General features: G+C 75.9%; 48 protein-coding genes. 21 read left to right on the forward strand and 27 right to left on the reverse strand.

What is annotated here, in order from left to right:
* Positions 1–159 precede the first annotated feature (159 nt).
* The 4 genes from ACI78V_RS19195 to ACI78V_RS19210 all read right to left on the reverse strand — a co-directional run bounded on the left by ACI78V_RS19195 (position 160) and on the right by ACI78V_RS19210 (position 5921).
* Complete coding sequence (locus ACI78V_RS19195) at positions 160–2313, reverse strand: hypothetical protein (RefSeq protein WP_456853630.1); 2154 nt, start codon at positions 2311–2313, stop codon at positions 160–162.
* A 244-nt stretch (positions 2314–2557) separates the two neighbouring features.
* Positions 2558–4324 (reverse strand): fibronectin type III domain-containing protein, encoded by a 1767-nt coding sequence (locus tag ACI78V_RS19200; RefSeq protein ID WP_456853632.1) that lies wholly within the window; start codon positions 4322–4324, stop codon positions 2558–2560.
* A gap of 339 nt (positions 4325–4663) precedes the next feature.
* Entirely contained in the window at positions 4664–5548 is an 885-nt protein-coding gene (locus tag ACI78V_RS19205; protein ID WP_456853634.1) for a universal stress protein, read from the reverse strand.
* A gap of 46 nt (positions 5549–5594) precedes the next feature.
* Positions 5595–5921 (reverse strand): hypothetical protein, encoded by a 327-nt coding sequence (locus ACI78V_RS19210; protein WP_456853636.1) that lies wholly within the window; start codon positions 5919–5921, stop codon positions 5595–5597.
* Between the two features lie 58 nt (positions 5922–5979).
* Here ACI78V_RS19210 and ACI78V_RS19215 point away from each other — a divergent pair, with 58 nt between their 5' ends.
* Complete coding sequence (locus ACI78V_RS19215) at positions 5980–6993, forward strand: Acg family FMN-binding oxidoreductase (protein WP_456853638.1); 1014 nt, start codon at positions 5980–5982, stop codon at positions 6991–6993.
* Between the two features lie 21 nt (positions 6994–7014).
* Here the strand turns inward: ACI78V_RS19215 and ACI78V_RS19220 are convergent, their stop codons facing one another.
* The 5 genes from ACI78V_RS19220 to malQ form a co-directional block, all read right to left on the reverse strand.
* Complete coding sequence (locus ACI78V_RS19220) at positions 7015–7830, reverse strand: DUF998 domain-containing protein (protein ID WP_456853640.1); 816 nt, start codon at positions 7828–7830, stop codon at positions 7015–7017.
* 13 nt (positions 7831–7843) lie between these two features.
* Positions 7844–8266 carry a hypothetical protein gene (locus ACI78V_RS19225; RefSeq protein WP_456853642.1) on the reverse strand — a complete coding sequence of 141 codons (423 nt, stop codon included), beginning with the start codon at positions 8264–8266 and terminating at the stop codon, positions 7844–7846.
* A gap of 97 nt (positions 8267–8363) precedes the next feature.
* Positions 8364–8564 carry a hypothetical protein gene (locus ACI78V_RS19230; RefSeq protein ID WP_456853644.1) on the reverse strand — a complete coding sequence of 67 codons (201 nt, stop codon included), beginning with the start codon at positions 8562–8564 and terminating at the stop codon, positions 8364–8366.
* 71 nt (positions 8565–8635) lie between these two features.
* Positions 8636–8962: a hypothetical protein gene (locus tag ACI78V_RS19235; RefSeq protein WP_456853646.1), complete on the reverse strand. Its 327-nt coding sequence runs from the start codon at positions 8960–8962 to the stop codon at positions 8636–8638.
* Between the two features lie 50 nt (positions 8963–9012).
* Positions 9013–10848: a 4-alpha-glucanotransferase gene (gene malQ, locus ACI78V_RS19240; protein ID WP_456853648.1), complete on the reverse strand. Its 1836-nt coding sequence runs from the start codon at positions 10846–10848 to the stop codon at positions 9013–9015.
* 231 nt (positions 10849–11079) lie between these two features.
* Between malQ and ACI78V_RS19245 the strand changes: the two genes are divergently transcribed.
* The 6 genes from ACI78V_RS19245 (at position 11080) to ACI78V_RS19270 (ending at position 17104) form a co-directional block, all read left to right on the forward strand.
* Positions 11080–12630 carry a putative bifunctional diguanylate cyclase/phosphodiesterase gene (locus ACI78V_RS19245; RefSeq protein ID WP_456853650.1) on the forward strand — a complete coding sequence of 517 codons (1551 nt, stop codon included), beginning with the start codon at positions 11080–11082 and terminating at the stop codon, positions 12628–12630.
* Between the two features lie 123 nt (positions 12631–12753).
* Complete coding sequence (locus ACI78V_RS19250; RefSeq protein ID WP_456853652.1) at positions 12754–13803, forward strand: TIGR03885 family FMN-dependent LLM class oxidoreductase; 1050 nt, start codon at positions 12754–12756, stop codon at positions 13801–13803.
* A gap of 113 nt (positions 13804–13916) precedes the next feature.
* Positions 13917–14087 (forward strand): hypothetical protein, encoded by a 171-nt coding sequence (locus ACI78V_RS19255; protein WP_456853654.1) that lies wholly within the window; start codon positions 13917–13919, stop codon positions 14085–14087.
* A 41-nt stretch (positions 14088–14128) separates the two neighbouring features.
* Positions 14129–14686, forward strand: coding sequence for a GNAT family N-acetyltransferase (locus ACI78V_RS19260; RefSeq protein WP_456853656.1), 558 nt, complete (start codon positions 14129–14131; stop codon positions 14684–14686).
* Positions 14687–14719: 33 nt separating this feature from the next.
* Positions 14720–16390, forward strand: coding sequence for an alpha-amylase family protein (locus ACI78V_RS19265; RefSeq protein ID WP_456853658.1), 1671 nt, complete (start codon positions 14720–14722; stop codon positions 16388–16390).
* Between the two features lie 69 nt (positions 16391–16459).
* Positions 16460–17104: a hypothetical protein gene (locus tag ACI78V_RS19270; protein ID WP_456853660.1), complete on the forward strand. Its 645-nt coding sequence runs from the start codon at positions 16460–16462 to the stop codon at positions 17102–17104.
* Positions 17105–17119: 15 nt separating this feature from the next.
* On the opposite strand, the gene ACI78V_RS19275 is transcribed toward ACI78V_RS19270, so the two are convergent.
* Complete coding sequence (locus ACI78V_RS19275) at positions 17120–17887, reverse strand: sulfite exporter TauE/SafE family protein (protein WP_456853662.1); 768 nt, start codon at positions 17885–17887, stop codon at positions 17120–17122.
* Between the two features lie 59 nt (positions 17888–17946).
* A complete protein-coding gene (locus tag ACI78V_RS19280) occupies positions 17947–18726 on the reverse strand; it encodes a sulfite exporter TauE/SafE family protein (protein ID WP_456853664.1) in 780 nt (259 codons plus the stop codon).
* A gap of 192 nt (positions 18727–18918) precedes the next feature.
* Between ACI78V_RS19280 and ACI78V_RS19285 the strand changes: the two genes are divergently transcribed.
* Positions 18919–19401 (forward strand): hypothetical protein, encoded by a 483-nt coding sequence (locus ACI78V_RS19285; protein WP_456853666.1) that lies wholly within the window; start codon positions 18919–18921, stop codon positions 19399–19401.
* Positions 19402–19405: 4 nt separating this feature from the next.
* Here ACI78V_RS19285 and ACI78V_RS19290 read toward each other — a convergent pair whose 3' ends face one another.
* Positions 19406–21952 (reverse strand): DEAD/DEAH box helicase, encoded by a 2547-nt coding sequence (locus ACI78V_RS19290; protein ID WP_456853668.1) that lies wholly within the window; start codon positions 21950–21952, stop codon positions 19406–19408.
* A 132-nt stretch (positions 21953–22084) separates the two neighbouring features.
* Here ACI78V_RS19290 and ACI78V_RS19295 point away from each other — a divergent pair, with 132 nt between their 5' ends.
* The gene (locus tag ACI78V_RS19295) at positions 22085–22942 is read left to right on the forward strand and encodes an SDR family oxidoreductase (RefSeq protein WP_456853670.1); all 858 of its coding nucleotides are present in this window, start codon (positions 22085–22087) and stop codon (positions 22940–22942) included.
* Positions 22943–22984: 42 nt separating this feature from the next.
* On the opposite strand, the gene mmuM is transcribed toward ACI78V_RS19295, so the two are convergent.
* Positions 22985–23887 carry a homocysteine S-methyltransferase gene (mmuM, locus tag ACI78V_RS19300; protein ID WP_456853672.1) on the reverse strand — a complete coding sequence of 301 codons (903 nt, stop codon included), beginning with the start codon at positions 23885–23887 and terminating at the stop codon, positions 22985–22987.
* 292 nt (positions 23888–24179) lie between these two features.
* Here mmuM and ACI78V_RS19305 point away from each other — a divergent pair, with 292 nt between their 5' ends.
* The 5 genes from ACI78V_RS19305 (at position 24180) to arfB (ending at position 28842) form a co-directional block, all read left to right on the forward strand.
* Positions 24180–25016, forward strand: a complete 837-nt coding sequence (locus tag ACI78V_RS19305; RefSeq protein WP_456853674.1) for a hypothetical protein — start codon at positions 24180–24182, stop codon at positions 25014–25016.
* A gap of 254 nt (positions 25017–25270) precedes the next feature.
* Entirely contained in the window at positions 25271–26935 is a 1665-nt protein-coding gene (locus ACI78V_RS19310) for a sensor histidine kinase (protein WP_456853676.1), read from the forward strand.
* Positions 26923–27582 carry a response regulator transcription factor gene (locus ACI78V_RS19315; RefSeq protein WP_456853678.1) on the forward strand — a complete coding sequence of 220 codons (660 nt, stop codon included), beginning with the start codon at positions 26923–26925 and terminating at the stop codon, positions 27580–27582. Before ACI78V_RS19310 ends, ACI78V_RS19315 begins: the two co-directional genes overlap by 13 nt.
* 60 nt (positions 27583–27642) lie before the next feature.
* Positions 27643–28176 carry a membrane protein insertion efficiency factor YidD gene (gene yidD / locus ACI78V_RS19320; protein WP_456853680.1) on the forward strand — a complete coding sequence of 178 codons (534 nt, stop codon included), beginning with the start codon at positions 27643–27645 and terminating at the stop codon, positions 28174–28176.
* 231 nt (positions 28177–28407) lie between these two features.
* Positions 28408–28842, forward strand: a complete 435-nt coding sequence (arfB, locus tag ACI78V_RS19325; protein ID WP_456853725.1) for an alternative ribosome rescue aminoacyl-tRNA hydrolase ArfB — start codon at positions 28408–28410, stop codon at positions 28840–28842.
* On the opposite strand, the gene ACI78V_RS19330 is transcribed toward arfB, so the two are convergent.
* From ACI78V_RS19330 to ACI78V_RS19345, 4 genes are all read right to left on the reverse strand, one after another.
* Complete coding sequence (locus ACI78V_RS19330) at positions 28814–30067, reverse strand: RNA polymerase sigma factor (protein WP_456853682.1); 1254 nt, start codon at positions 30065–30067, stop codon at positions 28814–28816. The genes arfB and ACI78V_RS19330 overlap by 29 nt on opposite strands.
* An 8-nt stretch (positions 30068–30075) precedes the next feature.
* Positions 30076–30429, reverse strand: coding sequence for a YciI family protein (locus tag ACI78V_RS19335; protein WP_456853684.1), 354 nt, complete (start codon positions 30427–30429; stop codon positions 30076–30078).
* 88 nt (positions 30430–30517) lie between these two features.
* The gene (locus tag ACI78V_RS19340; RefSeq protein ID WP_456853686.1) at positions 30518–31150 is read right to left on the reverse strand and encodes a GNAT family N-acetyltransferase; all 633 of its coding nucleotides are present in this window, start codon (positions 31148–31150) and stop codon (positions 30518–30520) included.
* 72 nt (positions 31151–31222) lie between these two features.
* A complete protein-coding gene (locus ACI78V_RS19345; RefSeq protein WP_456853688.1) occupies positions 31223–32155 on the reverse strand; it encodes an alpha/beta hydrolase in 933 nt (310 codons plus the stop codon).
* 191 nt (positions 32156–32346) lie between these two features.
* Between ACI78V_RS19345 and ACI78V_RS19350 the strand changes: the two genes are divergently transcribed.
* Genes ACI78V_RS19350 through ACI78V_RS19360 form a run of 3 tightly spaced genes read left to right on the forward strand, consistent with a single transcriptional unit; the run spans position 32347 to position 37879 of the window.
* Complete coding sequence (locus ACI78V_RS19350; RefSeq protein WP_456853690.1) at positions 32347–34950, forward strand: molybdopterin oxidoreductase family protein; 2604 nt, start codon at positions 32347–32349, stop codon at positions 34948–34950.
* The gene (gene nirB, locus ACI78V_RS19355; protein ID WP_456853692.1) at positions 34950–37475 is read left to right on the forward strand and encodes a nitrite reductase large subunit NirB; all 2526 of its coding nucleotides are present in this window, start codon (positions 34950–34952) and stop codon (positions 37473–37475) included. The genes ACI78V_RS19350 and nirB overlap by 1 nt, the downstream gene beginning before the upstream one ends.
* On the forward strand, positions 37472–37879 hold the full coding sequence (locus ACI78V_RS19360; RefSeq protein WP_456853694.1) for a Rieske (2Fe-2S) protein: 408 nt from the start codon (positions 37472–37474) through the stop codon (positions 37877–37879). The genes nirB and ACI78V_RS19360 overlap by 4 nt, the downstream gene beginning before the upstream one ends.
* 10 nt (positions 37880–37889) lie before the next feature.
* Here ACI78V_RS19360 and ACI78V_RS19365 read toward each other — a convergent pair whose 3' ends face one another.
* The 4 genes from ACI78V_RS19365 to ACI78V_RS19380 all read right to left on the reverse strand — a co-directional run bounded on the left by ACI78V_RS19365 (position 37890) and on the right by ACI78V_RS19380 (position 41056).
* Positions 37890–38345, reverse strand: coding sequence for a hypothetical protein (locus ACI78V_RS19365; RefSeq protein WP_456853696.1), 456 nt, complete (start codon positions 38343–38345; stop codon positions 37890–37892).
* A 21-nt stretch (positions 38346–38366) separates the two neighbouring features.
* Positions 38367–39830, reverse strand: a complete 1464-nt coding sequence (locus ACI78V_RS19370; protein ID WP_456853698.1) for a hypothetical protein — start codon at positions 39828–39830, stop codon at positions 38367–38369.
* Positions 39827–40330 (reverse strand): SigE family RNA polymerase sigma factor, encoded by a 504-nt coding sequence (locus tag ACI78V_RS19375; RefSeq protein WP_456853700.1) that lies wholly within the window; start codon positions 40328–40330, stop codon positions 39827–39829. Before ACI78V_RS19375 ends, ACI78V_RS19370 begins: the two co-directional genes overlap by 4 nt.
* Positions 40331–40462: 132 nt before the next feature.
* Positions 40463–41056: a helix-turn-helix domain-containing protein gene (locus ACI78V_RS19380; RefSeq protein WP_456853702.1), complete on the reverse strand. Its 594-nt coding sequence runs from the start codon at positions 41054–41056 to the stop codon at positions 40463–40465.
* A gap of 50 nt (positions 41057–41106) precedes the next feature.
* Here ACI78V_RS19380 and ACI78V_RS19385 point away from each other — a divergent pair, with 50 nt between their 5' ends.
* Together ACI78V_RS19385 and ACI78V_RS19390 are read left to right on the forward strand one after the other, a co-directional pair.
* On the forward strand, positions 41107–42081 hold the full coding sequence (locus tag ACI78V_RS19385; RefSeq protein WP_456853704.1) for an NAD(P)/FAD-dependent oxidoreductase: 975 nt from the start codon (positions 41107–41109) through the stop codon (positions 42079–42081).
* Positions 42078–42722 (forward strand): class I SAM-dependent methyltransferase, encoded by a 645-nt coding sequence (locus ACI78V_RS19390; protein ID WP_456853706.1) that lies wholly within the window; start codon positions 42078–42080, stop codon positions 42720–42722. The genes ACI78V_RS19385 and ACI78V_RS19390 overlap by 4 nt, the downstream gene beginning before the upstream one ends.
* 81 nt (positions 42723–42803) lie before the next feature.
* On the opposite strand, the gene ACI78V_RS19395 is transcribed toward ACI78V_RS19390, so the two are convergent.
* Positions 42804–43781, reverse strand: a complete 978-nt coding sequence (locus ACI78V_RS19395) for a methyltransferase (RefSeq protein WP_456853708.1) — start codon at positions 43779–43781, stop codon at positions 42804–42806.
* 53 nt (positions 43782–43834) lie between these two features.
* Positions 43835–44626, reverse strand: coding sequence for a hypothetical protein (locus tag ACI78V_RS19400; protein WP_456853710.1), 792 nt, complete (start codon positions 44624–44626; stop codon positions 43835–43837).
* 147 nt (positions 44627–44773) lie between these two features.
* Here ACI78V_RS19400 and ACI78V_RS19405 point away from each other — a divergent pair, with 147 nt between their 5' ends.
* Entirely contained in the window at positions 44774–46174 is a 1401-nt protein-coding gene (locus ACI78V_RS19405; protein WP_456853712.1) for a nitrate/nitrite transporter, read from the forward strand.
* 61 nt (positions 46175–46235) lie between these two features.
* Here ACI78V_RS19405 and ACI78V_RS19410 read toward each other — a convergent pair whose 3' ends face one another.
* The 4 genes from ACI78V_RS19410 to ACI78V_RS19425 form a co-directional block, all read right to left on the reverse strand.
* Positions 46236–47363 carry a uroporphyrinogen-III synthase gene (locus tag ACI78V_RS19410; RefSeq protein ID WP_456853714.1) on the reverse strand — a complete coding sequence of 376 codons (1128 nt, stop codon included), beginning with the start codon at positions 47361–47363 and terminating at the stop codon, positions 46236–46238.
* A gap of 58 nt (positions 47364–47421) precedes the next feature.
* Positions 47422–48885 (reverse strand): PP2C family protein-serine/threonine phosphatase, encoded by a 1464-nt coding sequence (locus ACI78V_RS19415; RefSeq protein ID WP_456853716.1) that lies wholly within the window; start codon positions 48883–48885, stop codon positions 47422–47424.
* On the reverse strand, positions 48885–49616 hold the full coding sequence (locus ACI78V_RS19420; protein WP_456853718.1) for a GAF domain-containing protein: 732 nt from the start codon (positions 49614–49616) through the stop codon (positions 48885–48887). The genes ACI78V_RS19415 and ACI78V_RS19420 overlap by 1 nt, the downstream gene beginning before the upstream one ends.
* A gap of 65 nt (positions 49617–49681) precedes the next feature.
* Positions 49682–50239, reverse strand: coding sequence for a uridine kinase family protein (locus ACI78V_RS19425; protein WP_456853720.1), 558 nt, complete (start codon positions 50237–50239; stop codon positions 49682–49684).
* Positions 50240–50279: 40 nt separating this feature from the next.
* On the opposite strand from ACI78V_RS19425, the gene ACI78V_RS19430 reads away from it, so the two are divergent.
* On the forward strand, positions 50280–50783 hold the full coding sequence (locus ACI78V_RS19430; RefSeq protein WP_456853722.1) for a PH domain-containing protein: 504 nt from the start codon (positions 50280–50282) through the stop codon (positions 50781–50783).
* Positions 50784–51074: the final 291 nt, after the last annotated feature.

The raw sequence follows: 51074 nt of genomic DNA on the forward strand, positions 1-51074 counted from the left end.
ACGTGGGGGGGTGAGGCCCCGTCGCGGGAACCGTCCAGGCGCCCGCCCCGACCGCCCGAGCACCCCGAGTGGGGACGAGGCCCCCACCCCCGTGGGGGTGGGGCCCTCGTCGTGGCCGGCCGGCACCGGGCTGGGGGTCCCGGTGCCGGCCGGTGCTCGTCACCTCCGGGAGGTGAAGGCGAACGGCGCGGAGACGCCGCCCTTCGTGGACTCCGCCACGACCCGGGTGAAGCCGGTGGTCGGGCTCACCCCGTTGGCGATGCGGACGGTCCAGGCACCCGTGGCGTCGACCGTGGCGGTGCCGATCACGGCGCCCTTCGTCCCGGTCGTGGTGGCCAGGAAGACCGTGACCGTGTTCAGGTCGGTCACCGAGGAGGTGCCGGAGACCCGCCACTCCCGCGTCCCGGTCCGCAACTCGGCGGCGGTGATCGCGAGGGTGTCGACGTTCGGCGTCACGGTGACCGACCCGGTGGCCGTCCCGCCCGGACCGGTCGCGGTGACCTGGAAGGTCACCGGGTGGGCCGGAGCGGTGAACGACACCGTGTTCCCGGTGGTGCTGGGCACGCTCACCGCCGGGGTGGAGGTCTGCACCCACTCGTAGGACGTCGCGTTCGTCCCGGTCGCGGTCAGCACGACCGGGGCCCCGACCTCCGGCGTCGGGTCGTCCGCCGTCACGGTGACCGCGGTCGGGACCTCGCCGCCCTGGACCTCGACGCTGCGGGTGAAGACGCGCTCACCCTCCGGGCCCTGCGTGGTCAGGGTGATCGTCACCGTGCCGGGGGTGCCGGGTGCGGTGAACGTGGCCAGCGCCGGGTTGCCGGCGTCGGCGACGATCGTGCCGGCCGAGGCCGCCCAGGCGAACGAGTCCACGTTGGTCGACGAGGAGGCGTCCAGGGTGACCGTCTGGCCCATCGCCACCGTGGGCGGCAGCCCGGCGATGTTGCCGGCCTGCGGCACGGCCTCGCCGGCGTCCGAGCCGGTGACCATGACCGGGGCCGTGGTGCGGCCGTCCTCGGCGCCCCCCTCCGTGGCCACCACGGTGACCGTGTGCGGCGGCATCGCGAGTCCGGTGGCGGTGAGGGTGCCGTCGGTCATCGCGCCGAAGCCCTCGACGGACAGCGCCGCGTCGCTGTCGCTGGACGTGGCCTCGACGGTGAGCGTCCCGTCGTCGAACACGGCGCCGGTGACCTGGATGCGGTCGGTCACCGGGACGTCCTTGTCCTCCGCCGGCACGTCACTGGTGTTGCTGACCGTGACCGAGGCGGGGAAGGCGTCGACGGGGATGCGGGCGAAGAAGTTGCCCGCGCCGTCGCCGGTCAGGCTGGTGGCGGCCACGCCGTCGCCGGAGACCTCGACGGTCGAGTTGCGGCCGGCCGCGGCGTAGACGTCGATGTAATCCTGGCCGGCGGTGTCGACCTCGTAGACGCCGAGGGGCTCGATGCCCTGGTTGACCGCGACCTTGCCGAGGATCGCGAAGGTGTCGTCGCGGAAGGTGTCGATGCCCGGGCCGGAGACCTCCACGTAGTCGGTGTCGTGGGGCGAGCCGGTGACCTGGGTCTCCACGGCGGGGTTGCCGACGTAGGAGTTGCCGTTGACCTCGTGCATGCCGGCGGCGTCCACGAGGAACGGCGCGATGCGGGATCCCAGCGCGAGACCGAAGTTGTCCGGGGCGGGGGTGATGTCCTCGACGAAGCGGGCCCGGCCGCGGTCGTCGGCGGTCACCGTGTCGACGCCGTAGGGGTGGGTGACGGTGTAGGTGGCGAAGGGCACCGCGTCGTCGATCCGGATGCGGAGGCGGCCGAAGACCACCTGGTCGCCCTCCTTGGCCGCCTCGTTGGCGAACGTCGCCTCCAGGGCGGCGACGAAGTCGACGGCCGGACCGCTGGGCGTGTCGAAGCTGTTGCCGGCCTGGAAGTAGAACGACTCGCCGGGGAAGTTGCTCTCGGCCGCGCTCGCCCCGATGTGCAGCGGACGGCTCGGGTCGAGTCCCTCCGCGGTGAGGAACGCCGGGTCGCAGTAGGCGTCGGTCGCGTCGAGGCACTGCTCGAGGCGCAGCCCGTCGCCGTCCTCGTACCAGACGGGGAAGCCGTGCACCCCGCTGGTCGGGCCGACCGCCTTCAGGGTCTCCGGGTTGGGCGTGATGATCTCGGCGCCGGCCATCGTGGCCCCGGTCGCCACGATGCCCAGGGTGGTCACGGCGACGACGCCGCGCCGCCCCAGACTGCGTCGTGCCCTGCGGTTCGCCGTCGCGACGTCGGTGCCCTCCGTGGCCCCGCCCCCGCGACGACCGTTGTCCGGTCGTTCCCGTGTCATGCGACTCTCCGCTGTCGAACGGCGATGCCGTCCCCGGGAAAGGAGACGGCCTGGTATCGATGACCTTGGTGTAACGGGGGGTTGCCCGGCAGACGCGCCTGGGGGGACACGGCATCCCCCAAAGCAAGGGGACCAAGGTCCCGGGACGCCGGGACCCTGGAGTGACGCCGAGGGCCCGCCACGGGTTCGTGACGGGCCCTCGACTGTTCAGTTGTGGTGGTGCAGGAGGGTCATCCCCCCGGGGTCACCGCCGCTCGACGGTCACCCCGGCCAGGTTGGCACCGCCGGTCGAGGTGACCGTCAGCGTCGCACCAGCCGGGAGCTGGATGTTGGTGCGGGCGCTGTAGGTCCAGGTGCCGTCAGCGGCGACCGGGATGTTGGTCGCCACCTGGGTGCCGGTGCTGGTGCGGAGGGTGATCCGGTTGGTGGTGCGGGTGTCCTGGGCGGTCCCGTTCACCCGGTACTCGTTCCGGTCGGCCCGGTACTGGGCGCGGGCGACGGTGACGACGTCGTTGGTCACGACGGTCGACGTGACCCCCGTGCCGGCCGTGGCCGCCGTGTTCCCGGCCGCGGTGACCGCGGTGACCGTGACCTGGTACCGGGTCTGGTTGAGCAGGTCGTTCAGGACGGCGCTCGTCGCGGTGGAGGGCGCCGTCGTGGTGACCGCCGTCCCGGTGGCGACCCCGGCGGCGTCGACCGGCTGGGCCGTGACCTCGTAGCCGGTGATCTGGCTGTCCGCCGCGGCGTTGGCCGGCTGCGCCGCCGCCCACTCGGTGGTGATCGACGTGGGGCCGGCGAGCACGCGGGTCACGGCGAAGTTCCCGGGCGCCGCGGGGGTCTGCGGCTCCTCGGTCCCGCCGCCACCGGGCTGCTCACCGTCACCTCCACCGGCGCCGGGCGTGGTCCGGGGCGTGTAGACGCCGCCGACCATGTCCACCGTGCCGAGAGGAGCGGCCTCGCTCCAGCGGCCGTCGTAGGGGACGGGCGTGCCGCTGAAGGCCTCGATGGCCAGGTCGTAGGTCTTGGTCGCGTCCAGACCCGACAGGGTCGCGGTCGTCTGGTCGGTCCGGACCGCGACCTCCTGGCCGCTCACCGCGTCGAACACCGACAGCCGGTACTGGCTGATCGCCGGAGCGTCCGCCGGCTGCTGCGGGGCGGCCCAGCTGACGGCGAACGAGCTGCCGTTGGCGGCCAGGTCCGTCACCGTCGCGGTGGTCGGCGGCACCGGGATGCCGTCGACCGCACCGGGCGGGCAGGACTGGTCGGCGGGACCGTTGACCATCCCGGCCTCCGCGAGCGTGAGGCCGAGCTGCCCCTCGCCGACGGCGGGCTCGGCCATCCAGCTCAGGGCGACGTGCTCGCCCGCCGCGATCATGTCCTGGTCGGCCTTGGTGAGTCCGCCGAAGGTCACCGAGAACGTGCCGTCGCTGGCCGTGCCCTCGGCGGTGAAGCCGGGCCCGCCGTTCACCTCACCCGCGGCGAGGGTCGGGTCCCAGGAGATGGCCCGCTCGCCGATGGCCCCCGCGTCGCGCATGTCGGGGTTGACCACCTCGACCAGGAACCGGTCCAGGTTGGCGTCGGAGCCGTACGTCCCGTTGATGGTGACGCCGTAGGAGCCCTCGGCCGAGCCGTCCTTGGTGTAGCCGGTGATGACCGGCGAGCCGATCACCATGCTGTCGGTCAGGGCGTGCTGGTCGAACGTGACCGTGAGCCTGTCGCCGGCCTTGAGGTCCGGGGTCACGTTGAGGGCGGCGGGAGCGCCCTGGCCCCAGCAGGTGGCGCCCGCGTGGTTGACCTCCAGGAAGCCGTTCGCGTCGACCACACCGCTGGTCTGGCCGATCACCTCGCCGCCGCGCGTGGCCGTGATGGTCGCGGTCATCCCGGCCTGCTCCGTGTAGCCGTCGATCGCCACCATGTCACGGTTGGGGAACGCCTCGATGTTGCCGGGGCCCAGCGGGGGCTCACCGGCCAGGGCGATACCGCCGGTGACGAGTCCGCCCACCGCCGTCACGGCGGCGAGGCTCCCGGCGAGGACGGCACGCCTGCCGGTTCGGGGCTGTCGCGACGCGGAGGGAGCCGCAGCTCCACTCCCGCGGTGGCGACCGGTGCTGGTCTTGCTCCTGGACATGGCTTCTCCGCAGTCGAGTGCCTTCCCCCGATCGGACGACCGAGGCAGTGGCTAGACAGTCGCCTGCGGCAGGGCCCCGGCAAGAGCCGTGGCGGGGGGGTCGTAGGACCCCCAATGTGGGTGGACCTCTCGTTGCCGGACGCAAGCACTCCGGGGAGCGACGTGCCTCACATCCGAGCGTCGCCGCACGTCGTGCCGACGCACCCGCCCCGTCCGGGTGGCTCAGGCGGTGCCGACGGGGGAGCGGGGGACGACGAGCACCGGGCGGTGGGCGCAGTGCAGGAGGGCCCGGGGCACGCTGCCGACCAGCAGCTCACGGCTGGCCGACCGGCCGCGGCTGCCGACGGCGATGACCGCCGCCCCGCGGTGCGCGGCGGTCTCGGCGAGGGTCGAGGCGGTCGCCCGAGCGCTGCCGGGGCGACCCGAGCACGGCACGGTGAGCAGCTCGGCGCCGTCGGGCGCAGTCGGGCCGGGGCCGGGGCCCGGCTCCGCGACGGCGACCAGGAGCTGCTGGCGCCCGGGGAAGAGCGCGGCCGCGGCGTCGATGGCCCGGGCCGCGCCGGCCGAGCCGTCGGTGCCGACCATGACCGGCCCGGAGGCGGCCGCGGCCCACTCGGAGGTCGTCAACGGGTAGGGCACCACCAGCACCGGCACGGGGCTGACGTGGATGACGAGCTCGGACACGCTGCCCAGTGCGGCCCGCACGCCGCCCAGGCCGCGGGTGCCGACGACGATCAGGTCGGCGCCGACCTCCTCCGCCGTCCGGGCGAACTGGTAGCCGTCGCCACCGAAGGCGCGCCTGACCAGCGGCTCGGCCTCCCAGCCCGCGGCGCGTGCCAGCTTGACGCCGTTGCCGGCCAGCCGCCCGGCCTCGGCCCGGCCCTCGGTCTCCAGCAGCTCGCCGAGCTCCTGCAACCCGGAGGCGCGGCCGGCCAGCCGCTGCCGCAGCTCGGGGGAGGTGAAGGGCGGCTCCCACAGGTGGAGGACCGACGCGGAGGCCGACGGCACGAGGGTGGCCGCGGCCTCGATCGCGTTGACCGCGCTCGGCGAGCCGTCGTAGCCGACGAGCACGCGCAGGGACCGACCGGCGTTGTCAGGGGCGCTCATGGCGGCATTCTCCCCGACGCGCACCAGGGCGGGACGAACCGGCCGGTCAGAGGTAGGCGCGCGGGTCGACCGCGGGCGGCAGCTCGCCGGGGACGGTCCGCCGGCCGGTGACCGCGTGCGGGATCAGCCGCAACCAGTGGCCGGCGTCGCCCGGTGCCCACGGCTCGAGCCCGGTGGCGCGGGTGCGGGCGACGAGTTCGGCGCGGTGCGCCTCGCCGACCTCCTCGGCCCGGCCGCGCACCAGCACGCTCCCCGCGCTGCGGGTCCGCCGGTCGATCTCGTCCACCTCGGAGGTGACGTCGGCGTGCTCGCTGCGGCCGGCTCGGTGCCGGCGCGGGCGTCGCGCACGCCACGTGCGCCCGTGGCTGCCCATGGGGTAGGCAGGGGACGGGCCCCGCTGCGGGGCGCCGCACCCGGCCGGAGGAGCGCAGATGGACGAGCAGGACTGGACCGCGGTGGTGGGCGCCGCCATCCGGGCGCCGTCGATCCACAACACCCAGCCCTGGCGGTTCACCGCGACACCGGACCGGCTGGAGCTGCACCTGGACCGCGACCGGGGGCTCCCGGTCCTCGACCCCACGGGTCGTCAGCAGGTGATCAGCTGCGGGGTGGCCGCCGAGTTCGCCGCGGTGGCGCTGCGGGCCGCCGGGGTGCAGGCGGAGGTCGACCTGCTGCCCGAGCCCGCGGACCCCGACCACCTGGCCACCGTCCGCGCCGGGGCCGCCCGTGAGGCGACGCCGGAGGACCGCGCCCTGGCCGAGGCGATCGGCCGGCGTCACACCGAGCGGGCGCCCTTCCAGCCGCGCGCGGTGCCGGTCGAGCTCGTCGACCGGGTGCAGGCCGAGGCGGGACGGCTGGGGGTGTGGGTCAAGCCGATCACCGAGTCGGAGGAGGAGGTCGCGACCGTCTTCCTCATCTCCCGGGCCGAGGAGATGGAGCGCAGCGACCCGGAGTACGTGGCCGAGCTGCAGCGCTGGCTGCGTACCGACCCGGCGGCGGTGGACGGCGTCCCGGTCGAGGCGGTGCCCAGCGAGGACCCCGCCACCCGGCCGTCGAACTGGCTGATCCGCGACTTCGTCGTCGGCAGCCGGGGTACGCACGCCGCCTTCCTCCCCGAGGGCGACGCGTCCGCACCGCCGCCGGAGGTGGAGCGGCCCACCGTGGTGCTGCTCGGCACCGACAACGACGACCGGACGGCGTGGCTGCTGGCCGGTCAGGCGCTGGGCCGGCTGCTGCTGCGGGCGACGACCGAGGGGCTGGCCGCCTCGCCGCTGACCCAGGCGCTGGACTGGCCGGCGACCCGCACCCGGATGCGCAGCCGGCTGTCGCTGGTCGGCCATCCGCAGATGCTGTTGCGCATGGGCTACCCGTCGGCGGAGGGCGCTCCGCACTCCGGCCGGCGCCCGGTCGCCGACGTCCTCCACTTCTCCACGGCGGCGGGCTGACGCGAGCCCGGGGGTCCTCTCTCAGTCCCTGCGGCCGGTGGCGGCCCAGGGGTCCTCGGGGTCGAAGTCGTCGTCGGACCCGTCGCTGCGCTCGGCGGTCGCCCCGGTGACCGTCGCCGGCGGGGCCGGCTGGGTCCGGTGGGTCGCGGCCTCGAGCGCGGCGTCGCGCTCACGGTCCCGCTCGGCGCGCACGGCCCGCTCCTGGGCCCGCAGCTCCCGGCGGGTGGGGCGGCCGCCGGCGGGGCGGTCGCGCAGCCGCCACAGGCCGGCCCCGGCCAGGGCCAGGCCGATCGGTAGCACGTAGGCCGCGGCCCGCTCGGTGCCGCCCTCGCCGAGGTACCGGGTGATCCCCGAGACGAAGAAGACGGTCGCCGCCGTGCCGACGAGGCCCAGCAGTGCCAGCACCGTGCCCAGCGCCTCGGAGCGGGGCCGCACGGCGTAGGCCAGCGCGATGAGCCCCAGGCCGCCACCCACCAGGTACAGCCCGGCGCCGGCCTCGTGCAGCGCCTGCTGCCCGTCCATCGGGAAGACCCCGACCACGCACACGCCGGTGGCGGCCGCGGCGAGCAGGGCGGTGGCGGTCCTCCCGGCGGTGCCGGCCAGCGCGGGGCGCAGCGCCACCGTCCCCGCGGCGATCAGCACGCCCTGGGCGATGAACGAGGCGTTCATCAGCACGTGCGCGGGGGAGGGGCCGGCGCCCAGTTCGCTGATCAGGTCGTCGGCGCGGGAGTACCCGTCGGCCTGCAGCTGCACGACCGTCTCGACGACGAAGAACTGCAGGGTCAGCACCCAGGCGAGCGCGCCCCAGCGGTGTCGGGTGGGAGTCACGGGGGCCATGGTCCCAGCCCGGTCAGGGAGGGGCCGTCAGCCGGGCGAGGACGGCGGCGAACGCGGCGGGCGAGAGCCAGGAGGGGTTGCTCCCGGCGGGCATGCGCAGCACCTCGGCGGTCCGGACGACGGGGTCGGCGAGCAGTTCGGCCCGTGGCACGGGCCGCGCCAGCCGGGTGAGCCGGACGTCGACCACGGGACCGTCGGCGCGGTCCTCGGGCTCCCCGGTGACCTCCCCGAGGGCGTGCACGCCGGGGTCGGTGCGGCCGCTGACCCACAGCAGGCACGGCTGCCCCGGCCGCACCAGGTCCAACCGGTAGGAGCGGCGCACGCAGCGCGTCAGCTCCCGGGGCGCGCCCACCGGCCAGCCCGGGTCGACGACCTCCGGGGGGCGGGTGGACTTCAGCACCCAGCAGGCGACGTCCCCCGCGGCGAGGCGGGTCACGGCGCCCCGCCCCGCCGCCGGGGACAGGGGCAGCGGCTCGACGCGGTCGGGGACGGCACGTGGCCCCGGTGCCGGCCCGGGGGGTGGGGGCCGCGGGTCAGTCGGTGGCCGGGTGCTGGTCGGCGCCGGCAGGGTCGGCGTCGTCGGAGTCGACCGCCTGCCGCTCCTGCTCGGTGCGGTGCTGGAGGGCGTCGTCGTTGGGGCGGTCGTAGCCGCCGGCGTGCTGGGCACGGTCGCGCGGGGCGGACTCGGTGGTGTCCATGACGTCGTCGAGGCTGGGCCGGTCGGGCTCGCTCATCGGGTGCTCCGCTTCGTCGGGGATCTCCGTTCCGGGAGGCCATAGCCAGCCCGGCGGCGCGCCAACCGTGGTCACCGTTGCTCCAGCCGGGCCGCCGGCACCCACGCCTCGACCAGCACCGGGCCGTGCGGACCGGCCAGGGCGTAGGTGACCCGGCCGAGCCAGCCGCCGTCGGTCTGCCGCCACTCCACCAGCAGCCCCGGCCACACCCCGGGCGCCCCCGGCGGGTCGTGCACCCAGCAGTGCCGGCCGTGGCCGTCGACCCGGCGGCCGCTGTCGGCGGCGGCCGCCGGGCGGATCGGCTCGGACGTCGGGACGGGGGCACCCGCCCCGGACTCCGCTGCCCGCTCCCCGAGGGAGCGGCGCCCCGTGCGCCCTGGGTGCATGCCGCCGGCCATGGGGAGAGTCTGGCACGTCGATCGAACAGGCGTTCGACCAGGACGGCCGGTCAGTCGCGGGCCGCGACGCCCTCGGCCAGGGTCTCGGCCACGGCGGTGACCAGCGGGTGGGCGGGGAGGTCCTCGACGGTCACCGGCAGCGGCAGCGACCAGTTGGGCCGGTCGGTGGTGCCGGGCATGTTGGGCCGGCGCCGCTCGGCCACGGCGTCGTCCAGCGTCGCCGACAGCAGCAGGGACGGCGCCTGCGCCAGCAGCTGGTGCGCCCGCTTGACCGCCGTCTCCGGCTTGGCGTTCCTCCGGACGCCGGACAGCCTGCCCAGCAGCGACTGCCGGCCCTCCTCGAGCTCCTCGTCGGTCCCGGTGCCGTACTCGCGCTGCTCCTCGAGGTCGGCGCCGGTCCACAGCCCGGCCACGGTGGGCAGGTCGTGGGTGGTGATGGCGGCCATGGCCGTCTCCGGCCAGGTGCCGGGGGCGTCCTCCTCGAACCACAGCAGCCGGTAGCTGAGGATGCCGTGCTCGGCCAGCGCCTCGCGGACGCCCTCCTCCACCGTGCCGAGGTCCTCGCCGACGACGACCGCCTGCGCCCGGACGCTCTCCAGCGCGACGATGTCGAGCAGGTCCTCGGCGGGGTAGCGGACGTAGGCGCCGTCGGCCGGGCTCTCGCCCCGGGGCACCCACCACAGCCGGAACAGGCCCATGACGTGGTCGATGCGCAGCCCGCCCGCGCCGGCCATGGTGGCGCGGATGGACTGGACGAACGGCTCGTAGTCCGCCGCCCGCAGCTGCCACGGGACGAGCGGCGGCGAGCCCCAGTCCTGGCCCTGGGCGTTGAAGGCGTCCGGCGGCGCGCCCACGCTCGCGCCGGGGGCCAGCACGTCCTGCCAGGTCCAGGCGTCGGCGCCGCCCCCGGCGACCCCGATCGGGAGGTCCTGGATGACGGTCATGCCCTCGGTGGCCGCCGACAGCTGCAGGTGCAGCGCCCACTGCAGCCAGGCGTGGAAGGCGACGTCGCGCTCGTGCTCCTCGACGAACCGTCCGACCGCGCCGCTGCGCGGGTCGCGCAGCTCCTCGGGCCAGGTGTGCCAGTCGGGACCGTGCACGTCGGCGAGGGCGCACCAGGTGGCCCAGTCCTGCAGCGGCTGGCCCTGGTGCCACCACCAGTCGGGGAACGCGGGGTCGTCGCGGCCGGCGGCGTCGAAGACCCGGCGCAGCACCTCGCGCTTGCGGGCCCAGATCGCGTCCCGGTCGATCAGGTCGCCGTCCGAGAGGGCGCGGCCGGCGTCCTCCTCCAGGTCCACCGCGCCGGCGCCGGGAACCTCCTGGACGCGCAGGTAGACCGGGTTGCGGAAGCGCCGGGTGGCCGGCAGGTAGGGGCTGGCCTCCTGCCCCGGCGTGGGGGCGACGGCGTGCAGCGGGTTGATGAGGACGAACCCCGCGCCCTGCCCGACGGCCATCTCCCGGACGGCGCGCAGGTCGGCGAGGTCGCCGATCCCCCAGCTGTCGCGGCTGCGGGTGGCGTAGAGCTGCACCGCCCAGCCCCAGGCGCGGCCCTCGGGCAGCCAGCAACGGCCGGGGGAGACGACCAGCCGTCGGCGCGGCCCGCCGGGGACCTGGAGCCAGTGGTAGCCGAGGGGGAAGTCCTCGGGGAGCTCGCCGTCGACGTGCCGGACGGAGCCGTCCTCGCACGTCACCTCCGCCTGGTCGACCTCCAGGGCGTCGCCGGGGCGGGCCACGATCGGCGCACGCTCCTCCAGGTCGGCCGGAGGCGTGCCGATCACCGCCCGCAACCGCTCGATGGTGGCCTCGGCGACGTGGTGTTCCTCGTCGAGGGCGTCGAGCCAGCTGGCGTCGATGCCCCACTCGTCGGTGGTCGGGGTGCGCGTCACGTCTCGATACTCCCCAGGGCAGGCCCGACCCACACGGCAAGACGGACGTGGTGCCGGTCTCTCACTGGACCCTCCAGCCCTCGGTCCCGGCGGTCGAGTGGTGGATCGCCGCGCTGCGCGCCGGCTGAGCAGCTCACCCCTCGGGGTGGGGCCGCGCCCGCGCCGTCTCAAGGGCCGGCGCCGCGCCGCCGAACCGGTCAGACGACGCACCCCCGAGGGAAGGCCCCACCCGTGGACCACCACACGGCACCACCCCCCGCCGGCCGGCACCGGGCCGTCCTCCTCGCGGGGGCCCTCGCCGCCGCGCTGGTGGCCGCGCACCTGGCGGTCGGCGGCGAGCACGTGGGGGCGCACCTGGCCGTCAGCGTCGCCGCCGCCGTCGTCGCGGCCGGGGCCGCCGACCGCCGGCAGCGCAGCACCCGGCGGCGCACCCAGGCCGAGCTCGCCCAGCTGGCCTTCTCCGACGGGCTGACCGGTCTGGCCAACCGCGCGCTGTTCACCGACCGCCTGGAGCTGGCGCTGCGCCGCACCGCCCGCACCGGCGGCGAGGTGGCGGTGGTGTTCCTCGACCTCGACGGCTTCAAGACCGTCAACGACAGCCTCGGCCACGCCACGGGGGACACCCTGATCCGCGAGGTCGCGCGGCTGCTCCAGGGCGCGGTGCGCACCGAGGACACCCTCGCCCGCCTCGGCGGCGACGAGTTCGCGATCCTGGTCGAGCGCGCGCCGGGCGTGGAGGAGGCCACCCGGATCGCCGAGCGTGTCCTGGCGTCGCTCGCCGGGGCGGTCGACCTGGGCGGGCAGCGGGTCACGGTCTCGGCGAGCATCGGCATCGCCACGGGCGACGTCGCGGCGACGGCGGGCTCGCTGCTGCGGGACGCCGACAACGCGATGTACTGGGCCAAGGGCGCCGGCCGCGGGCGCTACGTCGTGTTCAACCCGCAGATGCGCTCGGCCGCCGCGGAGCGCCGGCAGCTGGAGGAGGACCTCTGGGCGGCGTTGGGACACGGGCAGTTCCGGCTGGTCTACCAGCCCGTGGTCGACCTGGACAGCGAGCGGGTGACCGGGTTCGAGGCGCTGCTGCGCTGGGACCACCCGACCCTCGGCGTCGTCCTGCCCGAGCGGTTCCTGCCGGTCGCCGAGGAGATCGGGCTGATCCCCGACATCGGCCGCTGGGTGATCGCCGAGGCGTGCGCGGCCGCCGCACAGTGGCGCCGCGACCACCCGGGGGCGGCGGAGCTGTCGATGGCGGTCAACGTCTCGCCGTCCCAGCTCGGCTCACCCGGCCTGCTCGACGACGTCCGGACGGCGCTGGAGACCACCGGCCTCCCGCCGCAGGCCCTCGTGCTGGAGCTGACCGAGTCGGTCCTGGTGCGCGACCCGGCCCTCGCCGCCGAACGCCTGCACCAGCTGCGCAGCATCGGCGTGAAGGTGGCCCTCGACGACTTCGGCACCGGCTACTCCTCGCTGTCGCACCTGCGCCAGTTCGCCGTCGACATCCTCAAGATCGACCGGTCGTTCGTCAGCACCATCGACGACGCCGAGGCGATGCCGGCGATCCTGCGGGGGCTGATCAACCTGGGCCACACGCTGGACCTGGAGATCGTCGCCGAGGGCATCGAGCAGGAGCGGCAGCGCACGCACCTGCGGGACGGACGGGTGGGCCTGGCGCAGGGCTACCTGTTCGCCGCGCCCCTGGAGCGGACCGACGCCGAGCTGCTCCTGCTCGGCGGCGCGACCACCCCGACCGCCGACGAGCCGGGGACCAGCGCCCCCGCCTGAGTGTGCGGTGGCCGCAGGCGCCGACTCCCCCGCGAGGCGCTGCGCCCCCGTGCGCGTCGCACCCGACGAGGCACCCCGGCCCGCGCGTTCCGATGCCGGGGCGGTCGGGGTAGGGGAGGGCGCATGACGGTGATCGGTTTCCACAACTCCCACGAACAGGTCCACCCCGCGGCGCTGCTGACCGCCGTCCAGCACGCCGAGCAGGTGGGCTTCACCGCGGCGATGTGCTCCGACCACCTGACCCCGTGGAACCCGCGGCAGGGGCACTCCGGCTTCGCCTGGTCGTGGCTCGGCGCGGCGCTGGCCACGACGGGCCTGCCCCTCGGGGCGGTCAACGCGCCGGGGCAGCGCTACCACCCGGTGATCATCGCGCAGGCGATCGCCACCCTCGGCGCCATGTTCCCCGGCCGCTTCTGGGTCGCCCTGGGCAGCGGCGAGGCGATGAACGAGCACGTCACCGGCGACAAGTGGCCCCGCAAGGAGCTGCGCGACGCCCGGCTGCGCGAGTGCGTCGACGTCATCCGGGCGCTGCTGGCGGGGGAGGAGGTCAGCCACGAGGGGCTGGTCACCGTCGACCGCGCGCGCGTCTACACCCTCCCGGAGCAGCAGCCGGCGCTCATCGCCCCGGCGGTCAGCGTCGAGACCGCGCGCCGCGGCGCCGACTGGGCCGACGGCCTGGTCACCATCAACCAGCCGCACGACAAGCTGCGCCAGATGATCGCCGCCTACCGGGACGCCGGTGGCCGGGGCAGGCTCGTCCTGCAGGTGCACGTCTCCTGGGACCCGGACCCCGACCGGGCCCTGGCGCTGGCCCACGACCAGTGGCGCAGCAACGTCTTCCCGCCGCCACTGTGCTGGGACCTCGACAGCCCGGAGGCCTTCGAGCAGGCCAGCGCGCACGTGACGCCGGAGGGGGTCACCGGCGCCGTCCGGGTCTCCGCCGACCTCGGTCAGCACGCCGCCTGGATCGCGGAGTACGTCGAGCTCGGCTTCGACGACGTCTACCTGCACCAGGTCGGCGGTGACCAGATCGCCTTCCTCGACGCGTTCGGGGAGAAGGTGCTGCCGCGGCTGGACGTCACCACGCCCGGCCCCGCCGTGGCCATCGACCCGGCGGGCCCGGCCGGTCCGCGCCGTCCGGAGCAGACACCGCACCCGGCCGGCATCGCCTGACCGGCCGGGGCGCGACCGGGGCCCCCGAGCTGCATCCGTCCGCCTCCCCGCGCCGAAGACAGGGTGGACCGCGGCCGCCGGCCGCGGCGGGAACGGTGCGGGACGGGGACGACATGGTCGACGTGGACGACGTCATCCGGCGGGTCAACGCCCGGGAGCCGATGTCGGCTCCGGAACTGCGCCGCGCCGCCGAGCTGCTCGACCGCCACTCCCGGTCCGGCCGGCCGGGGCTCGCCGTGGCCCGGGTGCGCGTGGCCGTCCAGCTGGAGAAACTGGGCGAGTGACCCGGCCCCGGCCGGCCGCACCCCGCCTAGGGTGCCGGGACGTGGACGTCACCGTTCGTGTGCTCGCCGAGGACGACGTCCCCGCGCTCACCCACCTGCTCGTGGTCAACCGAGCCTTCCTCGCGCCGTGGGATCCCCAGCGCCCCGACGAGTACTTCACCGAGGAGTTCCAGCGCGCCGAGGCCCGCCGCCTCCGCACGCGGTACGAGCAGGGCGCCGTCCTGCCGGGGGTGGTGCTCGCCGACGGCGAGCCGGTCGGCCGGGTGAACGTCAACAACGTCGTCCGCGGCCCGTTCCTGTCCGGCGACCTCGGCTACTGGGTCAGCGAGCACGTCACCGGCCGCGGGGTCGCCACCGCCGCGGTGGCCGCGATGGTGCGGTGGGCCTTCGGCGACGCGGGCCTGCACCGGCTGCAGGCCGGCACCCTGGTGCACAACTCCGCCTCCCAACGGGTGCTGCGGCGCAACGGGTTCGAGCGCATCGGCTTCGCGCCGCGGTACCTGCGCATCGCCGGGCGGTGGCAGGACCACCTGCTCTTCCAGTTGCTCGACGAGCCGGCGGACCGAGCCGGGGTCGCCCCGAGGGCCGGAGTGCGGTAGGGACGACGACAGGCCCGAGGAGAGGACGCCGCCATGCGCATCACCGACACGAGCGACCTCTGGTGGAAGACCGCCGTCGTCTACTGCCTCGACGTCGAGACGTACCTGGACTGGAACGGGGACGGCTGCGGCGACTTCGCGGGCCTCGCCCAGCGGATCGACCACCTCGCCGACCTCGGCGTCACCTGCCTGTGGCTGATGCCCTTCTACCCGACCGCCGAGCGGGACGACGGCTACGACATCACCGACTTCTACGGCGTCGACCCGCGGCTGGGCACCCACGGCGACCTGGTCGAGGTGGTGCGGACGGCGAACGACCGCGGCATGCGGGTGATCGTCGACCTCGTCGTCAACCACACCTCGGTCCAGCACCCGTGGTTCCAGCGGGCCCGCCGGAGCAGGGACGACCCGTTCCACGACTTCTACGTCTGGCGGGACGACGAGCCGCCGGACACCTCCGACCAGGTGGTCTTCCCCGACCAGGAGGACAGCACGTGGACCCACAACGAGGCGACCGGGGAGTGGTACCAGCACCGCTTCTACAAGGAGCAGCCCGACCTGAACGTGGCCGATCCGCGGGTCCGCGACGAGGTCGCCAAGATCATGGGCTTCTGGCTGCAGCTGGGCCTGTCCGGCTTCCGCGTCGACGCCGTCCCCTTCTTCCTGGAGGTGGAGCCGGAGGACGCCGGTGAGCTGCCCGACCCGCACCAGTACCTGCGGGCGCTGCGCTCCTTCCTCGGCCGGCGCACCGGCGACGGGATCCTGCTCGGCGAGGTGAACCTGCCGCACGAGCAGCAGGTCGAGTTCTTCGGCGGCGCGGACGGCGACGAGCTCACGATGCTGTTCGACTTCGTCGGCATGCAGGCGCTGTACCTGTCCCTGGCCCGCGCCGACGCCGGCCCGCTCAGCCGCGCCCTCACCGAGCGGCCGGCGGTGAACCCGGACAGCCAGTGGGCCACCTTCGTCCGCAACCACGACGAGCTCACCCTCGACAAGCTCTCCGACGACGAGCGGCAGGAGGTCTTCGCCGCCTTCGGCCCCGAGGAGCGCATGCAGGTCTACGGCCGGGGGCTGCGCCGCAGGCTGCCGCCGATGCTGGACGGCGACCCGCGGCGGGTGCGGATGGTCTACAGCCTGCTGTTCTCCCTGCCCGGCACCCCCGTGCTGTTCTACGGCGAGGAGATCGGCATGGGGGAGGACCTCGACGCCGAGGGCCGCCTCGCCGTCCGGACGCCGATGCAGTGGACCTCCGGCCCCAACGGGGGGTTCTCCACCGCCGACCCCGACCAGCTGCCCGGCCCGGTGGTGGACGGCGGGTTCGCCCCCGAGTTCGTCAACGTCGCCGACCAGCGGCACGACCCCGACTCGCTCCTGTCGTTCATGAAGCTGCTCATCCGCCGGTACCGGGAGTCCCCGGAGCTGGGCTGGGGGTCCTACGAGGTCCTCGACCAGCCGCACCCGGAGGTGCTGGCCCACCTGTGCAGCTGGGACGACGGCGCGCTGGTCGCCGTCCACAACCTCGGCCCGGAGCCGCGGAAGGTGCCGCTGACCCTGGCCGACTGCAGTCCCGACCACCGGCTGGTGGACCTGCTGCAGGCCGGGGAGGAGCCGGTGGCCGAGGACGGCGGGGTGGAGCTGGCCCTCGAGGGCTACGGGTACCGCTGGTTGCGGGTGGTCGCGCCGGGCAGCCGACGGCTGGTCTGAGCGACACGTCGACGTGTCGACCTGTCGACATCCCGCGAGGTGTCGGCGGTGGCGCCTAGCGTGGGGGCGATGACCGAGGCACCGCGCACCCCGACCCCGCCGACCGCCGAGCTGCCCACGTCCGGCGCCTCCCCGTCCGGCGCCGGTGCGGCGGAGCGCACCCCGCCGGGCCCGACGGTCACCGGCCCGATCCCGGCCGGCCCGCCGCCCGTGCCGTTCCCGGGGCTCGAGGGCACCGCTGCCGCGGGGGCGGCTCCCTCCACCGGATCCGTGCCGGCCGCGGAGGCGGCCGCGCCGGCCGCGCCGACCCCGGCCCCGGAGGGACACCAGGCCACCACCCCGGTGACGGGACGACCGCGGATCGGTCCGCGCCGGCCCAGCCCGCTGACGCGGATGGGCCCGTGGGCGCCGGTGGCCGGAGCCCTGCTCGGCCTCGTCGCCGGCATCGTCGTGTCGCTGCTGCTCGGCGGGGTGGCCGAGGCGTTCAGCGAGCGGCTGGCGCTGGTCTTCCTCACCGTCGGGCTGGGCATGCTCGGCGCGGCGGGCGCGCTGCTGGCCGACGAGGTGCGGCTGGTCCGCCGCGGCGCCCGCGAGGCCGGCATCCGCCCGGCCTGGGTGGAGGCCACCGCGAACCTCATCAACGGCCTCACCCCGGCCCGGCTGCTCCTGCTGGCGAGTGCGTTCGTGCTCTTCCTGGCCGCCTACGTCGTCTGAGGCCCGCGCGGGCGCTCAGGTGTAGGCCTGCACCGCCAGGTGGACCGCCAGGCCGATGCCGGCGACGGCGATGAGCCGCCGCAGCGCGGTCTGCGGGGCGCGGCGCACCACGCGGGGGCCCAGCCGGCCGCCGACGAACAGCCCGATCGACAGCGGGATCGCCGCCGACCACGCCACGTCGGAGAGCAGGACGAACCCGACGGCGGCCACCGCGTTGGCCATGCCGAGCACGACGTTCTTCAGCGCGTTGCCGATCGGCAGGCCCTCGCCCGTGGTGAGCAGGAACATCGCCAGCAACATCACCCCGGCGGCGGCGCCGAAGTAGCCGCCGTAGATCGCGACGGCGAACGTGCCCAGCGGCAGCCACCAGGGGTCGCGGTGGGTGGGGTGGGCGCGGGCGCCCTCCTCGGCGAGCTCCCGCGGGGGCCGCTGCAGCAGCAGCGCGATCGAGGCCCCGGCGATCAGCCACGGCACGATGCGCTCGAAGGCCTCCGAGGGGGTCAGCAGCAGCAGGGCCGCCCCGGCCGCGCCGCCGAGCACCGCCCCGGTCGCCAGCCGGAGCAGCCGGCGGCCCTGGCCCGCGAGCTCCGGACGGGAGGCGCTGACCGAGCCGACGCTGTTGAGCACCAGCGAGACGGTGTTGGTGATGTTGGCCGTGACCGGCGGGATGCCGGTGGCCAGCAGCGCCGGGTAGCTGATCAGCGACGCCAGCCCCGCGATGCTGCCGGTCAGTCCGGCACCGATGCCGGCGAGGAGGAGGAACCCGAACTCCAGGGGGGTCACCGCCCACCCGCCGCACCCGTCATGGGCTCCAGCTTGCCTCCCCGGAGGGAGGCCCCGGCTCACCGGGTCAGGAGCACCGCGATGGCGGCGCAGCCGAGCAGCACGATCACCGTCCGGAGCACGGGCGCGGGCAGCCGCCGGCCGAAGCGGGCGCCGGTGTAGCCGCCCAGGAGGGAACCGCCGGCGACCAGCCCCGCCGCCGTCCAGTCGACGCGGTCGGTGGCGACGACGACGTAGGCGCCCGCGGCGACGGCGTTCACCGCCAGCGTCAGCACGTTCTTCAGCGCGTTCAACCGCTGCAGCGGCTCGTGCAGCAGGAGGCCGAAGACGCCGATCTGCAGCACGCCCTGGCTGGCCGCGAAGTACCCGCCGTAGCTGCCGGTGGCGTACGCGCCGGCGAACAGGGCGGCCAGCCGGCCGGGACCGATCCGCTGCGGGCCGGCGTCCCCGGCGCGGCGGCGGGCCAGCGCCCGCTGCACCACCGGCTGCACGGCGACCAGCACCACGGCCAGCCCGACCAGGGCGGGCACCACCGCCTCGAACGCCGACGCCGGCAGGTGCAGCAGCAGGAAGGCGCCGGTGAGCGCGCCGAGCACCGAGGCCGGCAGCAGCCGCAGCAGCAGGCCGCGCTGGCCGGCGAGCTCGCGCCGGTAGCCGATCGAGCCGGTCAGGTTGCCCGGCACCAGGCCGAGGGAGTTGCTGATCGTGGCGGTGACCGGCGGCAGCCCGACGGCCAGCAGCACCGGGAAGGTGACCAGCGTGCCCGACCCGACGACGGCGTTGATGCTCCCGGCCGCCATCCCCGCCGCGGCGACGGCCAGCATCTCCAGCGCGTTCATGCGGACATCGGCCGCGAGGGTGCCACGTCTCCCGGCCGGCCCGGGACAGGGGGTGCCGTGACCACTCGTGGCCGGCCGCGACCCGGCGTCGCGACCCGCGGGGGACCCGTGCGGGCAGGACGGGACGGCTGCCGGGCCGGCCGGGCGGTGCCAGGCTCCTCCCGGCCGCCCCGGCGCCCGGGAGGGGGAACGGTGGTGCTCGCAGACATCGGACTCGGCGTCAGCGTGGTGGCAGCGGGCCTGTGGTCGGGGCTGCTGCTGATGCTCACGACGATCCTGCACCCGGTGTACGCCACGCAGGGCCCGCGCGGGTTCGCCGAGGCGATGCGGCACTTCCTCCCGGTCGCCCGCCGCTCGCCCACCAACCACGTGCTGGTCGCGCTGCTCGTGCTCGCGCCGGTGGTCGCACTCGTCGGGCTGCGGTCGGACGCGACCAGCCCGGAGTTCGTGCTGACCGCGGTCGGGCTGGCGGCCACCGTCGCCGGCCCACTGCTCGTGTCGAGCCGGTTCGCCGAGCCCAACTACGACGTCATGCTGTCCTGGGAGCCGCAGGCGGTGCCCGATGACTGGCGCGAGGCCCGCGCACGATGGCTGCGTCTCAACTGGATCCGGGCCGCGCTGACCTGGGCCGCCCTCGCCTGCTTCGTCGCGGCGACCTACCTGCACCTCACCTGAGGGTTCAGTCGCGGCGTCCGGCGTCCACCACGCGCAGGACGACGTGGCCCTCCTCGTCGGAGGCCTCCAGGTCGACCTCGACGTCGATGCCCCAGTCGTGGTCGCCCGCCGGGTCGTCGAGGATCTGCCGCACCCGCCACACGCCGGGCTCACCCTTGTCCCAGATGAGCAGCGCCGGCCCGCGGGCGTCGGCGCCGGTGTTCACCTCGGCGTGCTCGGCGAAGTAGGCCTGCACCACCTCGCCCCAGCGGTCGGCGTCCCACCCGGAGCCGCGGTCGAGCTCGCCCAGGTCGTACCAGCGGCGCAGGGCCCACAGCTCGACCCGGCGGAACAGCGCGTTGCGGACCATCGCGGTGAACGCCCGCTCGTTGCCGGTCAGCGGCCGCGGCCGCGCCGGGACGGCGACCGGCTCGTCGAGCGGCTGGTCGGGGGAGGTGAGCTGCTCCCACTCGTCCAGCAGCGAGGAGTCGACCTGCCGGACCAGCTCGCCGAGCCACTCGACGAGGTCGGTGACCTCCTCGGTGCGTGCCGCGGCCGGGACGCCGGAGCGCAGCGCCTTGAACGCATCCGACAGGTACCGCAGCACCGCGCCCTCGGACCGGGTCAGCCCGTAGGTGTTCACGAACTCCCGGAAGGTGAACGCCCGCTCCCACATCTCGCGGACGACGGACTTCGGCGACAGGTGCGCGTCGCGCGCCCACGGGTTGCTGCGCACGTAGACCTCGAAGGCGTGGCCGAGCAGCTCCTCGAGCGGCTTGGGGTGGGTGATGCCCTCGAGCAGCTCCATCCGCTCCTCGTACTCGACGCCCTCCGCCTTCATCTGCGCCACGGCCTCGCCCTTGGCCTTGTTCAGCTGCGCGGCGAGGATCTGGCGCGGGTCGTCGAGGGTGGCCTCGATGACGCTCACCACGTCGAGGGCGTAGGTGTCGCCCGCCGGGTCCAGCAGCTCGATGGCGGCCAGCGCGAAGGTCGACAGCGGCTGGTTGAGCGCGAAGTCCGGCGGCAGGTCGACGGTCAGGTCGTAGCGCCGGCCGTCGGGCTCGGGCTCCGGCAGCCGCTCGAGGACCCCCGCCTGCAGCAGCGAGCGGGCGATGCCGATCGCCTCGCGGATGTGCCGCAGCTGCCGCTTGCGCGGCTCGTGGTTCTCCGTCAGCAGCCGCCGCATCGCGACGAACGGGTCGCCGGGGCGGTCGACGACGTCGAGCACCATCGCCGTCGACACCCGCATGTTGCTGGTCAGCGGCTCGGGGTCGGCCGCGACGAGCCGGTTCATGGTCGCCTCCGACCACGGCACCATGCCCTCGGGCGCCTTGCGGCGGACCAGCTTGCGGCGCTTCTTGGGGTCGTCGGCCACCTTGGCGAACTGCTTGAGGTTCTCCACCTCGTGCTCCGGCGCCTGGACCACGACGGTGCCCGCGGTGTCGTAGCCGGCCCGGCCCGCGCGGCCGGCGATCTGGTGGAACTCGCGGGCGTTGAGCAGCCGGGTGCGGGTGCCGTCGTACTTCGACAGCGCGGAGAACACGACGGTCCGGATGGGCACGTTGATGCCCACACCCAGGGTGTCGGTGCCGCAGATGACCTTGAGCAGCCCGGCCTGGGCCAGCTGCTCCACCAGCCGCCGGTACTTGGGCAACATCCCCGCGTGGTGGACGCCGATGCCGTGGCGGACCAGCCGCGACAGCGTCGTCCCGAAGGAGGAGGTGAACCGGAACCCGCCGATCATGTCGGCGATCGCGGCCTTCTCCTCCTTGCTGCACACGTTGACGCTCATCAGCGCCTGCGCCCGCTCCAGCGCCGAGGCCTGGGTGAAGTGGACGACGTAGACCGGGGCCTGCCGGGTGTCGAGCAGCTCCTGGATGGTCTCGTGCATCGGCGTGGTCGCGTAGTAGTGGTGCAGCGGCACCGGGCGCTCGGCGTTGGCCACCAGCGCGGTCGGCCGGCCGGTGCGGCGGGTGAGGTCCTCCCGCAGCCAGGTCGTGTCGCCGAGGGTGGCACTCATCAGCAGGAACTGCGCCCTCGGCAGCTCCAGCAGCGGCACCTGCCAGGCCCAGCCGCGGTCGGGGTCGCCGTAGAAGTGGAACTCGTCCATGACCACCAGGCCGACGTCGGCGTCCGGGCCCTCGCGCAGCGCGATGTTGGCCAGCACCTCGGCGGTGCAGGCGATGATCGGGGCGTCCCGGTTGACGGCGGCGTCGCCGGTGAGCATGCCGACGTTGGCCGCGCCGAAGACCCCGCAGAGCGCGAAGAACTTCTCGCTGACCAGCGCCTTGATCGGCGCGGTGTACCAGCTGCGCCGCCCGGAGGCCAGGGCCGCGTACTGCGCCCCGGTGGCCACCAGCGACTTGCCCGACCCGGTCGGCGTCGCGAGGACGACGTTGGCGCCGCTGACCAGCTCGATCAGCGCCTCCTCCTGCGCCGGGTACAGCACCGTGCCGTTGGCCTCCGCCCACGCGGCGAAGGAGGTGAACAGCTCGTCGGGGTCGGCACCGCGCGCCCGGAGGGCGGCGAGGTCGCTCGGGTCGTCGAGGAGGGGAGGTGCGGTCGCGGTCATCGTGGGGGACAGCGTGCCTGACGCGCCTTCCCTTCCCGCGGCACGGCCCTTCCCGGCGGCGCCGTCCGGTTCCGGTGTCGCCCGAGGGGGTAGGCCGGGGCGGAAGCGCCCACGAACCAGGAGGACGACGACGTGTCATCGCCCCGACCCGAGTCCCAGCCCGCCCAGCAGCAGGAGGTCCCCGGCACGCTGGGGGCGATGGACCCCAAGCCCGACCACGGCGAGGAGAGCTACCGCGGCTCCGGCCGCCTGACCGGCAAGGCCGCGGTCATCACCGGCGGCGACAGCGGCATCGGCCGCGCGGTCGCCATCGCCTTCGCCCGCGAGGGCGCCGACGTCCTCATCTCCTACCTCAACGAGCACGAGGACGCCGAGGACACGAAGAAGTACGTCGAGGAGGCCGGCCGCACGTGCGTGCTGGTACCCGGTGACCTGGCCGACCGGGCGCACGCCAAGACGATCGTCCCGAAGGCGGTCGAGGCGTTCGGGAGGATCGACGTCCTGGTCAACAACGCCGCGTTCCAGATGAGCCACCCGACGCTGGAGGAGATCTCCGACGACGAGTGGGACCACACCGTCGCGCTGAACCTGTCGGCGATGTTCACCCTGTGCAAGGACGCCATCCCGCACATGCAGCCCGGCGCGTCGATCATCAACTCGTCGTCGGTGAACTCCGACAACCCGAGCCCGCACCTGATCGCGTACGCGATGACCAAGGCCGGCATCGCCAACTTCACCGCCTCGCTGGCGCAGATGTACGCGGAGAAGGGGATCCGGGCCAACAGCGTGGCCCCCGGCCCGATCTGGACGCCGCTGATCCCGGCGACCATGGACGAGGACAAGGTGGAGAGCTTCGGCCAGCAGGTGCCGATCGGCCGCCCCGGCCAGCCCGCCGAGCTCGCGCCGGTCTACGTGATGCTGGCCAGCGACGAGGCCTCCTACGTCTCCGGCGCCCGGGTGGCGGTCACCGGCGGCAAGCCGATCCTCTGAGGCTCCTCCGGGGGGCGGGGACGGCCGTCTCCGCCCCCCGGGTCAGCGGATGGCGGCGGCGATGGCGGCGATGTCGGAGGGCGTGACCCGGCAGCAGCCACCGACCAGCCGGGCGCCGGCGTCCACCCAGCCCGGCACGTCCCCGGTCGGCACGCCCGCGGCCCCGGTCCAGCGGCGGGCGACCGCGTCCCAGCCCTCGCCGCTGTTGGGGTAGGCGAGCAGCGGCGTGCCGGCCGCGGCGGCTGCCGCCAGGGACGGCCCGACGGCCGACGGCGCGGTGCAGTTGACCCCCACCGCGACGACCGCGTCCACGCCGGCCGCGAGCGCGAAGACCGCCGCGGCCCGCTCCCCGCGCCGGGTGCGGACGACGCCGTCGCCGTCCACCGTGGTGGTGAGCGACAGCCACACCGGCACGCCGAGCGCGTCGGCCTCGGCGACCAGGGCCTCCGCCTCGGCGGCCGCCGGCACCGTCTCGCAGGCGAGCACGTCGGCGCCGGCCTCGGCGAGCAGCGCCATCCGCGGGCGGTGGAAGGCACGCAGCTCGGCGACCGACACCTGCGCGCAGTAGGCGCCGGTGTACTCCGAGCCGTCGGCGAGCACCGCCCCGTACGGCCCGAGCGACCCCGCCACCCAGCTCTCCGGTGCTCCGCGGCGGGCCAGCCCGACGGAGGAGGCGATGAGCCGGCGGGCCTCGGCGGCGTCCACCCCGGCGGCGGCGAAGCCCTCGACCGAGGCCTGGTAGCTCGCCGTCGTCGCGACCCGGGCGCCGGCCGCGGCGAAGGCGGCGTGTGCGGCCACGACCGCGTCGGGGTCGTCGCGCAGCAGCCGGGCCGACCACAGCGCCGAGGACAGGTCGTGCCCCTGCGCCTCCAGCTGGGTGGCCAGCCCGCCGTCGAGCGCGACCGGCCCGGCGGCCAGGGCGTCGGCGAGGGGCAGCTCGGGCACGGATCCGATCCTGCCCCGCGTGCCGCGCCCCGGCCGGCACCACGAGCAGGGAAAACCCTGAGCCCATCGACGGGATCGCCCGGAACCGCTCGTCGCGGCGTCGTCCGACGCTCTCTCCGCGGGTCGGCGAGGTCGCCGGAGCGACGGCCCCGGGAGGAGCCCGGGGTCCGGACGCCCGGGACCACCTCGCACCCCGCCGTCGGGCCGGGCCCGACGCGCCCGCGTCGTCCGGACGCGGGCGGTCACGCAAGGGTGCCGGCTCCGGCGCCCCACAGGACCGAGGAGGAGCGCGATGAGCACGCTGAAGGTCGGGGAGGGACTGGCCGTCGACCAGGCACTGGCATCCCCCGGAGGGGAGTCGCGCCTGGTGCTGCGTCCCGACGGCAGACTGGTGGTCTACCGGGGTGGGTCGGTGCCCGCGGACGAGGTGTGGTCGACGCCGTCCCCGCCGCCCGAGCCGGCAGGGCGACCCGTCCGGGCGGCGCTGAACGGCAAGGGGGAGCTGGTGCTGCTCACCGAGGTGGGCCTGCCGGTGTGGTCCAGCCGGGTCCAGGACAACCCACCTGACCGGCCTGACGCCCATCTGGAGATCCAGGACGACGGGCGCCTGCTCATCCGGGAGGCCCCGGGCGGCGCCGAGCTGTGGTCCACCGCCCCGGACCCGTCGCAGACCGGCTCCGCAGTCGACTTCACCGATGTCGTCACGGCGGTGAAGGCCGGTGAGGTCGGCTGGGGCAAGCGGATGGTGACGCTGGCGACCCTGTACCGCAACGGCCTGCTGGTCGTGGACTCCACCACGATGAACGACAACTGGTTCGCCGGTCTCCGCGGGCGGACGCTGGTCGTCGTCGCGGACGCGGACGGGAAGGCGATCTGGGTGTCCTCCGTCTTCGCGGACGCCACCCGGTGCTCCATCCCGGACGTGTCGTGCGCCTCGTACGGCCGGATGACCCACACGGAGAAGTTCCCGGACCCGGTGGGTGAGCACGCCGCGCGGCTGGACGTCTACCACGCCGACGGAGCCAGCTTCGTCGACCTGCGTGACGCCCTGATCGACTTCATCAAGGCGGCGGCGGACGTGATCGCGGAGATCCAGGCCTTCTGGGGCCAGCTCCAGAAGAGCACCTGATCCCGGTAGTGCTCGGCCGGGGTGCTCCGGGACCCCCGGGGCACCCCGGCGGCTGCACCACTTCCACCGTTCCGGGGCGGCGCGCGATCATCGCGGCGGAGCCGGATGACCGCCAGTCGGCCCCGGCGACCGCGCGGCAGGGAACGGACGGCGTCATGACCTTCGGGCGTGCGGGGGAGGATCCCGGACGCGCCGCGCCTGCCGCGTCGGCCTCTCGCGCCGGCGAGGTCGCGCGTGCGGGGTGCGTGTCGGCCGTGGCGGTGTCCGTGGGCGCGGCTGCGATGCTGCGCGGCAGCGCCCTGTCGGTACTGGTCATGACCGCGTCGCTGGTGCTGGTCGCCACGGCGTTCCTGCTCCGGCACGAGGAGGAGCAGGCCCGGACGGGGGCGCTGCTCTACGTCGCGGCCGTCTCCCTGTCGCTCAGCGACAGCGCGTCGGCCTTCGGCGGCGCCGCCGACGCTGTCGCCGAGGTGACGGCGTGGTGGGCGCTGCCGCCACTGGCCGCGGTGCTGCTCACCTACCCCGGACGCCGGGTGGCTCGGCGGTGGCACGCCTGGCTGCTGGCCGCGGTCACCGGCGAGTTCCTCGTGGCCTGGACCGTCGCCCGGCTGCTGTGGCCCACGGACCTCCCCACGGGGGCCTGGGGGATCGTCGTGGACGGCATCCTGTTCCTCGCCGCTCCCGTCCTGCCCGCCCTGGCCTGCGTCGCCCTGGTGCAACGCTGGCGCGACGCGGGACCGCCCGAGCGACTGGCGGTGCGCTCCGTGGCCCTGGTCGGCCTCGCGCTCTGCGGCACCCTCGCGCTCCGGTTGGTCGCCTTCCCCGTGGCCGAGTGGGGTGGCGTCGTGGAGGTGCTCCACGGGACGGCCAGGGTGCTCAACCTGGTCTGTCTCGCGGTGGCACCGGCCGGGCTGCTGCTCGAGGCGCTGCGCCGCCGTGCCCGGCAGCGTGCCATGGTCGAGGACCTCCTGCGGGCGGGCAGTGATCCGGTGCGCATCCGGTCGTCCGTGGCCCACGCCCTGGACGACCCGTCGTTGCGGCTGGGCCTGGCCGGCGGCCCGGCGGGCCAGCGGTTCGTCGACGTGACCGACCCGGAGGCCACCGTGCCGGTGGACCACCCTCCTCCCGGCCGACTCGTGCACGTGCTGCCGGCGGCGGACGGGACCGCCATCGCGGCGGTGGAACTGGACGCGGTCGCCGCCGGCGATCCCGCACAGGTGCGCGTGGTCCTGGCCGGCGCGGCCCTGGCCCTGGAGAACGTCCGGCTGCAGACGTCGTTGTGGACCAGCCTCGAGGAGGTCCGCCGATCCCGCGCCCGGATCGTCGAGGCCGGGGTCCGCTCCCGGCAGCGTCTGGAACGCGATCTGCACGACGGCGCCCAGCAACAGCTGCTCGCCGTGGCTGCGACACTCGCCCGGGCGCAGCTCCTGCCGGCGCCCCACGACCGTGACCGGGCGCTGGCAGAGGCCAGGACCCAGCTGTCCACCGCACTGGGCGAGCTGCGACGGCTGGCCCGGGGCATCCACCCCGCTCTCCTGAGCGAGGGCGGCCTCGCCCACGCCCTCCCGTCACTGGCCGAGAGCTCGCCGGTCCCGGTGGACGTCGACGTCCCCGAGGTGCTCCGGTCGATCCGCCTGCCCGCACCCGTGGAGTCCACGCTCTGGTTCGTCGCGGCGGAGGCGGTCACCAACGCCGTCCGGCACAGCGCGGGCGGCCACGTCGACGTGCGGCTGCGGGTCACCGACGACGCGGTGCGGCTGAGCATCGAGGACGACGGCCGGGGCGGGGCGGAGCCGACGCAGGGCGGTGGGTTGGCCGGGCTGGCCGACCGGGTGGCCGCCCTCGGCGGTGACTTCCGGGTGGAGTCCCCGCCGGGCGCCGGGACCCGCGTGGAGGTGGTCGTGCCGTGCGGGTGGTGATCGCGGACGACTCGGGCATCTTCCGGCGAGGCCTGCGCCTGCTCCTCGAGGCGGTGGGCATCGAGGTGCCCGCTGACGTCGGGGACGTGCCGGGGCTCCTGCAGGCGACCGAGCGCCTCCGCCCGGACGCTTGCGTCGTCGACGTCCGGATGCCCCCCTCCTACTCCGACGAGGGGGTCCGTGCCGCCGAGGAGATCCGCCGTCGCTGGCCCCGGGTCGGGGCCCTCCTGCTCTCCACCTACGCCGACGTCGCGTGTGCCGAGAGGCTGCTGCACTGCAGCGCCGGAGGCGTGGGCTACCTGCTCAAGGACCGCGTGGACGACGTCTCCGAGCTCGTCGCCGCCCTGCGCCGGACAGCGACCGGACGGACGGCACTGGACTCGGAGATCGTCGCGACCCTGATCCGCCGCAACCAGACGGCCGGCCAGCTCTCGTCGCTGACCGCGAGAGAACGGGAGGTGCTGCAGCTGATGGCACAGGGACTGTCCAACGCAGGCATCGGACGGGCCCTGTTCGTCTCCGGCAAGACGGTGGAGACCTACGTCGCGGCCGTGTTCAGCAAGCTGGGCCTGACCGGCTCCGGCGCCGACAGCGACCAGAACCGACGCGTGCTCGCGGTACTCGCCTACCTCGGGCACCCGACCTGAGGACCCGGGGCACCCGGTCCCCGGTCTGCGGGACGCGGCCGCCGCCCGCAAGATCGGATGATGGTCTTCATCTGGAGCAGTGGCTGGGGTCCGCGACGGCGCCCGCGGCGCGGGTACCGCGGCATGGGCCCGGGGTACGGCCCCGGATACGGGCGCGGGTACGGCCCCCGGTACGGGCGCGGCTACGGCCCGCCGCCGCCCGGGTACGGGCGGGGGTACCGCGGCGGCAACGACTCCTGCCTGCGTGACCTGCTGTTCCTCAACACCGGCTGCTGCCTGGCCAACGCCGTCGGCTGCGGCATCGACGGGCTGTTCCTGGTGCCCACGACCGTCCGGCACGTGCACGCGGCCGGCACCGGACGGCGGGGCACCCGCATCCGGGACCGGCTGGTCGCCGCCGTCCGCGTCTACCAGCGGGAGATCAGCCCGAGGCGCCCGCCGTCCTGCCGGTTCGAGCCGACCTGCTCGGCCTACGCCGTCGAGGCGCTGGAGCAGCACGGCGCCGGCCGCGGCTCGTGGCTGGCCGTGCGCCGGCTGCTGCGCTGCCGCCCCGGGGTGCCCGGCGGGCAGGACCCGGTGCCGGCCGCCGCCTGAGCGGCGGATCAGGGACGCCGGCGACCTGCCCGCCCGGGAACCGAGGGGAGCCCAGGGGAGGGCGCCGACGACGGCGGCGGCCCCGGTCAGCACGACGGTGCTGCGCCCACCGGTCCCGGTCCGGGGGCGCGGTCGCCTGCCGGCGCGCCGGTCACGCCGGGGCAGCCCGGCACCCGCCGGGGCCGTGCGGCCCGGGCGGGCGGTGAGTTGGGCCAGACTGGGCGCGTGCCGATGCTCGACGACGCCGCCGGAGACCTCCCGGTCACCGGCTCCCTCGTCGTGCCCGCGGCCGCGCTGGGCTGGCGGTTCTCCCGCTCGTCGGGCCCCGGCGGGCAGGGGGTCAACACGGCCGACTCGCGGGTGGAGCTCTCGGTCGCCCCGCTGGAGCTGCCCGGGCTGAGCGGGACCCAGCGGCAGCGGCTGGCCGCGCGGCTGGGCGCCCGCCTGGTGGACGGCGTCCTCACCGTGGTCGCGAGCGAACACCGCCAGCAGCTGCGCAACCGGCAGGCCGCCCGCGAACGGCTCGCGGCCGTGCTGCGCGCCGCGCTGGCCCCACCACCGCCGGCCCGGCGGCGCACCAAGCCGACCCGGGGCTCCCAGGAGCGGCGGATCCAGGCCAAGAAGCAGCGCGGCGAGCTCAAGAAGCAGCGCCGCTCCTGGGACTAGGGTCGGTCCGCTCCAGCGCCGCCCGCCGTCGCTGCAGGAACGCCCGTTCGGCGGCGTTGCCGGTCAGCGCGACGGCCTCGGCGTAGGCGGCGGCCGCCTCGGCCGTCCGCCCCAGCCGCCGGAGCAGATCGGCGCGGACGGCCGGCAGCAGGTGGGAGTGCGGCAGGTCCAGCGCCTCGACCTCGGCCAGGCCCGCCGCCGGCCCCGCCACCTCGGCCACCGCCACGGCCCGGTTCAGCGCCACCACCGGCGAGGGCGCCATCGCCAGCAACCGGTCGTACAGGGCCAGCACCTGTCGCCAGTCGGTGTCCGGCGCGGTGGCCGCGTCGCTGTGCACCGCCTGGATCGCCGCCTGCAGCTGGTACGGGCCGGGGGCGTTCCGGCGCAGGCACTGCCGCACCAGCGCCTGCCCCTCGGCGACCATCGCGGCGTCCCACAGCCGGCGGTCCTGCTCGGGCAGCGGCACGAGGTCGCCGTCCGGCGTGGTCCGTGCCGCGCGACGGGACTCGACGAGCAGCACCAGTGCCAGCAGGCCGAGCACCTCCGGCTCGCCGGGCACCAGCTCGGCGAGCTCCCGGGCCAGGCGGACGGCCTCCGCCGACAGGTCGGGCCGCGTCAGGTGGTCCCCGGAGGTCGCGGTGTGCCCCTCGGTGGCGATCAGCGCGACCACGGCCAGGACACCGCGCAGCCGCTCGGGGAGGTCGGCCTCGGCCGGCACCCGGTAGGGGATCCGGGCGTCGCGGATCTTCCGCTTGGCCCGCACCAGGCGCTGGGCCATCGTCGCCTCGGGCACCAGGAACGCACGGGCGATCTCGGCCGTGGTCAGCCCGCCGACCAGCCGCAGCGTCAGCGCCACCCGGGCGGCGGGGGCCAGGGCCGGGTGGCAGCAGGTGAAGAGCATGCGCAGCCGGTCGTCGCGCACGGCGCCCTCCTCGGGCGGTGGGCCGGGGTCGTGGAGCAGGGCCGCGGCGCGGTGCCGGTCGTCCCGCGTGGCCTCGCGGCGGAGCCGGTCGACGGCCCGGTTGCGGGCGGTGGTGACGATCCACCCGGCGGGGCTGGGCGGCACCCCCTCGGCCGGCCAGCGCGCGACCGCGGTGGTGAAGGCGTCCTGCACCGCCTCCTCGGCGGCGTCGATGTCCCCGAGGAGGCGGGTCAGGACGGCGACCGCGCGGCCGTAGGACTCGCGGAAGACCCGCTCGACCTGCGCGGTGGACGGATCGGTCACCGCGTCGGTCAGCAGCTCGGCGCGCCCTGCAGCGGTCGCACCTCGATCGGCAGGGTGACCGCCCGGGCGAGCCTGCGGCCCCACTCGAGCGCGGCGTCCAGGTCCGGCGCCTCGACGACGGTGAACCCGCCGACGTGCTCCTTGGCCTCCACGTAGGGGCCGTCGGTCAGCAGCACCTCCTCGCCCTCGGCCCGGAGCACCGTCGCGGTCTCCGGCGGGTGCAGGCCACCGGCGAAGACCCAGGCGCCCGCCTCCCGCATCTCGCGGTTGACCGTGTCGAGGTCGCGCATGATCGGCTCCAGCACCTCGGGCGGGGGCACCTCGCCGTCGGGCTGGTAGATCGTGAGCAGGTACTGCGCCATCGTCGTCCTCCTCGGTCGGCGGCCGGCCCCTCGCCGTCCGCTCACCCCCTGTACGAACGGGCGCGGCCCGGATCGACAGCCGAGGAGATCAGTCGCGCGGCCGGCGCACCAGCAGCCACAGCGGCAGCTCGTCGTCCGCGGTGTGCATCGCCCGGTCCACCTCGAATCCGGAGCCGCGCAGGAACCGGGCGGCGGCCCACGTGTAGACCGCCGTCGCGGCCAGCAGCCCGTCGGCGTCGCAGCGGTCCAGCACGGGGCGCAGCAGGGCGGTGGCCATGCCCTGGCGCCGGCTGCTGGGCCGGGTGCCCAGGTGGGCCAGCCACCAGTGCGGCTGTGCCGGTCGGGCGGCGTCCACCAGTGCCCGGGTGCGGGCGACGCGGCCGGCGTGCGGGCCGGCCAGGTAGGGCAGCTCGCGGGCCAGTGCGGCGGAGACGTCGGCCGGCAGCGGTGTGGTGCCGGGCGCGCCGGGCGGGGCCTCCCAGGTGGCCACCGCGGTGACGTCCTCGGTGACCCAGCCGGTGCCGGTGGCCACCGCGCGGTGGCCGGCGTCGAGCTCGTGCAGCCGGGTCAGCCGCTGCATCCGCCCGTCCTCGGGCAGCGCCCAGCGGGTCCACCGCGAGTCGGCCAGCGCCACGGTCAGCGTCGCGGCGATCCGGGGGACGTCGCGCTGCTCGGCGGGCCGCACCGACGGGGCCCCGATCCGGACGGTGGGCTCACTCACCCGCCCATCCCACCACCCCGCGGTGCGGGCCCCGCCGGTCGGGCACCGGGCCGCGACCGGCGGGGCACGCGGTCACTCCAGCGCGCCCTTGACGGCCTTGGCGAGGTCGGCCAGCAGCGGCTGGAAACCCTCGCTGCACGCCTCGGTGAGCCAGAAGATGCCGTGGATCTGGCCGTCGTAGCGCTTGAGCGTGGCCGGGACGCCGGCGTCCTCCAGCAGCTTGGCGTAGCGGATGCCGTCGTCGCGCAGCGGGTCGAACTCGGCGACGGCGATGAACGCCGGCGGCAGCCCGGAGTGGTCGTCGGCCAGGGCGGGGGAGGCGTAGGGCTCCTTGGCCTGGGCCTCGTCGATGAAGTAGTGGTCGCGGAACCAGCGCATGGAGCTCGCCGTCAGCAGGTAGCCCTCGGCGTTCTGCCGGTAGGAGTCGGTCTCGAAGCTGTTGAGGTCGGTGGCCGGGTAGATCAGCGCCTGGAAGGCGATCTCCGGGCCGCCCCGGTCGCGCGCCATGAGGGCGACCGCCGCGGCCAGGTTCCCGCCCGCGCTGTCGCCGGCCACCACGATCCCCGCCGGTTCCGCGACCAGCTCGGCCTGGTGCTCGGCCACCCACTGGGTGACCGCGTAGCAGTCCTCCGGTGCGGCGGGGTAGGCCGACTCGGGCGCCAGCCGGTACTGGGCCGAGACCACGACGCAGCCGGCTGCGTCGGCCAGCGCCCGGCAGGGCGCGTCGGCGATCTCGATGTTGCCGATCACCCAGCCGCCGCCGTGGAAGTAGACGAGCACGCCGCGCGGTGCGCCGTTCGGCGTGTAGATGCGGATCGGCAGCGCACCGGCCGGCCCGGGGACCGTGCGGTCGCGGACGGAGGCCATCTGCACCAGCGGGCCCTGGAGTGCCTTGAACGTGCCCGCGACCTCGCGGGCCTGGGACACCGACAGCTCGGCGAAGTCCGGCGCGCCCTGCGCGTCCATCGCGGCGAGCAGTCCAGCGGTCTGTGGGTGCAGCGGCACGGTTCCTCCTGCGGTCTGCGGATGACGACGCCGGGGCCATCCGGCGTCGGGGCCTCGTAACCTAGGTCACACCCGGAACCGGCCGGAAGATCTGGGCGCACAACCGCCCCGGGACGGCGGTGAGGCGCCCGGAACGCAGGCTTGACGTCGATGCCGCGATCGGGAAACCGGCGCCGACGACGCTCGGTGCCGTGACCGCCACCGCCCTCCCCGGAGCCCTGGCCGGGGTCGGCCCGCGCACCCGCGCCACCGCCACCCACTGCCCGTACTGCTCCCTGCAGTGCGGCATCACCATGACCGCCGGCGACCGCCCGGCCACCCTCCAGCCCGCCGACTTCCCGACCAACCGGGGCGGGTTGTGCTCCAAGGGCTGGTCGGCGACCGAGCTGCTCGACCACCCGGAGCGGCTGACCCGCCCACTGGTGCGGGCCGTGCCCGGCGACCGCACCAGCCCGCTGGTCGAGTCGACGTGGGACGACGCCCTGGACCGGCTGGTCGCGGCCGTCGAGCGCACGCAGGCGGTGCACGGCCGCGACGCCGTCGGCTGCTTCGGCGGGGGCGGGCTGACCAACGAGCAGGCCTACCAGTTCGGCAAGTTCGCCCGGGTCGCGCTGCGCACCTCACGGATCGACTACAACGGCCGCTTCTGCATGTCCTCGGCGGCGGGGGCGGCCAACCACGCCTTCGGCCTCGACCGCGGCATGCCGTTCCCGCTGAGCGACCTCGCCGCCGCCGACGTCGTCGTCCTCGTCGGCGCCAACCCGGCCGACACGATGCCGCCGGCCGTGCAGTACCTCGACGAGGGCCGCGCCCGCGGTGCCCAGCACGTCGTCGTCGACCCCCGCCGCACCGCCACCGCCCGCAACGCGGCCCTGCACCTGCAGCCGCTGCCCGGCACCGACCTGGCGCTGGCCAACGGGCTGCTGCACGTCGCGATCGCCGAGGGCCTGGTCGACGCCGACTACATCGCGGCCCGCACCACGGGCTTCGAGCAGGTCCGGGAGGGGGTCGCGGCCTACTGGCCGGACCGGGTGGAGCGGCTGACCGGGGTCCCCGTCGCCGACCAGCGGCGCACCGTCCTCGCCCTGGCCCGCGCCGAGCGGGCGATCGTCCTCACCGCCCGTGGCGCCGAGCAGCACCGCAGCGGCACCGACACCGCACAGGCGTGGATCAACCTGGCGCTGGCCCTCGGCCTGCCCGGCCGGGAGGGCAGCGGCTGGGCGACCGTCACCGGCCAGGGCAACGGGCAGGGCGGCCGCGAGCACGGCCAGAAGGCCGACCAGCTGCCCGGCTACCGGAAGATCACCGACCCCGCCGCCCGGGACCACGTCGCCGCGGTGTGGGGCGTCGACCCGCACGACATCCCCGGGCCCGGCCCGGGCGCCGTCGAGCTGCTCGACGCGCTCGGCACCGACGACGGCGTCCGGACCCTGCTCGTGCTCGCCTCCAACGTGGCCGTCTCCGCGCCCGACGCCCGGCGGGTCGTGAGCCGGCTGGGCGACCTGGACTTCCTCGCCGTCAGCGACTTCTTCCTCTCCGAGACCGCCGAGCTCGCCGACGTCGTCCTGCCCAGCGCCATGTGGGCCGAGGAGGACGGCACGATGACCAACGTCGAGGGGCGGGTGATCCGCCGCCGGCGGGCGCTGGACCCGCCCGACGGGGTCCGCGACGACCTCCAGCTGCTCGCCGAGCTGGCCGCGCGGCTCGGCGTCGGGCACCTGTTCAGCGGCGACCCCGAGACGGTGTTCGAGGAGCTGCGCCGGGCCAGCGCCGGGGGACCGGCCGACTACGCGGGCATCAGCTACCGGCGCATCGACGAGGAGCAGGGCGTCTTCTGGCCCTGCCCGGCACCGGCGGACGGCGGGCGGCCGCACCCCGGCACCCCGCGGCTGTTCACCGAGCGCTTCGCCACCCCCGACGGCCGCGCCCGGTTCCGGCGGGTCGAGCACGTCGAGGCCCGCGAGCGGCCCGACGCCGAGTACCCGTACGTGCTCACCACCGGCCGGGTGCTCGCGCAGTACCAGTCGGGCACCCAGACCCGCCGCACCCGCAGCCTGCAGCTCATCGCGCCCCTCCCACGCGCCCAGCTGCACCCCGATCTCGCCCGCACCCTCGGCATCGGCCCCGACGACGTCGTCGAGCTCGCCACCCGCCGTGGCCGCGCCCGCTTCTCGGCGCACGTGACCGACGACATCCGGCCCGACGTCGTCTTCGCGCCCTTCCACTGGGGCGGCGCCTCGGCGGCCAACGCACTCACCGACGCCGACGCCGTCGACCCCACCAGCGGGATGCCCGCCTTCAAGGTCTGCGCGGTCGCCGTGACCCGCGTCGACCGCCCCGGCGAGCGGCTGCCCGCTCCCGACCCCGCCACCCAGCCCGGACCCCGGCCTCACCGACTGCCCTCGACCCCCGAGCCACGGACCCCGTCCAGGAGGAGGACCCCCCGCGTGAAGAGCACCCCACGCTTCCTGCAAGGCGTCTACCCGATCACCGGGGAGGGCCTGGACAAGCCCGGCCCGGTCGACCCCGCGCTGCGCTACGCCGTGCCGAGCGGGGCCAGCGCCCAGGCGCTGTACTTCCGCGGCGGCAACTCCACCGACCACCTGGTCTACGCGCTGCTCCTGCGCGACGGCGTCCCGATGCGCTGGTTCCCCATCGGGGCGAAGGGCGACGTGCACGTGCCGCTGCGGGTGGTCGAGGACCTGCCCGGCGGGACCCTGGTGGAGCTGCACGCGGCCGCGCCGATCGGCGTCACCGGCGAGCTCGTCGTCGACCTCGGGCTGGTGGAGGTCTGATGGCCGCCGTCCTCGGAGGCCGGCCGGGAGGGCTGACCACGCTCCGGCTCGACGACCCCGACCAGCGCCCCTCGCTGGTGGTGGTGGGCAACGGCATGGCCGGCGCCCGGTTCGTCGAGGAGGTGCTCGAGCGCGGCGGCGGGGACCAGTTCCGGATCACCGTCCTCGGCGAGGAGCCGCACGGCAACTACAACCGGATCATGCTCTCGCCGGTGCTGGCCGGGGAGTCGCGCGAGGACGACATCGTCCTCAACAGCCACGACTGGTACGCCGACAACGGCGTCACCCTGCGCGCCGGCGTCCGGGTGGAGCGCATCGACACCGCGGCCAAGGCGGTGCACGCCTCCGACGGCACCGTCACCGCCTACGACCACCTGGTGCTGGCCACCGGGAGCAGCTCGTTCATCCCGCCCATGGCCGGGGTCCGCACGGACGACGGCTCGCTGCTGCCCGGCGTGTACGGCTTCCGGACCATCGACGAGACCCGCGCGATGCTCGACGCGGTCGGCCGCTGCCGGCGCGCGGTGGTCATGGGCGGCGGGCTGCTCGGGCTGGAGGCGGCGCGCGCCCTGCAGGGCCACGGGCTGCACGTCGAGCTGGTGCACGCCATGCCGTGGCTGATGAACGCCCAGCTGTCCCGGGAGGCCGGGGCGGTCCTCGAGCGCAGCGTGGAGTCCCTGGGCATCGCCGTGCACCTCGACGTGCTGGCCACCGAGGTCCTCGGCGAGGGGCACGTGGAGGGCGTGCTGCTCAAGGACGGTCGCCGGCTGGACTGCGACCTGCTCGTCGTCGCCGCCGGTGTCCGGCCCAACACCGACCTCGCGGTCCGCTCGGGGCTGGAGGTCCAGCGCGGCATCGTCGTCGACGACCAGCTGCGCACCGAGGATCCCGACGTGTACGCCATCGGGGAGTGCGCCCAGCACCGCGGCGAGGTGTACGGCCTGGTCGCGCCGGCGTGGGAGCACGCGAAGGTGCTCGCCGACGTCCTGACCGGCAGCGACCCGGACGCGGAGTACCACGGCAGCCGGACGGCGACCAAGCTCAAGGTGGCCGGCGTCGACGTCGCCACCATGGGGATCAGCACCCCGGAGCGGGACGAGGACGAGCTCCTGGTGATCTCCGAGCCCAGGCGCGGGGTGCACCTGTCGGTGGTCATCCGCGACGACAAGCTGGTCGGGGCCACGCTGCTCGGTGACACCCGCAAGGTCGCCTTCCTCACCCAGGCCTTCGACCGCGGCGCGCCGCTGCCGGAGGAGCGGATCCGGCTGCTGGTCGACCTCTCCGACGGCGCCGAGGAGGTCGGCGTCGCCGAGATGCCGGGTGACTCCCAGGTGTGCAACTGCAACGGCGTCACCAAGCAGGCGATCTGCGACGTCGTCGCCGACGGGTGCACCGCGCTCGGCGGGATCATGGACCGCACCCGCGCCGGCAAGGGCTGCGGGTCGTGCAGGTCCCTGGTCAAGCAGGTCGTGGAGTGGGCCGCCGACGGCGACCTGGCCGAGGACGTCTCGGCCTCCTGGTACGTCCCCGGCATCCCCATGGGCAAGCCCGAGCTGGTGGCGGCGATCCGCGAGCAGGACCTGCGCAGCGTCTCCGCCGTCTTCGCCGCGCTGGCACCCGGCGGCAAGGAGGACGCGAAGTCGAAGATGGGCCTGACCTCGCTGCTCAAGATGCTCTGGGGCGCGGACTTCGTCCCGGAGAAGGACGGCGAGTTCATCAACGACCGGGTGCACGCCAACATCCAGCGCGACGGCACCTTCTCCGTCGTCCCGCAGATGAAGGGCGGGGTGACCACCCCGGCCCAGCTGCGCCGGATCGCCGACGTCGCCGAGAAGTACGAGGTGCCGATGGTGAAGGTGACCGGAGGCCAGCGGATCGACCTGCTCGGCGTCCGCAAGGAGGACCTGCCGGCGATGTGGGCCGACCTGGGCATGCCCAGCGGCTACGCGTACGGCAAGAGCTTCCGCACCGTGAAGACCTGCGTGGGCAGCGACTTCTGCCGCTTCGGGCTGGGCGACTCCACCCAGCTCGGCATCGACCTGGAGACGCGGTTCCAGGGCATCGAGGGCCCCGCGAAGATGAAGCTCGCCGTCGTCGGGTGCCCGCGCAACTGCGCCGAGGCCTACGTGAAGGACCTCGGCGTCGTCGCCGTCGGCAACGGCAGGTGGGAGGTGTACGTCGGCGGCGCCGCCGGGGCCAGCGTCCGCAAGGGCGACCTGCTGGCCACCGTCGACTCCCCGGAGGCCGTGCTCACCCTCGCCGGCCGGTTCCTGCAGTACTACCGCGAGAACGCCAACTGGCTGGAGCGCACCTACGACTTCGTGCCGCGCGTCGGCCTGGAGCGGCTCAAGGCGGTGCTGCTGGAGGACAGCGAGGGCATCGTCGCCGACCTGGACGCCGCCATGCAGCGGTCGGTCGACGCCTACCGTGACCCGTGGGGGCAGGACGGCGGCGAACCGGCCACGCCCGGCCAGTTCCGGCCCGCCCTCCCGCTCGTCGCGCTGCCGAAGGTGCCCGTCCGATGAGTGCGCCCCACCTGGAGGCGGCCCGGCCGACCACACCCGGCACCGACACGGGCAGCCCGGCCACCGCGGTTCCCGGCCCCGCCCCCGCCGCGGCGGTCCGGGGCGTCGCGTACACCGTGGGGCGGGTGACCGACGTCCCGCTCGGCGAGGGGCGGGCGTTCGTCGCCGGCGACGTGCAGGTCGCGGTCTTCCGCCTGCGCGACGGCTCCCTGCACGCCACCCAGGCGGCCTGCCCGCACGCCGGCGGCCCCCTGGCCGACGGGCAGACCGACGTCGACGTGCTCGTCTGCCCGCTGCACCTGTACGCCTACCGGTGGTCCGACGGCGCCGCGACGTCCGGGGCGGCGCCGGTCCGGGTGTACCCGGTCCACGACGCCGACGGCGACCTGGTCGTGGAGGTCTGAGAGGCACTCGTCAGGGGGGCGGCACGGTCACCTCGGCGCGCACCGGGCCGCCGCACTCCTCGTCACCGCCCACCCGACGCCAGTCCAGGTCCGCCTCGACCTGTGCCTCCGGACCGGCCGGGCCCACGACGGTGACGACGACGGAGCCGGGCAGCCCCAGGGGGTACAGCCGCGCGACGGGCCCCTCCAGCGGGGCGGTGAGCTCCCCGGCCGGCTCACCGCCGCTCGCCGGCAGCCCGCAGGGGGAGTCGCACGCGACGTGCACCGACCGGCTCTCGCCGGTCGGCCAGTCCGCCGCCAGCGACACCACCAGGGTGCGTCCCCAGTCGATCGCCGGGCAGGCCCGGCCGACCCCGGGGTCGCAGGCGGTGGTCAGCAGGACGACGGCGACCGCGGCCGGTCGGGCGAGCCCCGCGACGGCCGGCCGTGCGGCCGCAGCCCGGGTACGCGCGGGCCGGGTGGTCACGGCGCCGGCTCGACGGTCACCTCAGCCCTCCAGCTCCGCGACGCCGAGCAGGCGCACCCGGTCGACGGTCCGGCCCTCGGCGTCCCGGGTCCGGACCTCCGCCACGCGCTCGGGAGCGGACGTGACCGCGATCCCGCCGACCAGGGCGACCTCGCCGAGCGGTTGCCCGCCGGTGGCGAGCAGGGCAGCGGTGACCGCCCGCTCCGGACCGACCACCACGAGGGTGCCGGGGCCCGCGGGGACCCCGTCGGCCGTCGGCAGGTGACAGCGGACGGCGACCGTGGCCTCGGGCAGAGAGGTGCTGCCGGGCAGCACCGCCGAGCCGCAGACCGTCCCGCCCCGGGAGCCGTCGGCGAACGCGACACCGGCGAGCGCGGAGACGTACACCGCGCCCGACGGCAGGGTGGCGGTCAGCAGCGTCACCCGTCCGGTCCGGCCGTCGGCGGCGGACACGTCCCCGGCCCAGAGGACCCCGAACCGCACCTCGGCGGCCGGCAGGCCCGTGCGGGAGAGGACGTCGGCCACCTCGGCGTCGACCAGCTCGTCGGCGGGCGCGGAGGGCGGGGGCTCGCGCAACCACCCCGGCTCCACCTCCGGTGCGGTGCGGGCCGGGTCCGCGTACCCGTCCGGGCTCCGCACCACCGTCTGCCCGGCGCGGGTGACGCGGTAGCGCAGCGCCTGGTCGACCGTGGCGTCCCGCCGCCCGACGTCCAGCACCGCCACCCCGCCGGGAGCCGCGACGGCCGTCCACGAGCGGGACGCCGTCCCGTCCGCGGCGATCTCCGGACGCAGGGAGACCTCGATCGCGTCGCCCGGTGCGGCGACCACCACGAGCGCTCCGGTCGCCGTGTCCGACAGCGCCGCCGGCGACCACGGATCGGTCCCGTAGGGCGCGCTCTGCAGCTCCATCTGCGCAGGGGTGGCGCCGGGCGGGCCGACGAACCAGGCGATCGCCACGTCGCCGGGCGGGCCCAGGTCGGTCTGCAGCTCGGGGGCCTCGACCGCCGGGACGACGGCGTTCCTGCCCGCCACCAGCGCCCACCGCCCGCCGGGCACGTCCCCGGCGAAGACGACGTGCCGCTCGGCCGGCGGCGGGTCCGGGACGCCGGCGCCGTCGCCGCTGGTCCACGGCAGCTGCCGGACGCCGTCGACGAAGGCGGCGTCGCCGGCCAGTGAGCCGCGCGTCGGTGCCGCGTAGACGTCGGCCGTCGCCACCGTGGCCGGGGTGTCCGTGCCGATGGCCGGCTCGCCGGCCCCGGTCGCCGGCGTGGCGGTCGGCGCCGGACCCGGCCCGCGCAGCAGTCCGGGGACCACCACGACGACCCCCGCGACGACGACCGCCACCGCCGCCAGGGCCGCGTGCCGGCGACGTCGCGCCCGGTGCCGGCCGGCGATCGTCCCGGCCAGGTCGGCGCGCGGCGGGGGTGCGGTCGCGTCGGCCAGCCGGTGCAGGCCCTCGCGCAGCCCGGGCTCCTCGCCGCTCACCGCTCCTCCTGCCGGGCCGGGGTCAAGGGGGTCAGCGCGGTGCGCAGCCGGGCCAGTCCGCGGGCGGTCTGGGTGTTCACCGTGCTGGGGGAGGAGCCCATGAGCTCGGCGGCCTGCTGCTCGGAGAGGTCCTCGAAGTAGCGCAGCACCACCGCCGTCCGCATGCGGACCGGCAGCTCGCGCAGCGCGCCGCGCAACTCCTCGTCGGGGTCGGCCGCCGCGGGTCCGGCGCGGTCGGGCACCGCCTCGACCACCTGCTCGGTGGTCGAGAGCCGGCGCCGCCAGCTGGTGTGCGCGTTGACCAGCACCCGGCGCACGTACGCCGACGGCGGCCCGGAGCGGGCGACCCGGGGCCAGTGCCGGTAGGTCTTCAGCAGCGCCGTCTGCACGAGGTCCTCCGCATGTCCGCGGTCACCGGTCAGGAGCACGGCCAGGCGCAACAGGGCGGCCTGCTCCCGGGACACGAACTCCGCGAACCCGCGGCCGTCCTCGTCGCGCACGCCCACCCCCTCCGACCGTCCTGCCCCTTCCACGCGCCCACCCTCGCCGCAGACCCACACCCGCGCGTCACGGTCGCGTCACGACCGCAGGGACGGCGACCACGGGCGGCCCTCGTCGCCGGCCGGGAGGGGTCACCGCCGGGGCCGGGCCCGGACGTGCATGCGCTCGCCCTGCGGCCCGAACAGCGTGAGCACCTCGGCCGGCTCCGGGAACGGGTTGCCGAACGCGTGGGGCACCCGGGTGTCGAACTCCACCACCTCACCGGCGGAGAGCACGAAGTCGCGCGCGCCGAGGAGCAGCCGCAGGCGGCCGGACAGCACGTAGAGCCACTCGTAACCCTCGTGCGTCTTCTGCTCCATGTCCCGGGAACGCGAGCGCGGGGGGAACGTCTGCTTGTAGGCCTGCAGCCCCCCGCTCTGGCGGGTCAGCGGCACCATCGTCACGCCCTCGTGCACGAACGGGCTCTGGTGCACGCGCGGGTCACCCGTCGGCGGTGCGTCCACCAGGTCGTCGAGCGCCACCTGGTAGGCCCGGGCCAGGGGGAGCAGCAGCTCCAGCGTCGGCCGGCGCTGCCCGGACTCCAGCCGGGACAGCGTGCTGACCGACACCCCGGTCGTGGCCGACACCGCCGCCAGCGTCAGGTCGCGGTCGGTCCGCAGCGCGCGCAGCCGCGGGCCGACCGACTCCAGGACGTCGTCGACCGCGGGCTCGTCCGTCTTTGCCATACCGGCAACGGTACTTGTCGTACTGGCGAGGAGGCGGGGACCGTGTCGGCATGACTCCGACAACGTGGAAGACGCAGGTCGACGTCGTGGTGGTCGGTGGCGGAGCCGCCGGCCTGGCCGGGGCCGTGGCCCTGCTGCGCGCGCGCCGCACCGTCCTGGTGGTGGACGCAGGGCAGCCGCGCAACGCGCCGGCCGAGGGCGTGCACAACTACCTGACCCGGGAGGACACCCCGCCCACCGAGCTCCTCGCCGCCGGCCGGGCGGAGGTCGAGGCCTACGGCGGCACGGTGGTGCCCCGTGCGGCCACCGCGATCGAGCGGCGGGACGGCGGCTTCCGCGTCCTCCTGGACGACGGCACCGCGGTCGCAGGCCGCCGGGTGCTCGTGGCCACCGGTCTGGTCGACGAGCTGCCCGACGTCCCCGGTGTCGCGCAGCTGTGGGGGAGCGACGTGCTGCACTGCCCCTACTGCCACGGCTGGGAGGTGCGCGACCAGGCGCTGGGCGTGCTGGGCGACGGGCCGATGGCCGTGCACCAGGCGTTGATGTGGCGGCAGTGGAGCGACGACGTCGTCCTCTTCCTGCACCGGGCGCCGGAACCCACGGCAGACGAGCGTGAGCAGCTGGCCGCCCGCGGGGTGCGCGTCGTCGAGGGCGAGGTCAGCGCGCTCGACCGGACCGGGGGACGGATGGCCGGCGTGCGGCTCGCCTCCGGTGAGGTGGTCCCGCGGACGGCGCTCGTCGTGGCACCGCGGTTCACCGCGCGGGCCGACCTGCTCGCGCCGCTCGGGCTGGTCGCGGAGCCGCTGGAGGTGGACGGCCACGTCGTCGGCAGCCGCATCCCGGCGGGCCCGACGGGTGCCACCGCCGTGCCCGGCCTGTGGGTGGCGGGCAACGTCGCCGACCTGCACGCGAAGGTGGTCTCCTCCGCCGCCAGCGGGGTCGACGCCGGAGCCGCGGTCAACGCCGACCTGATCGCCGAGGACGTCCGCCTCGCCGTCGCCGCCCGCCGGGGCGTGGCGGCATGAGGGCGGTCGACCGCGGGTCCTACGACGAGCTCTACCGGTCGGTCCCGGCGGTGTGGAGCGGCCGCCCGAACCGGCAGCTCGTCGTCGAGGGGAGCGTCCTACCGCCCGGCACGGCCCTGGACGCCGGGTGCGGTGAGGGGGCCGATGCCCTGTGGCTGGCGGAGCGGGGCTGGCGCGTGACCGCGGTGGACTTCTCCGCCGTCGCGCTGGAGCGCGCGGCCGCACACGCCCGTGCCCGCGGGCTCGACGACCGCATCACGTGGCTGCACGCCGACCTGGACGCGTGGACGCCGGCGGCGGGCGGCGCCGACCTCGTGACGGCGCACTACCTGCACTCGCGCGGAGCCGACCGCCCGGCGCTGTTCGCGCGGCTCGCCGGGGCGGTCGCGCCGGGCGGGACCCTGCTCGTCGTCGGTCACCTGCTCGGCGGGGACCACCCCCGTGGAGGGCACCACCACGAGCACCCGGGCACCCCCGGTCACGACCCGGACCTGCTGTACACCGCGGAGGAGGTCGCGGCGGTCCTCGACCCCGCGCAGTGGCGGGACGTCGTCGCCGAGACCCGGGACCGTGACCCGGCGGCGGTCGCGCGGACGGGCAACCCGGCGCCGGACACCGTGCTCGTGGCGCGCCGCCGGTGAGGCGCGTGGTGGCCCGGGTCCGACCGACGGGCGGGCGGTGAGGCGCGCGGTGGTCCGGGGCCGACCGACGGGCGGGCGCGGTCACCCCGCGGGGCGGGCCTCCAGCACGTGGACCCCGGCCGCGGTGGGGACGTCGGACGCGAGGCGCAGGTCCGCCTCCTCCAGCAGGGCCGCGTACTCGGCGGCGCTGCGCTCCCGGCCGTGCAGCAGGACCAGCATGTGCAGGTCCATCCGCACCGCCGCCGGGTCCTCCACGGCGCGCCGGGGGAGCACCGCCTCCACCACGAGCAGGACGGAGTCCGGCCGCATCGCCGCACGGCAGCTCCGCAGCACCCGCACCGCGTCGCCGTCGTCCCAGTCGTGCAGGACCCGGGACAGCAGGTAGGCGTCGGCGCCCCCGGGCACCGCGGTGAAGAAGTCGCCGCCGACCGCGGGCAGGTCCGAGCCGGCCACGACGCCGGGCTGGTCGAACAGGACGACGTCGGCCGACGGCACGCGCCCGAGGACCGCGCGCAGCAGCGTCCCGCTGCCGCCCCCGACGTCGACCACGGAGGTGAAGCGGGTCATGTCGTAGGCGGCGACCACCGCGCCCGCCTCGCGCGCGGAGCGGTCGGCCATCGAGGCCCGGAAGGCGGCCTGCCGTTCCGGCGCCGCGGCGAGGTGGTCGAAGAACGGCCGGCCGTGCACGACGTCGAAGGGGGTGTCGCCCGTGCGGACCGCCTCGAGCAGTCCGGCCGCCGCCCGGTAGTAGAGCTCGCCGCGCGCGGCCACGGCGCCGCGCATCGACCCGGGTGCCCCCGCCCGCAGCAGCTCGCCCGTCGCCGCGAGGGCGAACCGGCCGTCGGGCAGCTCGTCGAGGACCTCCTCGGCGGCCAGTCCCCGCAGCACCCGGCGCAGGGGTCCCGGCACGGCGCCCAGCTCGGCGGTGAGGTCGTCGGCGCTGCGCGGCCCGCCGGCCAGCGCGTCCGGGAGGCCCAGGGCGATCGCCACGTGCAGCAGCTGGGTGACCAGGTAGCCGTCGGCCAGCCGGGCCAGCCGGTCGGCTGCGGAGCCGGGCACGGCGACCATGCTGGCATGGCAGCCGGGCGCCCGACAACGAGCGTCGAGGCCCCCTAGGGCTGCAGCTCGGCGAGGGCGGCGGCGACCTCGTCGTCCCGGATGAAGCCCAGGGCCAGGAGCCGGTGTGCGAGCACGCCGCGCCGGGTGAGCCGCAGGTCGGCCGGGCGCAGCCGGGGGAGGGCCGCGCCGCCGGGGCGGGGCTGGGCCGGCGGCGGGTCGAGCAGGCCGGCGCGCTGGAGGTCGGCGACGTCCTCGCGGGCGCCCCAGGCGCTCCACGCCCGGGGATCGTCGACCAGGGGGGTCATCGGCAGCGGCACTCGATCCCGGCGGCCGACCCCGGCCAGCAGCGCCAGCTGCCGCCAGGACAGTCCGGCGGCCACCCGTAGCGCCCGGTCGACCAGCGCGGCGTCCAGGTCCGGGGAGGCGGCCACCTCGGCCAGCAGGTAGCCGAGGTGGCGCACCCGCCGCTCCTCGACCGACACGCGGGCGGCGGTGACGACGGCCTCGGTCAGCTCGTCGGCGGCCGACCGGCCACCGGAGCGCGGGGTGAAGAAGCCGTCGCCCCGCAGCGGGCGCCCGGTGCGGGCCAGGGACGCGGCGTGCTCCACGGCGAAGGCGAGGACGGCGCCGGCCCGGGCGCGCTCGCGGGGCAGCGGCAGCGCGGTGGCCTCCTCGGCCGCCGTCCGCAGACAGCGGGCCAGCGGCTCGTCCAGGCGCACGGCCGGGGCCGGATCGCCGCCGGGGAACACCACCGCGGCGGCGGCCCGGCTCATCGAACCGGCGACCACGGCGCCGGCCTCGAGCAGCGCGCGGCCGGTGGCGGGGGAGTCCTCGGTGGCGGTCACGCGGGGATCCTCTCCGGTCCGGGGCCGCCCGTGCACCCGCTGCCCCCCGGCCTCACCACAGCGGGTCAGCGACGGTGAGCACAACGGAACACGGGTTCATCCCGGCGGCAACCGCCGGGGAACGACGGTCGGTCAGCGTTCGGTGTCATGGCCGCCCCCGCCTCCACGACGCCGTCCACCGCCTCGCCGGCGACCGCGCCGGTCACCGCCCCGCCGCGCTCGTCTGGGCGCTGGATCGACGACTGGCGCCCCGAGGACCCCGCCTTCTGGGAGTCCACCGGCAAGCGGGTCGCCCGCCGCAACCTGTTCTTCTCCGTCTTCTCCGAGCACGTGGGCTTCTCCGTCTGGAGCCTGTGGTCGGTGCTCGTGCTCTTCCTGCCCGAGGCCGTCTACGGCATCGACCCGGCCGGCAAGTTCCTGCTGACCTCTCTGCCGACGGCGCTCGGCGCGTTCGTGCGGCTGCCCTACACCTTCGCCGTGGCCACCTTCGGCGGCCGCAACTGGACGATCATCAGCGCCTCGCTGCTGCTCGTCCCGACGATCGCCACCGCCGTCGTCCTCGAGCCCGGCGTCTCGTACTCCACGCTGCTGGTGGTCAGCTGCCTGGCCGGCGTCGGCGGGGGCAACTTCGCCAGCTCGATGGCCAACATCAACGCCTTCTACCCCGACCGGCTCAAGGGCTGGGCGCTGGGCCTCAACGCCGGGGGCGGCAACCTCGGCGTCCCGGTGGTCCAGCTCGTCGGCCTGCTGGTGCTGGCCACGGCCGGGGTGGAGCACCCGCGGCTGGTGCTGCTGGTCTACATCCCGCTGATCGTCGCCGCGGCCGTCGGTGCGGCGCTGCTCATGGACAACCTGACGACGGCGCGCAACCAGCCACGGGCCATGCGGGAGGCGACCCGCGAGCAGCACACCTGGATCATGGCGTTCCTCTACATCGGCACCTTCGGCTCGTTCATCGGCTTCGGGTTCGCCTTCGGGCAGGTGCTGCAGAACCAGTTCACCGGCTCCTTCGCCACCCCGCTGGCGGCCGCGTCGCTGACCTGGCTGGGGCCCCTGCTGGGCTCGCTGATCCGCCCGCTCGGCGGGTCGCTGGCCGACCGCTTCGGGGGCGCCCGCATCACGTTCTGGACCTTCGTGGCCATGGCGGCCGGCGCAGCGACCGTGTGGACGGCGAGCCGGCTGGGCTCCCTGCCGTTGTTCGTCGTCGGCTTCGTGGCGCTGTTCGTGCTCAGCGGGATCGGCAACGGCTCGACCTACAAGATGATCCCGGCGATCTTCCGCACCCAGGCGCAGGAACAGGTGGCCGCCGGCGTCGACTCCGCGACCGCCGACCGGCACGCGCTGCGGATGTCCGGCGCGCTGATCGGCATCGCCGGCGCGGTCGGCGCCTTCGGCGGGGTGCTGGTCAACCTGGCCTTCCGCCAGTCCTTCCTCACCACGGGCACCGGGGACTCGGCCTACCTGGTCTTCATCGCCTTCTACGTCGCCTGCCTGGTCGTGACCTGGGTGGTGTACCTGCGCCCCCAGGCCCGCATGGCCGGCGTCTGAGCGCACCCCACCCGTGCACATCCGCGGCTCCGCCCCGGGGGGGTTCCGCGGGTGTGGACGGTCAGACGTGGAGCCGGTAACCGCGCTTGACGACGGTCTCCACCAGCGGAGCGCCCAGCGCGGCCCGCAGCCGGGTCACCGCCATCTCCACCGCGTGCCCGTCCCCGCCCCCGGGCAGGCCCTGCACCAGCTCCGGACGCGACAGCACCGTCCCCGGGCGCGTGGCGAGCGCGCGCAGCACCGCCATCGGCCCGGGCGCCAGCTCCACCACCCGCCCGTCGACGACCGCGGCGTGGCCACGTACCTGTAGGTCGTGCCCGCCCACCCGCAGCACCGGGTCCCGCTCGGGCAGCCGGGCCACGACCTCGCGGGCCAGCGCCCCCAGCCGGGACCGCTCCGGCTGGACCGAGGGGATGCCCGCCGCGTCCAGCGGGGCCGCGGTCACCGGGCCCACCGCCACCGGCAGGACGCCGCCGGTGAGCGCGGCCACCAGGTCCTCGCGCCGACCCAGCTCGTCGGCGACCGTCAGCAGGCTGGCCGCGGCCGGGGCGCTGGTGAACGTCACCGCGTCCACCCCGCGGGCCACGATCGCGGCGACGAGCCGGCGCACCGGGGCGACGTCCTCGGGCAGGACCCAGCGGTAGACCGGCACGGGCAGCACCTCCGCGCCGGCGTCCCGCAGCGCCTCGACGAAGTCGGGCAGGGGGTCGCCGTGCAGCTGGACGGCGATCCGGCGGCCGGCCAGCGGACCCTCCGCGCCCGACAGCAGGTGGTCGAGCACCTCCGCCGACGACTCCGACGCCGGTGACCAGGCATCCACCAGCCCGCCACCCCGGATGGCGCCGCGGGCCTTGGGGCCGCGGGCGAGCACCCGGCTGCCGCGCAGGTGGTCGACCAGGGGGAGGTCCCAGGCGTCGGCCGCCTCCAGCCAGCCGCGGAACCCCACCCCGGTCGTGGCGACGACGAGGTCCACCGGCCGCTCCAGGACCCGCCGGGTGGCGGCCACCAGCTCGGTGTCGTCGGCCAGGGGGACGATCCGGATCGCCGGGGCGTAGACGACGCGGGCGCCGCGGCGGGCCAGCAGGGCGCCGAGCTCCTCCCGGCGGCGGGCGGCGGTGACCGCGACGGTGTAGCCGGCCAGCGGCAGCAGCTCGCCGGGGGCCTCGGGCACGGTCTGGCTGTCGGTCACCGCCCCATGGTGCGTCGTCCGCGTTGCGGGCATGTGACGCACCCGGACGACGGCCCGCTCAGTCCGACGGTCCGCGCACCCACCGGGCCAGCAGCACGGTGGCGTCGTCCTGCAGGAGCCCGTGCTGGTGCTCCAGGACGGCGTGCACCAGCCGCCGTGCCGTCTCCGGCGGTGGCTGGTCGGCGGCCACCTCCCGGATGAGGAGGTGGGCGAGGCGCTCCTCGCCGAACCACTCGCCGGCCGCGTCGCGCGCCTCGGTGACGCCGTCGGTGTGCAGGGCCAGCCAGTCCCCCGGCTGCAGCGACTCGTCGGCCACGGTGAGGACCCCCGTCCCCAGCCCGAACGGCACCCTCCGGCCGCCGGAGAGGTGCTTGACGACCTTCCCCGAGCGCAGCAGCAGCGGTGGCGGGTGTCCGGCGTTGACGTAGCGCAGCCGCCCGGTGCCGACGTCGAGCTCCGCGAGCACCCCGGTGGCGAACGCGCTGCCCGAGAAGGTCGTCGCCAGCACCTCGTCGATGGCCCGTGCCTGGTCGTAGATGCCGCGGCCGTCCCGCCGGGCGCTGCGGTAGGCGGCCAGGGCCGCGGCGGCGAGCAGTCCGGCCGGGAGCCCGTGCCCCATGGCGTCGAAGACCGCCACCGAGATGGTGGCCTCCGAGATCGAGTAGTCGAAGGCGTCCCCGCCGGCCTCGTACGCCGGCTCCACCAGGCCGGCGAGCACGAAGGCGTCGCTGGCGGCGGTGAGCGGCGGCAGCTGCTGCCACAGCAGCTCGGCCGACGGGGTGCGCGGCCGGGTCCGGCGGGCCTGTTCGAGCGCGTCGCCGTACTGCCCCATCGTGGCCACCAGGTGCCCGACCATGCCGGCCAGCCACCGGCACTCCTCGCGCAGCGCCGGGTCGTACAACTCCCCGACGGTGCCGACCCGGACCTCCAGCACGCCGATCCGCTCGGAGCCGTCGAGGACCGGGACCCACAGCCGCGGGGTCCCGCCCGCCTCCGACGGCAGCGTGCGCAGCGTCTGGAAGGCCCGTCCCGGGATCGTGCCGTCGACGCCGACCGGCTCGCCGTCCGGCGTCCCCGGCGGGTGCAGCGGCCGCAACCGGCACCCCTCGTGGTCCGCCACGTGGACGGTCACCTCCACGCCCATCGCGGCGCCGGCCGCCGCCACCAGGGCAGGGAGCCGGTCCGGCGGTGCGGCGTGGGCGGCCTCCACCAGGTGCAGCAGCGCCGCGAACGGCCCGCTGGCCGGCCGGCGGGCCCGCAAGGGCGAGCTGTAGGGGACCCGCCGCTGGGTGAACAGCTCGTCGAGGCGTTCGTTGAGGGCGTGGGCCAGCACGGTGCGCTGGCCGGGCGGCAGGGGTGCCAGGCTCTGGAGCTGGGCCTCCAGCTCGAACAGGTCGGCGGTGCCGCCGAGGGCGAAGTACCGCGTCCACAGCTGCTCGAGCGTCAGTTCGGCGCTCTCGAAGGCCGCGCGCAGCGCCCGGTGCTGCTCCTCCTCGGGCGTGGCCGGCGCCGGACCGGTCATCACCGGAGCCGGCGGACCGCGGAGCCGACCACCGTCCGGGCGACGTCCGGCAGGCCGCCGGCCTCCTCCCCGGCCCGGGCCAGCAACATCCCGAAGGCGACGTCCTCGGTGACTCCGTGCCGGGCCATGAGCACGCCCTTGGCCATGCTGACCGTGTCCCGCGTGCCGATGGCCGATCGCAACCCCTCGCTGAGCCGCCGGGCGCGCTCGTGGGTCTGCACGTTGGCGACGAGGATGGCCGCCTGCGCGGAGAACATCGACAGCAGCCGCTCGCTGTGCCCGTCGAAGGTCCCGGGCCGGTCGGCGTAGACCTTGAGCGCCCCCAGCGACGTGTCGCCGGCCACCAGCGGTGCGCTCATCGCCGCGCGCAGACCCAGGGGCGCGACCGCGGCCGCCCAGCGGGGCCAGCGCCGGTCGGCGGCCAGGTCGTCGACCCGGACCAGCTGACGGCCGGCCGCGGCGGCCAGGCACGGGCCCTCGTCCAACACGTACTGCAGCGCGTCGGCCTGCTCCACGCGGGCGTCGGTCGATCCCGAGCTGCGGCGCCCCCGCTCGTCGACGACGGAGACCCCGGCGCCGACCGCCCCCGGGACGGTGTCGAGCGCCAGCGAGCTGGCCAGGCCGAGCGCGGTCGCGACCGTCTCCTCCGACAGCAGCAGCCCGGACATGCGGGCGAACACGGCCGACAGCTCGTCGGTCAGGGGCAGATCCGGTTCACGGTCTCGGTGCAAGGCACCCCGTCCTGAGGTGGCCGCACACCCCGCCGCTGCTGGACGGGTGACGGCGTGGGCCCAGCCTAGCCGCCCGGGTCCGCCCCGGTCGTCCCGTCGACGCGGACGTCGGCACGGTCCCGGGTGCCCTCCGCGGCGAAGGCAGCGGCCTCGGTGACCTGCCAGCGCCGCCACTCCGGCTCCAGTGCCGTGCCGTCCCGGGCCAGGCCCCGGGCCAGCCGCACCTCCGGAGGCGCCTCCACCCAGATCCGCAGCGCGGTCCAGGGATCGGCGGCGCGCGGGCAGCTGCCGCAGCCCTCGACCACCAGTACGCCCCCGGGCGGCACGGGGGTCGGGTCGGCGGCGAAGCGGCCCGCCGTCCAGTCGAAGCGGTGGTAGGCGCCGGCGCGGCCGGCGGCGAGCGGGCGCAGCACGCCGGCGGCGAGGCGGGCGAAGGCGCCGGTGAGGGTCCAGCCGGCGTAGAGGTCGTCCATGTGGACCACGGTGGCCCCGAGCTCGGCGGCCAGGCCGGCGGCGAGGGTCGTCTTGCCGGAGCCGGCCGGCCCGTCCACGCAGACCAGCCGGGTGCTGCCGAGCCGGGGGGCCGCGGTGCGCACCAGCGCGGCGAGGGCGGCGCGGTCCACGGCGGGGGACTCTGCCAGCAGCGCCTGGGAGGATGGGTGCGTGCCCCCGACTCCCGTGTCCGCCGTGCCCCGCCGCTGGCGCCTGTGCTGCGCCGCCGTCGCCGTCGTGGTGGCCGCCGTCCTCGCCTACGTCGGGCTGACGCTGCACGAGGACACCTCCGGGGTCGTCACCTACACGACCGCCGACCAGGTCGCGGTGGTGCTCCTGGGACTGGTCCTGGGCGCCGGGGTGCTGGCGCTGGGCCGCCCACGGGTGGACGCCGACGCCACCGGCATCCGGGTGCGCAACCTGCTCGGCCGGCGGGAGCTGCCGTGGACGGCGGTGCAGGCGGTCCGTTTCGACAAGAGGTTCAGGTGGGCGACCCTGCTGCTGACCAACGACGACGAGTTCGCCGTCCTGGCGCTGCAGGCCGCCGACGGCGAGCGCGCCGCGACCGCGGTCGAGGGGCTGCGGGCGCTGCTGGCCGCCGCCCGGGCCGCGGAGCCGGCGCCCCCGCCCCTGCTGCACGACCCGCGGGAACGCCCGCAGACGCCGCGCGGCTGACCGCCACCCCGGGAATGACCTGCCCGCTCCGGACGCTGTAGCATGGGCGTGCCTCCCCGCTACACCGAGGCGCGCGAACCACCCAGCGGCCCCGCCCCGGGCCGCTGACCAAGAGGAGCCCGCTCCCACCTGGCGCCGTCGAGGCGCCCAGGTCCCCGGATCGCGGCAGACCGGCCCTGGCCGGTCCGCCGCGGCGCGGGGGGCGCGCCCCCCCCCCCCCCCCCACCCCCTGGCCGCCCCCGGCCCCGCCCCACCGCGCAACCCCCCCCCCTAGCCACCCCCCGGGGGGCC

Source organism: Geodermatophilus sp. SYSU D00742, from assembly GCF_054049935.1.

Coding starts and splice junctions, on each gene's coding strand:
- ACI78V_RS19195 (WP_456853630.1), bottom strand. CDS start 2,313: ATGACACGGGAACGACCGGACAACGGTCGTCGCGGGGGCGGGGCCACG.
- ACI78V_RS19205 (WP_456853634.1), bottom strand. CDS start 5,548: ATGAGCGCCCCTGACAACGCCGGTCGGTCCCTGCGCGTGCTCGTCGGC.
- ACI78V_RS19210 (WP_456853636.1), bottom strand. CDS start 5,921: ATGGGCAGCCACGGGCGCACGTGGCGTGCGCGACGCCCGCGCCGGCAC.
- ACI78V_RS19215 (WP_456853638.1), top strand. CDS start 5,980: ATGGACGAGCAGGACTGGACCGCGGTGGTGGGCGCCGCCATCCGGGCG.
- ACI78V_RS19220 (WP_456853640.1), bottom strand. CDS start 7,830: ATGGCCCCCGTGACTCCCACCCGACACCGCTGGGGCGCGCTCGCCTGG.
- ACI78V_RS19230 (WP_456853644.1), bottom strand. CDS start 8,564: ATGAGCGAGCCCGACCGGCCCAGCCTCGACGACGTCATGGACACCACC.
- ACI78V_RS19235 (WP_456853646.1), bottom strand. CDS start 8,962: ATGGCCGGCGGCATGCACCCAGGGCGCACGGGGCGCCGCTCCCTCGGG.
- ACI78V_RS19250 (WP_456853652.1), top strand. CDS start 12,754: ATGACGGTGATCGGTTTCCACAACTCCCACGAACAGGTCCACCCCGCG.
- ACI78V_RS19255 (WP_456853654.1), top strand. CDS start 13,917: ATGGTCGACGTGGACGACGTCATCCGGCGGGTCAACGCCCGGGAGCCG.
- ACI78V_RS19265 (WP_456853658.1), top strand. CDS start 14,720: ATGCGCATCACCGACACGAGCGACCTCTGGTGGAAGACCGCCGTCGTC.
- ACI78V_RS19270 (WP_456853660.1), top strand. CDS start 16,460: ATGACCGAGGCACCGCGCACCCCGACCCCGCCGACCGCCGAGCTGCCC.
- ACI78V_RS19280 (WP_456853664.1), bottom strand. CDS start 18,726: ATGAACGCGCTGGAGATGCTGGCCGTCGCCGCGGCGGGGATGGCGGCC.
- ACI78V_RS19290 (WP_456853668.1), bottom strand. CDS start 21,952: ATGACCGCGACCGCACCTCCCCTCCTCGACGACCCGAGCGACCTCGCC.
- ACI78V_RS19305 (WP_456853674.1), top strand. CDS start 24,180: ATGAGCACGCTGAAGGTCGGGGAGGGACTGGCCGTCGACCAGGCACTG.
- yidD (WP_456853680.1), top strand. CDS start 27,643: ATGGTCTTCATCTGGAGCAGTGGCTGGGGTCCGCGACGGCGCCCGCGG.
- arfB (WP_456853725.1), top strand. CDS start 28,408: ATGCTCGACGACGCCGCCGGAGACCTCCCGGTCACCGGCTCCCTCGTC.
- ACI78V_RS19335 (WP_456853684.1), bottom strand. CDS start 30,429: ATGGCGCAGTACCTGCTCACGATCTACCAGCCCGACGGCGAGGTGCCC.
- nirB (WP_456853692.1), top strand. CDS start 34,950: ATGGCCGCCGTCCTCGGAGGCCGGCCGGGAGGGCTGACCACGCTCCGG.
- ACI78V_RS19360 (WP_456853694.1), top strand. CDS start 37,472: ATGAGTGCGCCCCACCTGGAGGCGGCCCGGCCGACCACACCCGGCACC.
- ACI78V_RS19380 (WP_456853702.1), bottom strand. CDS start 41,056: ATGGCAAAGACGGACGAGCCCGCGGTCGACGACGTCCTGGAGTCGGTC.
- ACI78V_RS19385 (WP_456853704.1), top strand. CDS start 41,107: ATGACTCCGACAACGTGGAAGACGCAGGTCGACGTCGTGGTGGTCGGT.
- ACI78V_RS19390 (WP_456853706.1), top strand. CDS start 42,078: ATGAGGGCGGTCGACCGCGGGTCCTACGACGAGCTCTACCGGTCGGTC.
- ACI78V_RS19405 (WP_456853712.1), top strand. CDS start 44,774: ATGGCCGCCCCCGCCTCCACGACGCCGTCCACCGCCTCGCCGGCGACC.
- ACI78V_RS19415 (WP_456853716.1), bottom strand. CDS start 48,885: ATGACCGGTCCGGCGCCGGCCACGCCCGAGGAGGAGCAGCACCGGGCG.